Genomic DNA, 56,411 nt, shown 5'->3' with positions numbered 1-56,411 from the left:
CAGGGAGATCTTCGTGCGCGCGGTGCTCGAATCCCTGGCCTACCAGACCCGCGACGTGCTGGAAGCGATGCAGGCCGACTCCGGTATCGCGCTCAAGGTCCTCAGTGCCGACGGCGGCGCGATCGGCAACGACTTCATCGCGCAGTTCCAGGCCGACATCCTCGACGTGGCGCTGGACCGCCCGCGCAACAGCGAGGCCACGGCCTGGGGCGCAGCCTGCCTGGCCGGGCTGGCGACGGGGTTCTGGGAAAGCCGCGAGCAACTTGCATCCCAGCGCAAAATCGAGCGACGCTTCGAACCGGAAATGGAAGCGCACCAACGCGAGACTCTGTACGCAGGCTGGAAGCGCGCGGTGCAGGCGACGCTGGCCTTCAGCGTCGACGACTGACCGCCACCCACGTTACGACGGCGCGGTTTCCGGAACCTTGACCCGGAACCACGCCGCGTACAGCGCCGGCAGGAACAGCACCGTCAGCACCGTGGCGACCAGCAGGCCGCCCATGATCGCCACCGCCATCGGTCCGAAGAACGCGCTGCGCGACAGCGGGATCATCGCCAGCACCGCCGCCAGCGCGGTCAGCACGATCGGGCGGAATCGGCGCACGGTTGCTTCCACGATCGCCTTCCAGGTCTCCGCGCCGGCGGCTCGGTCCTGTTCGATCTGGTCAACCAGGATCACCGAATTGCGCATGATCATGCCGGCCAGCGCGATCGTGCCGAGCATCGCCACGAACCCGAACGGCACCCGGAACACCAGCAGGAACAGGGTCGCGCCGATCAGCCCGAGCGGCGCGGTCAGCAACACCATGAAACTGCGCGAGAAACTGCGCAGCTGCAGCATCAGCAGGGTGAACACCACGAACAGGAACAGCGGCATGCCGGCCTTGATCGAATCCTGCCCGCGCGCCGAATCCTCGACGGTACCACCGATGTCGATCGAATAGCCGTACGGCAGTTCCGCACGGAGTCCATCCAGGGTCGGCGAGATCTGCCCGGCCACCGTTGCCGGCTGGGTACCGTCGTAGATGTCGGCGCGCACGGTCATGGTCGGGCGGCGGTCGCGGTGCCAGATGATGCCGTCCTCGAAACCGTATTCGAGCGTGGCGACCTGCTCCAGCGGCACGCTCTGGCCACTGCCGGTCGGCACCGCCAGGCTGCCGAGCATGTCCAGTCCCAACCGTTCCTCCTCCGGTCCGCGCAACAGCATCTCGATCAACTCGTTGCCCTCGCGGTAGGTGCTCACGTGCGAACCCGACAGCGAGCTGGTCAGGAACTGCGCGACCTGTGCGGAACTGATGCCCATCGCCCGCGCGCGCTCCTGGTCGATGTGCAGGCGCACCACCCTGCCCGGCTCGTCCCAGTCGAGATTGACGTTGGTGACGTGCGGGTTCTCGCCGATCCTGTCGCGGACCTTGTAGGCGATCTCGCGGATCTGCTCGATATGCTCGCCGGACACGCGGAACTGCACCGGGTAACCGACCGGCGGACCGTTCTCGAGCCGGGTCACGCGCAGCTGCAGATCGGGGAACTGCGGTATCACCTCGTCGATCACCCATTGGCGCACCGTCTCGCGCGCCTCGATGTCCTTCGGCATCAGCACGAACTGGGCGAAGTTGGCGGCCGGCAACTGCTGGTCCAGCGGCAGGTAGAAGCGCGGCGAGCCGGTGCCGACGTAGGCGACGTAATTGACCAGGTCGTCGCGCTCGGCCAGCAGGGCTTCGAGCTTCTCTGCCTGCGCGGCGGTCGCCTTCAGCGAGCTGCCCTCGGCCAGCTCCATGTCGACCATCAGCTCGGGACGCACCGAATCCGGGAAGAACTGCTGCGGCACGAAGCGGAACAGCAGTACCGAAGCGACGAAAATGCCGATGGTGGCCGCGATGACGGTCTTGCGCCGCTGAACACACCACAGGACCAGGCCACGGAAGCGGATATAGAACGGGGTCGCGTAGGGGTCATGGTCGCGGCCATCGTGCGGCGCCGGGCGGATCGCGTCGCCCAGCAGCGGGTGCCGGCCTGCCAGCCGGTCGGCCCACCGCTGGCGCCGGGCATGCCAGCGCGCGGCCAGCGAACCGGGCTTGAGCGGCGCGGCGTGACCGTGATCGGGCAACAGCTTGTCGCCCAGGTACGGGATGAACATCACCGCCGCGATCCACGACACCAGCAGCGCGATGGTGACCACCTGGAACAGCGAGCGGGTGTACTCGCCCGTGCTCGACGCCGCGGTCGCGATCGGCAGGAAGCCGGCCGCGGTGATCAGGGTGCCGGTGAGCATCGGGAAGGCGGTGCTTTCCCACGCGAACGCCGCCGCCTTCAGCCGGCTCAGCCCCTGCTCCATCTTGATCGCCATCATCTCCACCGCGATGATCGCGTCGTCGACCAGCAGGCCGAGCGCGAGCACCAGCGCACCGAGCGATATCTTGTGCAGGCCGACGCCGAAGAACGCCATTACCGCAAAGGTCATCGCCAGCACCAGCGGGATCGACAGCGCCACCACCAGGCCGGTGCGCAGGCCGAGCGAGAAGAAGCAGACCAGCAACACGATGGCGACCGCCTCGGCCAGCACTTTGACGAACTCGCCGACCGACGCGTCCACCGCGGCGGGCTGGTCGGCGACCTTGTGCAGCTCCATGCCGGCCGGCAGGGTGTCCTGCAGGCGGGCGAACTCCTGTTCCAGGGTCTTGCCGAGATCGAGGATGTTGCCGCCGTCGCGCATCGCCACACCCAGCCCGATCGCATCCTGGCCGCGAAAACGCATTCGCGGTGCGGCCGGATCGGAGAAGCCGCGCGTCACCTCGGCCACGTCGCCGAGCCGGAAGCTGCGGTCGCCGACCCGGATCGGGAAGTCGCGGATCTCGTCGACCGATTCGAACCGGCCCTCGACCCGCAGCGGCACGCGGCTGCTTGCGGTCTCGAAAAAGCCGGCCGGGACCATCGCGTTCTGCTGGTCCAATGCGTCCTTCACAGCCTGCGCCGGCACCCCGAGCGTGGCCAGCTTGACGTTCGACAGTTCGATCCAGACTTTCTCGTCCTGCACGCCGAGCAGCTCGATCTTGCCGACGTCGGGCAGTTCCTGCAGGGCCAGCTGCACGCGTTCGGCATAGTCCTTGAGCACGGCGTAGTCGAAGCCCTCGCCGGTCAGCGCGTAGATGTTGCCGAAGGTGTCGCCGAACTCGTCGTTGAAGAACGGCCCGATCACTTCCGCCGGCAGGGTCGGACGGATGTCGCCGACCTTCTTGCGCACCTGGTACCAGAGCGGCTCGATCTCCCTGGAGCGCATCGAGTCGCGCGCCGCGAAGATCACCTGCGACTCGCCCGCGCGCGAGTACGAGCGGATGAACTCGTACTCGCCGGTCTCCATCAGTTTCTTCTCGATCCGCTCGGTGACCTGGGTCGAGACTTCCTCGGCGGTCGCGCCGGGCCACAGGGTCCGGATCACCATCACCTTGAAGGTGAATTCCGGGTCCTCGCTGCGGCCGAGGTTGAGGTAGGAAAGCGTGCCGGCGATCGCGACCACCAGCATCGTGTAGACGACCAGGCTGCGATGGCGCAGCGCCCATTCGGAAAGATTGAATCGCATGTCCGCCTCAGCGTCCGGTGGCGGCGGAAGGATCGACCGCCTTGTCGTGCACGGGGGCCAGTGCGACCACACGGTTGTCCCGATCCACCGGCGCCACCTTCAATCCCTCGCGCAACAGATGCCCGCCCGCGGCGACCACCCAGTCCGATGCGGCGATGCCACTTTCGACCACGACCTGGTCCTGTCCGTAGGCGCCGGTCTCGACCGGCTGCAACCGGAGTTCCGAACTTTCCGGATCGACCACGAACACCGCGCTGCCGCCCTCGACCTGCTGCAACGCCGCCAGTGGCACGCCAAGCCGGGCCCGGGGACCCCCATTGAGATGCACGCGTGCGCTCTGGCCGAGTTCGAGCGTGTCGACCGGCGCATCCACGGTCACCCGCACCGCGAAGGTGCGCGACGCCGGATCGGCCGCCGGCGACACCTCGCGCACGAGCCCGTCCCAGCGCTGACCAGGATGCGACCACAACTCGACCTGCACCGGCCGGCCGACGGTGACATGGCCGATCGCGCGCTCGGGCACCGCGATCGCGACCTCGCGCTCGCCGTCGGCGGCCAGCGTGAACACCGCCTGCCCGGCCGCGACCACCTGCCCTGCCTCGGCCTGACGGGTCGCGATCACGCCATCGGCCGGGGCACGCAGGCGGGTGTAGGCGGTCTGGTTGTCGGCCACCGCGAGGTTGGCACGGGCCGCATCGACCTGGCCCCGCGCGGCGGAAGCTGCGGCCTCCTGGGCATCAGCCGCGGAACGGCTGACCAGTTGCTCTCCGGCCAGCTTGGCGAAACGCGCCTGGTCATCGCGCGCGCGCTTGAATTCGGCTTCGGCGGCAGCCAGCTGCGCCCTGGCCGCGCGCGCCTGGGCGGCATGGTCGCTGCCATCGAGCACCGCCAGCACTTGCCCCGCCTTGACCCGGGCGCCGACATCGACCCGGCGCTCGATCATGTTGCCGCCGACACGAAACGACAGCGGACTCTCCTCACGGGCACGGACATCGCCGGCGAACGTACTGGTCGCTGCGGTCATCTGCTGCGGCTGCGCCACCAGTACCGGGCGGGGTTTCTCGACCGCCTCGTGGCCGCCCGAACAGGCGGCCAGCACGACCGGCAACGCCAGCAGGATCGTCAATCCGGCACGGCGACCAGGCAGGGATAGTGAAGTGCGCGAGCCGGTGGGGGGCGTGGAGCGCATGAGTGGGGCCTCAGTCGAAATTAATGAACCAGGCGGTACTGTATAAATATCGAACCGCGTAGTCTAGTATTACCTCATGCCAGCGAACCGCACCCCCGCCAGCCCCCCCAAGCCGACCGGCCCGGGCCGCCCCAAGGACCCCGCCAAGCGCGCCGCGATCCTCGAGGCGGCCAAGCGCATCTTCACCCAGCAGGGTTTCGACGGCACCAGCATGGACAAGGTCGCCACCGAGGCCGGTGTATCCAAGCTCACCGTCTACAGCCACTTCGGCGACAAGGAAGGTTTGTTCTCGGCCGTTGTCAGGGCGCACTGCGAGCAGCAGATGCCCTCATCGATGTTCGAGAAGCGGCCGGACATGCCTTTGCGCGAGCGACTGATGGAGATCGCCCAGGCGTTCTACACGATGATCTCCAGCCCGGAGGCGGTCGCCGGCCACCGCATGATGTGTTCGCCGCAGATGGCCGAGACACCCATGATCCAGCTGTTCTGGGAGTCCGGGCCGATGCGGGTGCAGGGTGATTTCGCCCATCTGCTCGAGCGTCGGATCGAGACCGGCGAACTGCGGATCGCCGACGTGGAGCGCGCGGCCAGCCAATTCTTCACCCTGCTCAAGGGCGAACACCACGCGCGGCTGGTGTTCGGCTGCGCCGGCCCGCCCCTCGGCAGCGTGGAAGAGCATCTGAGCGCCTCCGTCGACATGTTCCTGGCCGCCTACGCGGTCCGCCCGCACGAATGCTGAGGCGGCCGTTACTTGTGTCCCGGTGACTTATGGCACTAAATCACCATCCGTGGGCAGCCTCATCCTGTACTCATCGACGAACGCATCGTCGCCACCCCCGAGCGGGCGGTCGATTAGAATGTCGGCCTTTCCGCGCACGATGAAACCAGACATGACGACGATGGACTACGCCAAGGCACGCGAACTGATGGTCGAGCAGCAGGTCCGGCCGTGGGACGTGCTCGACCCGCGCATTCTGGACGTGCTGTCCACCTTGCCGCGCGAGGCCTTCGTCGCCGAGGCCCATCGCAACCTGGCCTATGCCGACCTGCCGCTGCCGCTGGCCCATGGCGAGTTCATGATGAAGCCGGTGGTCGAGGGTCGCGCGCTGCAGGCGCTGTCGATCGGCCCCGATGACGAGGTGCTGGAGATCGGCGCCGGCAGCGGCTTCCTGACCGCCTGCCTCGGCCGGCTTGCCCGCGAGGTGGTCAGCATCGAGCGCCACGCCGATCTGGCCGACACCGCCCGCACCCGCCTGGCCGGGCAGGCCATCAGCAACGCCCGGGTCATCCATGCCGATGTCTTCAGCTGGGACAACGACCGCCGTTTCGACGCGATCTGCGTGACCGGCGCGGTGGCCGAGATTCCGGCCCGGTTCCTGCAGTGGCTACGGCCGGGTGGCCGCATGTTCGCGGTCCGCGGCCGCTCGCCGGTGATGGAAGCGGTGCTGGTCCACGCCAACGACGGCGACGATGTCAACGCCTCGCGCATCCAATCGTTGTTCGAGACCGACCTCCCCTACCTACATGGCGCGGCCCCCGCGCCCACATTCGAGCTCTAAGGAACAAGGACCCCCCATGATCCGCCGCTCCCTCGCCTTTGCCGTCGCCTTCGCGCTGGCGCCATCGCTGGCCTCGGCCGAAGACCTGATGCAGACCTACGAGCTGGCCCGTGCCGGTGATCCGCAATACTCGGCCGCCGAGTCCAGCCGCCTGGCCACCCGCGAGGGTGCGGTGCAGGCGCGCGCGGCGATGCTGCCGCAGATCGGCGGTTCCGCCTCGCTGACGCGCAGCTGGCGCGACTCCGAAGGCGGGGTGGCATTCGGCGGCGAAGTCGTGCCCAACAGCGATACCAGCACCGAATCCGACACCCGCGAGTACGGTCTGCGCCTGGACCAGATGATCTACGACCACTCGCGGCTCACCCAGCTCAAAAGCCAGAAGTCGCTGAGCCTGGCCAGCGACTACCAGCTCGTGGCGGAAGGCAACAACCTGATCACCCGCACCTCGGCCGCCTACTTCAACGTGCTGATCCAGCTGGAGACGCTGGCCGCCGCGCAGGCTGCGGAAGAAGCCGCCGAGAAGAACTTCGACTATGCCTCCAAGCGGCTGGAGGTTGGCCTGGCGCCGATCACCGACGTCCATGAGGCTCGCGCCCAGTACGAAAGCGCGCGTGCGGTCACCATCACCACCCGCAATTCGGTCGAGGACGCCTACCAGGCCCTGGCCGAGATCACCGGCCAGCCGGTCCGCAACCTCAAGGCACTGCCGGTTGATTTCCAGCCCGAGCTCCCAAGCTCATTGGGAGTGGAAGACTGGGTGCAGGCGGCACTCGGCAGCAATCCCGCATTGCAGGCCAAGCAGTACCAGCTTGAATCGGCCGAGGCCGACGTCGGTACGGCCCGTGCCGGACACTTGCCCACGTTGTATCTGGGCGGGAGCTATGGCAAGAGCCATAGCGAAAGCACCCAGACCAACAATCTCCCCCCCCGGGATATCACCGACTTCGAGAACGACAGCCGTTCGCGCAGCATCGGCATCACCCTGAACGTGCCGATCTTCGCCGGCGGCGGCACCCAGTCCGGCGTGCGCCAGGCACTGGCCCGTCGCGACGTGATCCAGGACGAACTGGTCCAGCAGCGCCGTGCGCTGGAGCGCAACGCGCGCAACGCCTACCAGACCCTGGTCGCCGGCATCAGCGAGGTCGAGGCCCGTCGCCAGGCCCTGGTCGCGGCGCAAAGCGCGTTCGACGCTTCACAGGTCGGCCTGGAAGTCGGCACCCGCACCGTGCTTGACGTGCTGCAGAACCAGCGCACCCTGTTCACCGCCCAGCAGGAGTACGCGGTGGCCCGCTACAACTACCTGCAGAACCGGCTGCTGCTGGAACAGACCGCCGGCACCCTCGATGTCGCGCACGTGCAGGAGGTCAACCGCCTGCTGACCGTCGACGCGGAGGCGCAGCTCAACCGCTGAGGACAGCTATCAACCAGCTGGAGAACGAAGGCCGGCAATGCCGGCCTTTTTCTTGGTTCTTCTCCCAAGTGAGGGAGAACTCGCCTTCAGCGAAGGCGTGGGCGCTGCCGATTGCGTTCTATTGCCGGTTCTCGCCGCTATTTCTCGCCGCTACCTGGCTGTCCCGCCGCGACCTGCCGGCCTTGACGGCGAATGTCCCCCGGGCCGCCGCCTGTGGCGGCGGCCTCCTCCTTGATTTCGCCGTCAAGGCCGGCAGGCCACGTCGGATCGCGCGGCTACACTGGAACGTGCAGCAGACCCTCCCTGGGAGCGCGCTTCTGGAACCACCGGTCATGTCCGAACGCCGGAGGTGATGGCCCTTGGGTCCGAAATCAAGGAGGAGGCGCCGGCCCTGGCCGGTGCCGGGAGACATTCGCATCCAAGGGCCTTCGCTCCCGGCGCCCGGTCATCCAACAGACCCGGCGCTTTCCCCTCGATTGGGTGAAGCTTTTTTTGCTACCCCTTGACGCCCGACTCCGGGCTCCTGCCACCGGCCATCGGAACCGGCGGCAGCACCGGTTCGATCATCGCCATGGTCCTCGCCAGCGCACCGCGGCCGGAGGCCACCAGCTCGTATCCGGCTTCGACCATGCGTTCACGCTGCTCAGGCTGATCGAGCAGACCGCCGACCGCACGCCCGACCGCGTCGGCATCGTTTCCGATCTGCACCGCGCCGGCCTCGACGAACAGGCGGCGGATCTCGGCGAAGTTGTGCAGGTGCGGACCGGTCACGATGGCGGTGCCGGTGGCGGCCGGTTCCAACAGGTTGTGACCCCCGACCGGCTGCAGACTGCCACCGACGAAGGCGACTTCTGCGCAGGCATAGAACTTCATCAGCTCACCAAGGGTGTCGACCACGAATACATCGACATCCGCATCGGGCCAGACCGCACGCGAGCGCGTGGATACCTTCATGCCCGCCATCCGCGACAACTCGGCCACGACCCGGAAACGCTCGGGGTGGCGCGGCGCCCACAACAGCAGCAGACCGGGGTTGCGCTCGCGCAGGCGCCGGTGCATGGACAGCACGGCCGCTTCCTCGTCCTCGTGGGTACTTGCGGCAATCCACACCGGGCGGCCGCCGTGATGATGCCGGCATTCCGCTGCGAAGGCCTCGATGCCGTCCGGCAGCGGCACGTCGAACTTGAGATTGCCACTCTGCACGACCTGCTCCGGATGCGCGCCCAGGCGGACGAAACGCGCGGCATCGGCCTCCGACTGTGCGGCGACCCGGGTGACCGTGCGCAATGCGCGCGATACCAGCGGTGCCAGCGCGCGATACCCGCGCAGTGAACGCTCCGACAGCCTCGCATTGAGGATGTAGAGCGGAATGCCGCGGTCGCGGCAGCCGAACAGCAGGTTCGGCCACAGCTCGGTTTCCATGATCAACGCCACGCCAGGCTTGAAGTGGGCAAGGAAGCGGCCGACCGCACCTGGCAGATCGTAGGGCAGGTAGACGTGCTCGATCTCGCCGCCCCACAACGTGTTGACCCGATCCGAGCCGGTCGGGGTGATGGTGGTGACCAGCAGGCGCAGATCCGGACGTGCGCGGCGCAGCGCATTGACCACCGGTGCGGCGGCGTTGACCTCGCCGACCGACACCGCATGCAGCCACACCGTACGCCGGCCCAGTTCGATGCCGGAAGGTGCGTCGTGGTAGCTCGCATAGCGTTCGTGCCAGCGCAGGAAGTAGGCCGGGTGACGGAAGCCGCGCCAGATCAGGTGATACAGGGTGATCGGCACCAGAAGGTAGAGCATGGCCGAATACAGGCCGCGCAACAGGCGCTCGATCAGGTCTCTCCGCATCGTGGAAGGATAACGGAGCAGCGTCGGCTGCGCGCGTGCATGGCGGCGGCCGGTAGAATCGCGTGATGCGTGACGACACCCGGGCTTCACAACCGCTACTTCCCCGCCCGCCGCTTGGTCCGCGCCATTGGCCGACGTGGCTGGCGCTGGGCGTGATGGCACTGGCCGCACGTCTGCCCTGGCCGCTGCAACGCCTGCTCGGGCGCGTGCTGGGCGCACTGGCATTCCGGTTCGCCGGCAGCCGCCGCCACGCCGCCGCGACCAATCTGGGGCTTTGCTTCCCGGACATGCCGGAGACCGAACGCGATGCGCTGCTGCGCGACAGTTTCCGCGACCTCGGCATCGGCCTGTTCGAGTTCCTGCGCGCCTGGTGGGGTGGAATCACGCCGATGCGCCGCGGCGTGCGCATCGAGGGCCTTGAACGCGTCGAGGCGATCCGTGCCGAAGGCCGCGGCGTGCTGCTGGTATCCGGCCATTTCATGACCCTTGAAATCTGCGGCCGGCTGATGTGCGACCACCTGCCGCTGGCCGGCATGTACCGCCGCTACCGCGACCCGGTGATGGAATGGGCGGTGCGCCGCGGCCGCAAGCGCTACGCGGCGGCGATGTTCGCCAACGAGGAGGTGCGCCCGGCGATCCGCCACCTCAAGCAGGGCGGCATCCTCTGGTACGCGCCGGACCAGGACATGCGCGGCAAGGACACGGTGTTCGCACCGTTCTTCGGCGTGCCCGCTGCCACGATCACCGCCACCCACCAGTTCGCGCGGCTGTCGGGCTGCGCGGTGGTGCCGTTCTTCCACCGCCGCGACGGCAGCGACTACGTGTTGCGGCTGGGCGAGCCGCTGGCGGATTTCCCGTCGAAGGACGCCACCGCAGACAGCACGCGGGTCAATGCCGCGATCGAGGCGATGGTGCGCGAGGCCCCGGCGCAGTACCTGTGGATCCACCGGCGCTTCAAGCGGCGGCCGCAAGGAGAGTCGGCGCCTTACGGACGGTGACCGCTGTCGCTCCGAATACAGTCCCTCCGCCAACTCTCCAGACGCTGTCGGGATGCCATTGCAGGACACGCCGCAGATACGTCCATGTAGGCTCGGATGCGGCATCCATGCCACATACGGTCCTGCAATGGCATACCCGACTGCGTCCCTCGCGGACCGTCGAAGCAGACCTCTACCTATTTCGGGCGACCCCCTTCCTACTCCTCCCGCGCCAACAGGCTCCCCGCGTACAGCGCCGCCAGCAGCAGGGTCAGCCCGCCCCAGAAGGTCGAGTAGAACGCCAGGTGAGTGTTGAACGGGAACACCGTCACCGCCAGCGCCAGCATCGCCGGCCGCGCGCGCTCGCGCGCCTCTACATCCGCGAAACGCCAGGCCCGCCAGGCGAGTGCCGCGCCGGCCAGCCACAACAGCAGGCCGAAGCCGCCGGTCTCGCTCAGCACCTCGAGCACGATCTGGTGGGCATGGAAGGCCGGACCCTCGCCCCAGGCGGCGAGCTCATCCGGTAACGGATCGCAGTCCGGGAAGGCCTCGCGGAAGCCGCGCGCGCCAACACCATTGAACGGATGCTCGCGCGCCATGCACAGCGCCGCGCCCCAGATCCGCGCGCGCCCCGACAACGCGGTATCGACGCCTTCCCCGTCCACGGTCATGACCTGGGCGGTGCGCTGCAGGCGCTCGCCGACCTGCGGCGACGCGAGGCCAAGCACCAGCAATGCCAGCGCACCGAAGCCGAACACCGCAGCCAGCTTCTTCCAGCCCAGCAGGCGCCAACCGGAAAACAGCAGGACCAGGCCGTAGGTGATCCAGGAGGCCCGCGAACCGGCCATCAACACCACCATGCCGATCGCCGCGGCGGCGATCACCCAGCCGGTGGCATGGAAGCGCCGGCCGGCCGCATACAGCGCGAACGGCGACAGACTGGCCAGCACCAGGCCGAGCTTGAGGTTGCACGGGCCGAGGATGCCGCTGAGCCGGTCGACCCCTGCCACCTTCTCCGGTCGGCACATGCCGCGCCCGCTGATCATCTGCTTGATCGCGTCGATGCCGGCGAACAGTGGACTGGTGCCGCTGGCTGCCTGCACCAGCGCGTCCACGGTCCAGATCCCCATGATGATCGCCAGCCCGCCGAAGGTGATCCGCCGGCCGCGCTTGCTGGCCACCGCCGAGGCGACCAGCCACAGGAACGGCAGGTAACGCAGGTCCACCGCCGCTTCCTTTAGCGCGCGCTTCACGTCGACCGAGTCGAACGCCGACACCAGCTCCGGCAGCCAATAGGCGAAGAACAGCACGCTGGTCAGCGCCCAGGCCTGGTTGCTGAGCAACTGCGCGCCGCCGCGGAAACGTGAACTGACCAGCCTGAACAACGCGACCAGGGCACCGAGTGCCAGCACCGCTTCGGCATAGCCCGGTGCCGGCCACAACGCCACGAAGGCAAGGATCCACGCCGGCGCCCAGCGCCAGCCGGGAGTGGCATCCGGGGCGGCGGCCGGGGAAACGCGATTCAGGGTCTCAGTCGAGGAGTTCGTCATAAACGGCAAGCGTGGCGTTCTGCATGGCGTGCAAGGTATAGCCCGACATCGTACCGGCTGCCGACGACGGGCGTGCGAGCATCGCCGCCGCGGTGCGATGCAGTGCATCGGTATCGAACGCCGGCACCGCGCCCACCGGTTGCAGTTCGGCGAGCAGTTCGCCGACACCGCCATGCGCCCAGCCCAGCACCGGGCGGTTGCACGACAGCGCCTCGATCACCGTGCGGCCGAAGGCCTCGGGCTTGCGCGAGAGTTGCAGCACCAGGTCACTGGCAGCGTAGGCGCGGGCGATGGCATCGGTTGGCGCAGTGAACGCGAGTGCATCGGCGATGCCCAGTTGCGCGGCCTCGGCTTCGAGTTCGGCGATATAGGTTTCGCGGCCCGCTTCGCGCGCACCGGGCAGCCACAAGCGCGCATCGAGACCGTCGCCACGCAAGGCCGCCAGAAGCAGCAGCGCATCGGCATGGCCCTTGAGCCGGGTGCCGCGTCCCGGCAGCAGCAGCAGCGGGCCATCGCCGTCGAGCGCGGAATGCAGCGCGGCAGCCCAGGCGCGCGCGTCCGGATCAGGCAACGGCGCGGGCGGGAACGCGGACGGATCGATGCCACGCGGAATCACCCGCAGCTTCGATACATCGGTATCCGGATAGTGGCGCAGCACATAGTCGCGAACGGTCGCCGACACGCAGACCACCCGCTCGCCGCGGGTCATCACCGCACTGTAGCGCGACGGCGAATTGAGCCCGTGCACGGTGGTGACGAAACATGGTCTTGAAGCCGGTGGTCTTGAAGCCCGCGGACTTGAAGCCGGTGGCCGCGCCACATCGGGCATCCCACGCAGGGCCAGCACCACCACCCAGGCCGGCAGCCGCGAGCGGGCATGGACCAGATCGACCCGCTCGCGCTCGAACAGCCGCCGCAGCGCCCGCGCGCGCAGCAGGGTCAGCGGCGACTTGCGGCCGATATCGAGAGTGATGTGTTCCGCGCCGAGCGCTTCCAACCGCGGCACCAGCCGCCCGCCTGCCGACACCACGATGGCGCGATGCCCAGCACGGACCAGCGCCTCGGCGATCTCGAGGGTGGAACGTTCGACGCCACCGGATTCCAGTGCCGGCAGGAGCTGGGCGACGGTGCGCCGACGCCCCGGTTTTGACTTCCCATCAACCACCGCAGCGCCTGGAGATCAGGTCGGGCATGGCTTTGCAGGACCTTCCGAAACATGGATGTTTCGGAAGAGCCCCCATGGACGGGTTCACGGCGTGTCCTGCAAAGCCATGCCCGACCTGATCCACTTGAATCAATCCTCAAGCACGAAGTGCGCACCGCAGTACGGGCACTGCACCTCGCCCTCGGCCTCGATCGGCAGATACACGCGCGGATGCGAATTCCACAGCGCCATCGACGGCGTCGGACAGCTCAGCGGCAGGTCGGCGCGCGACACGGTGTAGCGCTGTTCGGCGTTGGCCTGGGTGGTGTGGGTGCTGGCGACTGCGTTCATGGCGGGCGGGGCTGCGGGGTGGTGCGGGAAGGCAATTCTAGCAGCCGCACCGGGCCTGCCCTCGCCCCAGCCCCTGGCTCGCGCGCCGACCCGCGCCCGAGCGCTATGCGCGAGGGCCGGGGCCCGGGCTGGGGTAAGAGCAATGCTCAGCCCGGCAGATCGAACAGCAGCGCCAGCACTTCGTCGTCGGCCTTCAATTCCAGCGACCCGGACTCCTCGCTGTAACCCAGCGCGTCACCGGCCCGCAGTTCGCGGCCACCAACCCGCGCGCTGCCCCTGGCCAGATGCAGCCAGTATCTGCGGCCAGGATCGAGCGGATACCCGGCGGACTCGCCGGCGCCCAGCCTGGCCTCCAGGACGCGCGCGTCCTGGCGCATCGACAGGCTGCCGTCGATACCGTCAGGCGAGGCCAGCAGGGTCCAGCCGCCACCCGCTACCGGCGGGGCGACCTCGCGCTGGGCGTAGCCGGGCTCGGCGTTGACCCGGTCCGGCTGGATCCAGATCTGCAGGAAATGCACCGGCTCGGTGTCGGAGCCATTGAACTCGCTGTGCTCGACGCCGTGCCCGGCGCCCATCCACTGCAGTTCGCCCGGGCGGATCACCCCACCGCCACCGGTGCTGTCCTTGTGCGCCAGCGCACCCTCGAGCACGTAGCTCAGGATCTCCATGTTGGCGTGGCCGTGGGTCGGGAAACCCTCGCCCGGAGCGACGCGGTCCTCGTTGATCACCCGCAACACACCAAAGCCCATCCAGGCCGGGTCGTAGAAATGGCCGAAGGAAAAGGTATGGCGGCTGTCGAGCCAGCCGGCCTGGACGCGACCGCGATCGCCGGAGCGGCGTTCGATGATCATCCCGGTTACTCGGCCTTCGGCACCATCGCCTCGACGGTGATGCGGATTTCGACCTCGTCGCTGACGTTGGGCGCGTACTTGCCGACGCCGAAGTCGCTGCGCTTGATCACGGTCTTCGCGTCGAAACCGGCGGCGGCACGCCGAGCCATCGGATGGTCGGCGATCTTGTTGATCCGGGTATCGAGCAGCACCTGTCGCGTCACATCGCGCACGGTCAGGTCGCCCCAGACGCGCAGCTTGTTGTCACCGGCGGCCTCGACCCGGGTGCTCTTGAACGTGATCTCGGGATACTTCTCCGCGTCGAAGAAATCCGCACTGCGCAGGTGATCGTTGAAGTCCGGCACGTGCGATTCCATTCCGCTCAGCGGAATGGTGACCTCGACCGAAGACTGGCCGACGTTGTCGGGATCGTAGCTGACCTTGCCGTCGACCTTGCCGAAGTGGGCGATCGGGTTGGAGAAGCCGAAATGACTCCACGAAGCGATCACGTCGGTGTGGTTGGGATCGATGTCGTAGGTCACCGGGGCGGCGAAGGCCGCGACGCTGGCGGTGGCCAGGGCGAGGGGCAGCAGGGTGCGTTTGATCATCATTGACTTGAGCATGGCGGTGGATTCCAGGGTGGAGGGGCGGAGAGGCGTTGCTCAGAGGATTCGTGCGGCTTCGTCGAACGACAGCCGCGGCGAGCGCGGGAACAGCTTGTCCGTATCGCCGTGACCGAGGTTGATCAGGAAATTGGACTTGATCGTGGTGCCAGCGAAGAACGCTTCGTCGACTTTCGCGTTGTCGAAGCCCGACATCGGGCCGGTGTCCAGGCCCAGCGCGCGCGCGGCCAGCAGTACGTAGGCGCCCTGCAGGCTGCCGTTGCGGAAGGCGGCGTCATGACGGCCCTCGCGCGGGCCCTCGAACCAGCTCTTGGCGTCGGTATGCGGGAACAGGTACGGCAGTTTCTCGTGGAAGTCCTCGTCGAAGGCGACGATCACGGTGACCGGTGCGGCCATGGTCTTGGCGTAGTTGCCCTCGTCCAGCGCCGGACCCAGCTTGGCCTTGGCCTCCTTCGACTTCACGAACACCAGCCGCATCGGGCTCATGTTGGCGCTGGTCGGCCCCCACTTGGCCAGGTCGTATAGCTGGCGCAGGGTCTCGTCGCTGACCTGGCCGCCCAATTCGTTATGGGTGCGGGCGGTGCGAAACAGCTGGTCGAGCGAGGCGTCGGGCAGGGTGCTGGACATCAGGGTCTCCGTGGTGGTTCCAGGTTCGGGTCACGCGGCGCCAAGGTTACTCACCTGGATTGCGGCGCAATGTGCACGGGCAAGTGTAGAGTCTCGTCCATCGCCCCACAGTCGCCACTTCCGGAACGGATTGACCACGCCAGTGCAACAAAGCAGCACTCAATCGCCAAATCGCGACGCCACGTGGACATTCAGCGACGGCCACGCCGGCAATGTCCGCCAGGCCTCCGCGCTGGCGGCTGCGCTGGGGCGCGAGGCGCGCGACTGGACGCTGGAAGCGCGCGCGCCCTGGCGCTGGTGCGCCCCCCGCCGCCTGCCCGGCAGCCGGCATGCCTTCGGACCCGGCTTTTCCGAAGCGCTCGCGCATGGCCCGGCGGTCCTGCCGGGGCTGGCGATCGGCTGCGGACGGCAGGCCGCGCTGGCCACCCGCCTGCTGCGCCGGCACGGGGTAGCCTCGGTGCAGATCCTCGACCCGCGCATCGCTCCCCGCCACTGGGACCTGGTGATCGCGCCCGCACACGACGGCCTGCAGGGCCGCAACGTGATCACCCTGCTCGGCAGCCTGCACCCGGTCGACGACCTGTGGCTGGCAAGTGCACGGCGCGACTTCCCGGCCCTGGGCGAACTGCCCGGACCGCGAACGGCGGTGCTGGTCGGCGGACGAAGCGCGCATGCCAGCTTCGACACCGCCACCTTCGAGACACTGTTCACCCGCGTCGCCGATCGCGTGCAGACCGAAGGCGGCAGTGTGCTGGCGACCGCTTCGCGGCGGACTCCGCCCGCTGTGGTGGCGCGAATGCGCGAACGACTCGGTTGGCTGCCGGGTGTGATCTGGAGCGGTGACCACGATGGCCCGAACCCTTACCCCGGACTGCTCGGCTGGGCCGACCGCATCGTCTGCACCGCAGACTCGGTCAACATGCTGTCGGAAGCCTGCGCGACGGAGATGCCGGTGTTCGCGGCCGGCATCGAGCAGGTGGAAGGCCGACCGCGCCGCTTCGTCGACAGCCTGCTCAGCCGTGGCCGGCTGCGTCCACTCGACCCGCTGATGGCGCCGTATCCGGTCGAGCCACTGCGTGAAGCCGCGCGCGTCGCCGCCGAGGTCGCGGCGCGGCTGGGCCTGTAGCGTCAGCGCCGCGCTTCGGTCGCCATCCGCACGGCCAGCCCGCCCAGCACCGCACCCATCAGCCAACGCTGCCATCGCAGCCAGGCCGGGCGATTGGCAAGAAACACCGCAACCGAACCGGCGGTCAGCACGATCAACGCGTTCACCGCCATGCTGATCGCGATCTGGGTGAAACCGAGCATCATCGACTGCCCGAGCACGCTGCCGCGCGCGGGATCGACGAACTGCGGCAACAGCGACAGGTACAGCACCGCCGCCTTCGGATTGAGCAGATTCGTGAACAGTCCCATCAGGAACAGCCGCCGTGGGCTGTCATGCTGCAGTGCGCGGGATTGCGCATCGACCGCTGCGAACGGCGACCGCCCACCCGGCCTCACCGCCTGCCAGGCCAGGTACAGCAGGTACAGTGCCCCAGCGATGCGCAATGCGTCATAGGCATACGGAATCGCCATCACCAGCGCGGTGATGCCGAGTGCCGCACAGACCATGTAGAACACGAAGCCCAACGCCACGCCGATCAACGACACCAGCCCGGCCATCGGCCCTTGGCTGATCGAACGCGAGATGAGGTAGAGCATGTTCGGGCCGGGCGTCAGCACCATGCCCAGTGCGATCAGGGAAAAGGCGAGCAGATGGGAAGCCTCGGGCACGGCGCACCTCATGTCAGGCGATGAAAAGGTGCCCAGGCGCACGGCGGGGCATGAGGCCCACGCCGCCCGATACCGCAGCGCCGGTCACGCGGAGGCGACGATTGTACGCAGGCGATGTGAGCTGCGACGTCCGTCTCCCGGCATCGGTGTGGGGCCATCGCCGAACCCCGCCGCGGCATGGCTTCAATCCGATGCGAAGCCGAAGTCCAACCCCTGGCTGCGCGCCGCGCGGCGGATCGCCTCGCGTGCGCGGTCGAGCGCTTCATCGCGCGGGATACGGCGCGCACGGCGGTCGAGTGTGCAAGACAGGCCGGCCTCGAGCAGGTGTGCGTGCGCTGCGTGCAGCGATGTCGCGGTATCCGCATCGAGCACGCCTTCCCGGCAGGCGGCATCGATCAGGCCCGGCGTGTGCCGTGGCGCCAGCAGCGCTGGATGCTGCAAGCCATGCCGAAGCACCAGAGCCTGCAGCAGGAACTCGAGATCGACCAGCCCGCCCTCGCCCTGTTTCAGGTCGAACATGCGGAAATCGGACGTCGCCGCGTCGCTGCGATCGAGCTCGGCGCGCATTCGCCGGCGCATGTGCAGCACATCGGCGGACAATGCCGCCGGATCACGCGGGCGGGCCAGGATTTCGCCACGGACGCGTTCGAAGTCCCCGCCCAGGCCGTCGTCGCCGGCCACCACCCGTGCGCGCACCAGCGCCTGGTGCTCCCAGGTCCAGGCACGTTCGCGCTGGTAGTCCGAATAGCTGGCCAGGCTCGAGACCAGCAGTCCCTTGGCGCCGTCCGGACGCAGGCGCACGTCGACTTCGTACAGACGGCCGGCAGCGGTAACCACGCCAAGCAGGGCGACGATCTTCTGCGCCAGCCGCGCGAACCAGCGCGAAGCCTCTAGCGGACGCACGCCACTGGATGGCGTCATCGGATCGGCGTCGTAAAGGAACACCAGGTCGAGATCGGAACCGAAACCGAGTTCCTCGCCGCCCAGACTGCCGTAGCCGAGCACCACGAAGCGCGCAGCCGGTACCTCGCCATGCGCCGACGCGACTTCATGCCAGGCCAGCTCGAGCACGCGCGCGACCACGCCATCGGCCAGCCAGGCCAGCTGGCGGGCACTGTCCCCGGCATCCTGGCGGCTGTCGCGGAACGCCATCGCAATGCGGAAGCCGAGCGTCTGCCGCACCTCGTTCAAGGCCTGCAGCACGATCTCGGCATCATCGCCACCGGGCACGGCTGCGCAGGCTTCCTTCAGCTCGCAGCGGTCCGGCAACGGCCCCGAGACCCTCGCGTCGAGCAACTCATCGAGCAACAGCGGATAGCGGGCCAGGCGCTCGGCCAGCAACGCGCTCTGTGACACCACTTCGACCAGTCGCGCCAACGCGGCGGGCTGTTCGTCGAGCAGGGCCAGGTAGGCGCTGCGGCGCAGGATGTTGTGCAGCAACGCCAGCAGCCGTCGCAGTGCCAGCATCGGATGGCCGGCCCGTGCAGCGCCCTGCAGCAACGCCGGCAGCACCCGGTCCAGTCGCGCACGTGCCCGGTCCGAAAGTCCGGAGACGGCCGGGCTGCGGGCGAGGTCGCGCAACAGCGTGTCGGCCTCACCGGCCTCATCGAAACCGGCATCGGCCAGGATGTCGGTGGAACCGGCATCGGGCAGGGCATGCCAGTAAAGCGCCAATGCACCAGGCGACGACACCGCACGGCGCGGTGCCAGCAAGGCGCCGAACTCGACGCTGACAATCGCACGCTGGCGCTCCAGTTCGACTCGCAACGCGTGCCAGTCGGGAAAATCCAGTGCGATGGCGATGCGCTCGCGGGCAACCGGGTCACCAGGCAACGCGTGGACCTGTGCGTCGCCCAGCATCTGCAGGCGGTTCTCCAGCCGGCGCAGGAACCGGTAGGCCGCAGCCAAGGTGACGGCGGCGTCCGGCTCGACCTGGCGCGCATCGACAAGCGCCTGCAGCGACGGCAGCAGCGCGCGTCCGCGCAACTCCGGTTCGCGACCTCCCCGGATCAGTTGCAGCGACTGGATCAGGAACTCGATCTCGCGGATGCCGCCGGGGCCGCGCTTGATGTCGTCGGCCATGTCCTTGCGCGCGACCTCGGCAGCGATCGCGGCCTTCATCGTGCGCAGGCCGTCGAGCGCGCCGAAGTCCAGGTAGCGCCGGTAGATGAAGGGCCGCAGCGCGACCAGGAAGCGTTCGCCGGCTTCGATGTCGCCCGCTACCGGCCGCGCCTTCTGCCATGCGTAGCGCTCCCAGTCGCGGCCCTCGTGCTGGAAGTACTGTTCCATGGCCGTAAACGACCAGGCCACCCGACCGGCACCGCCGTACGGCCGCAGACGCAGGTCGACACGGTGGCAGAAACCATCGGCAGTGACCTCGTCGATCAGGCGCGCGAGTTGCTGGCCGAGGCGGGCGAAATACGCTTCCGCCGCGAGCGGACGCGCGCCGTCGCTGGCCAGCGGATCGACGACACCGTCGAGGTCGTAGCCGTAGACCAGATCGACATCGGAACTGAAATTGAGCTCGCCACCGCCGAGCTTGCCAAGGCCGAACACGATCAACCGTCGCGGTTGCCCGTCGTCGCCGCGGAACACGCCATGGCGTCCGGCGAATTCGGCTTCCAGCGCGGCCAGCGCCGCCTGCAGGCAGTCCTCGGCGAGCCGGGTGGTGCCTGCAAGGGTCGCATCGACATCGTCGAAGCCAAGCACGTCGCGCCAGATCAGTCGGGTCGACTCCGCGGCACGATGGCGTCGCAGCAGGGATTCCCATTCGCCGCGGTTTTCCGCATCGAGGGCCGGCATGGCGCTGGCCGGTGCCTGAGCATCGGCCGCCAGCCGTGCCAGCAGCGTCGGCTGCCTGCACAGCGTCGCGATCGCGAAGTCGCTGGCGCAGGCCAGCTTCGACAACCGCATCCGGACCGTCGCATCGGCCAGCGCGGCCTGTGCTTCGGGTGAGCTGGCATGCAGGCGCTGCAGTGCGCGCTCGACCGACATCGCGACCGTGTCGGAAACAGGTAGCGGGGCTTCACTCGAATTCATCCGACGATGATGGCATGGCAGAGCCGCGTCCAGCCCCGCCTTCGCGGCGAACGGCAGTCGGGTCGCGGCACGCCGGTACGCTCTTGTACTGGTCGTGGGGAAAGCGCTGGTCCGTTGGATGATCGGCGCGCCGGGGGGCGAAGGACCAAACAGAAAGGGCCGCCCATCCGGGCGGCCCTCGCAGTCACGACGCGGACCTCAGAGGCCGACGGCGGCGGCCGCGTTGACGCGCCCATGGCCGAAATGCGGATCCTTGCCCGCCTGGCCGGGCTGATCGGCGCTGCGACGCAGGATCGACTCGACCTGTGACGGGTTGATGTTGCCGCCATGCTTGCCGTAGACCAGCGCCGCGACGCCGGAGACATGCGGCGCCGCCATCGAGGTACCGGCATTCCAGCCCCAGCCGGTCAGGGTGGTGCTGATGACCATGTCCATCGCCCAGCACGGGGCGGTCACCACGAAGCTGCAGTTCTCGTTGCCCGGATAGGTGAAGTCGCCGCCCGGTGCCGACAGGTCGATGCCCGACAGCCCGTAGTTGGAATAGCTGGCGGGACGGTCGAGCGGGGTGTCGAGCGGATCCAGCGCCCAACCCTCCGGGCCGGTCGCGGCCACCGACAGCACGCCCGGCAACTGCGCCGGGAACGCGCGCAGGTTGTAGCGTGCACAGTTGTCGTCATCGTCGCAGATCTCGACACCGGAATCCTTGTCGAGGTCACGGCCATCGTTGCCGGCCGAGGCGACCACGAGCACGCCGCTGGCACGTGCATGGCGGGTCGCGCGCGCGGTCGCATTGACCAGTTCGGCGACCTCGCTGCCACCGATCGGCATGCCACCGCGGACACCGAGACTCATGTTGATCACGTTGGCGCCGGAATCGGTTGCATGCACGATGCCCTGGATGATGCCGGCGAAACTGCCGCTGCCGGTGATCGCCGACAGCACCTTGACCGGGATGACCTTGGCCTGCGGCGCCACGCCGATCACACCGCTGTTGGCGCCGGCACCGGTCATCGGCGCGGCGATGGTGCCGGCGACATGAGTGCCGTGGCTGCTGCCCGAGGTATTGCAGGCCGTCTCGTCAGGGACGAAGGAAGCGGCCTTGTCGAGCAGCAGGTTCGGTGCCAGATCGGGATGGGTGCAGTTGACCCCGGAGTCGAGCACGGCCACGGTCGCGCCGGCCCCGAACTGATCCTGGTTCCACGCGCCCGCGGCGTCGATCGCGGCATGGCCCCATTGCAGGTTGTGGAAGTTATCCATGCCTGCGGCCAGTGGCGGATTGACGAAATCGGCCTCGGAAATTTCCAGCGGTTCGATCTGGTCGAACTGGATTCCGACATCCGGGCTGATCGAGCGGATGCCGTTTATACCGGCAGCGCGAACGCCAAAGTCACTTCCGGCCTCGACGATGGCCACGCCGATCTGCGGCAGATGCGCAGTGACGGTGCCGCCCGCGGCCTGGATGCGCGTGGTCTGGGCCGGGTTCAGGCCCTTGCCGTGGGTCATGACAACGTAGGTATTGGCCTGCGCGGTGGCGAACGCGCCGAGGCCCAGAAGGGCCAGGCCGATACCAGTCGCCAGGAGGTTAGGTTTCTTCATTGCGTCTCCCCAGGAAAAGTCACTTCATGAATGCATGCGGATGCATGCGCGAAGGCGCCCCCTGTCACGCCTCATCGAACCCACGTATTCCCCGTGCCGGAGCGGCCACCCAGGCAACGATCCGGCGATGCGTGCGTGGAGACCCAACCTCTCATGGGACGGACCGTGACGCAATCGTTCCCGTGCCGATCCCGACGCTCAGGCATTAAAAAGCCCGCCCCGGTCGAAACCGGTAGCGGGCCTGCTCCCTCCCCCACGTCGGGATGCGGGATTGATCGTGAAGGATGCGTTATTGACATGCACGCTGCAGTGCAAAATAGAACTGCCGGGTTCAACAAGCAGCCGGCCCGATCGGGCAACCCCTGCGGGCGCCGACACGGCGCCCCCGCGCCGTCTGGGCCGACCCGGCGTGCCACGACCGGCACAACGCTGACGCGCAGGCCACCACGCACGTCGGCAGCCCGCGCCGTCTCTCACCGACGCGCCAACCGCATTCCTGCCCATGAGGCACGCGTCCACATCATCGGTTAGCACCTGGTCTGCGCCGATGCTTCACAAGCGTTCGCCTGCAGCGTTGATGAATGTGCCATCCACTCACGGCAACGAGGCCTCGCATGAACCCTGCCGAATCCGGAAGCGTCGATCTGCACGTCCAGTACATCGCCTGCGTCAACAACGCCGGCTTCGTGATGAGTTTCCAGACCCGCCGCCAACGCGACGGCCGCAACGCCGGTGACAGCGGCAACTACCCGATCAACCAGAGCCGGCGCATCGACCTGTCCGAGCTGGAGTTCGACGGCGACCGCCTGGAGGTCGGCGAGCTGGTCCAGCCGCGCGTGCACGCCGTGCTTGGCTCGACCCGCGAAGGCCCGATGGTGCGCTACGCGCCCAATGGCCAGACCGCGACCTTCAACGTTCGCGGCACCACCCTCCATTACTCGGTTGAACTGGCGTAGGAGCTGTCCATGTCCCCTTCGATTTCCGGTACGCCAAGCGAGTGGTTCCGCAACGGCGAGAACCTGCTGGTCCGCTTCGGCCTCAACGTCGCCGACGCCGAGGCACGGCAACGTAACGAGCGTGCACGCCTGGAGATGCTCAGCGACGCGCAGGTCAGCGCGGCGCCCGGGCGATCCTTCGCCCACGTCGTCGCGGTCAGCCGTGGCGCTGCACTGTCGATCCAGATCCGCTCCCGGGCCGAGCCCGGCTTCGGTTTCCGCATTGCCACCGGCGCCGATCCGGTGGTGGACCGGCTGTATGCAGTCGATCAAGCCGATGCCGCCGGCTTCCGCAACGCGACGGTGCGCCGCTTCCAGCACGACGCCAGGCTGATCACCGTCGACCTGATGCGCGCGCGGCAAGGCGTGCACGACCTGCAAACGCTGGAACGCTTGTGGGCCTGCGACATCTCGACCTGGCGAGTGCACCAGTTCCTCGATCCGGTCGCCGGCCGCGTCTTCACCGCCGACCACCCACGCTTCCCGCGCCAGGCGCCACGCGTCGCCGCTGCGAGCGCCGCCATGGCCGCCCGTCAGATCCCGGCAGCACTGCAGGCCGAGCACCCGGTGCGGGCCGGCGTGGTCTGGGCCGACGGCGCCGCCGAGCAGCGGTTCGACCGCATCCAGGTGCAGCGCGAGGACGACCCCGACCAGACCCCGATCGGACTGCTGCGCGTGCACTTCTTCGTGCTCGACGAAAACTGACCGGCGCAGTGTGGACGCGCGTACTCCAAGGACACCCCATGCTAATCACCATCACATTCGAAGGCGCCGCCGAGCGCGACATCGCATTGCGCGTGGACCCGGCCCAGCACCTGCAGCAACTGCGTACCCTGCTCGCCGAGCGCGCCGGGCTGCAGCCCGAGGAGCGCTTCCTGATCGGCCGCGTCGGGCTGGACCCGGCTGCGGAAGAGGAGACGACCATCGCCGATCTGATTGGCGAGGACCGCATCTTGCGGGTCCGCGCACGGCCAGCCGCAACCGTGCCGGCGGACCCGGCACCCGTCGAACCTCCTCCGGAAAGGCCCATCAAGCCTCCAGCTGAAACGCCTCCCGCCACCGCGCCTGCGCAGGACACGCGCGATCCGGTGCGTGCCAAGGCGCCCGAACCGACACCATTGGAGGTCGCCTGGGGCCTCGCCCCCGGTGACGCCGCGCCGGATCTGATCGAAGCGTTGCGCGCGCAGATCGCCCATGTCGAGGCCGGCACTCCGGACGTGTTCGCGACGTTGCCGCTTCGTACCGTCCGCATCGTGTTCGCGACGCTGGGTCTGGATCGCGGCTTGCGCTTCGGCCCCAATCTCCCTGCCTCCGATACCATAGGTCCCGACAGGTTCGTCCTCGACACCCGCGAGTTCGGCTCGCGTTCGGCGATGTCGCCGGTGACCTACCTGCACCCTGATCGTCGCCCCCGCTTCCCCGAGCCCGGGTCGCTGCGGCGCGAGTTCGTCGCCACCGCGAGCCAGGCGCTGCACGTGCTGCGCGAGCGCGGCGTCCACGCCAGTCACGCGTCCGGCAGCTTCGCCGGGTTTGGCCTTGACGCCAGCTTCCGCCAGGACCTCGAACGGCTGCGTCGCAGCGAGACCACCACGATCCACCTGTCGCTGGAAACCTTCGTGCCGCGGGTCAGGCTGAGGCTGCAGCCGCAGGAGGACCTGCGCGCATCCGACGCGTTGCTCGCCGCAGTCGAACAGGTACTGGGCGACCGGCGCGGCGGCCGTGGCGAGCAGTACCAGCGCCTGCATCGGAACATCTTCCACCGGTTCGGCTACTTCTTCCCGTGCGACTTGGTCCTCGGCGGGCAACGGGTGCGGACCCTGCTCATCGAGAACCAGGACAGTGAGGAGCAGGAGCAGCTGGTGCGCGAATTCAAGCTCGGCGCCGCTGCCGACGTACAGACCTCCAAGGGCCGCCTGGTGGCGGAGGCCGGCAGCGGCCACAGCGAGCAACGCTCGCTGCAGGATCGCTACATCGATCAGCTGCGGCGCGAGGAGGTGCGCGTGGTGGGCGGCGACGAGGCGCTGGGCATCGACGACGCCCAGGAAGCAGGCTGGGTGCGCAGCCTGGACCGCGTGGCGAGTTGGCGGGTGATCGACAATCGGGAGCTGCTGCCGATCCTGCATTTCCTGCCGCCGGCACTGGCCCACCCTTGCGTCGCACTGATCGACGAGTTCGCGCGCAGCCACGTCAACCGGCGGCTGACCGCACTCGACATGTCCCAGTACATCGCTCCGGCCAACCGCGACTTGCTGCTGGACCTGCTATGAGCGCCACCCGCATGTCCGTGCCGGCCGGATGCCGGTCCCTGTCCCTGATCCCAGGAGAACCCCGAATGAAACGCTGTTTCGCCCTGCCCGCACTCGCCCTTGCTCTCGCCGCCACCGGCATCGTTTACGCCGACGACTCGGTGCGCGACCCCGCCGCCAAAATCGTGCGCGGCTACAACGGCGGCCCGCCCTGCGACCCCCAAACCATCGGCGACGGCTCCGCGCCCAAGGCCGGCCCTGATGAGGACATGTCCAATCTCAGCGTCAGTTGCAGCGCCGACAGGAACGTCGGCTGGACCCAGTTGCGCGCGAACCTGCCCAACCCCCACGCCTGCGTCGCGACCCTGGGCGACCTGCGCAAACAGCGCCGGGAGGTGACGATCGTGCGCGACCCGACCGATGACAACCCGCACCACTGCGTGTTGTCGACGATCACGCCCCGGCAGTTCGTCAGGGGCTCGCGCTACCAGCCCTGAGCACCCGGTGCGCTTGGCATGATGGGCAGAAAGGTCCGCCGTAGCGGAACTTTCCCGTATCGCGGAACGAGCGGGACTCGGAAACCGATGCCGCCCATGCCACCGCCCGGCGGCATCGCTGGCTCGTCCTTCTTCGGCAGCTCGGCGACCATCGCCTCGGTGGTGATCATCAGCCCGGCGATCGATGCGGCGTTCTGCAGCGCGGTGCGGCACCTGCTCCTTGTCGAGCGCGAAGCCGGGATAGGCCAGCTGGGCGATCTCGACCACCCGGGCGTCGCCGTCGTTGTTGATCATTGCTGGTTGTAGCGGATGCTTCACAGAACGTCGGCGACATGTAGGCGCCGGCGGACGGCCCCGGGCCGTCCGTCCATCGCGTGCGGGGCGGCCTCAGGCCGCCTGGCCGAACAGCGCGGGGCGCGCGCCAGCCACGCTGCTGGTCCGCCCGGCGCGTTCCTCCAGTGCCGCGGCGAGCCGCTCGAGCAGCTCGATGTTCCCGCGCAGGTGCGCGCGCACGCCGGCGTCGTCGAGGCTGTCGTGCAGGCCGCGGTTGAGTTCGTAGAACCAGTCCAGTTCACCCTGGTCGAGCATCACCGCCGGGTTGCCGTGGCCGCCGGCTTCGTGCCAGTCGCGGAACAGCTGCTGCATGCGCGCGTTGAGCGCCTGGGCCTGCTCCAGCTGCGGGCGCAGCTCGCCGAGCAGGCCGATGTCGGCCAGGCGCTGCTGGAACACCAGCGGGCACAGCACGCCCCAGTAGTAGGCGTAGTCCCACAGCACCTTCAGCGGCAGCACCTCGGCATTGCCGAAGATCGGGTACTGGTCGCGGTACAGCGTGAGCATGTTGCGGTAGAACGAGAAGTACAGTTCCTCGTAGATCCGCGCGTACGGCGCCAGCGAGGCGCCCTCGCGGTCGCGTTCGACCAGTTCGCAGATGTAGGTGTTGGCGATCGCGATGAAGTCGCTGCCCGGGGAGTAGAACGGGTCCAGGAACAGGCCCGACTCGCCGGTCAGTGCCCAGCGCCGCGGCGAGAACACCTGCCGGCAGCCGTAGGAGAAATCGCGGAAGAACGCGAAGTCCATGAGCGTGTCGCGGGCGGATTCCACGTGGTCGGCCACCAGCGGCTGATGCCGGTGCAGCCATTCCAGCGCGCGCTCGAAGCTGTTCATCGTCTCCAGCGGATGCATCTTGGCGTCCGCGACGATGCCCACCGAGTGCGCGCCCGAGGACAGCGGGATCAGCCACACCCAGTAGCCGGGGCCGACCATGTGGTTGGTCGAGCGCCAGCGCTCCGGCGGCGAGCACAGGTCGTGCCATTCGGGGTCGCCGCACCACTCGTCCAGCGCCAGGCGCTGGTCGAGCCGGAACCACACCGCGTTGGCGTCGTGGTCGTTGGGCTCGGCCAGGTCCAGGCGGCGCTTGAGCAGACCGGCGCGGCCCGAGGCGTCGAACAGCCAGCGCGCCTGTACCTGATGCTCGCCGGCGGCGTCCTCGAAGCGCACCCGGTGCGGGCCGTCGCCTTCGGCGACCTCGAAGCCGCGCACGGTGGCGGCGGCGCGGAAGTCGACGCCACGGCGGCGCGCCTCCTCGCCGAGGAAGTTCTCGAAGATGCCGCGGTCGATCTGGTAGGTGGGCGTGGGCAGCACCCGCTTCACGCCCAGCTCGGTGACCGCGGGCAGGTCGCGGCGGCCGTCGGAGAAGAAGAAGCGGAAGCCGAACTTGCGCAGGTGCGCCTGCTCGAGGTGCTCGCGCAGGCCCAAGGTGTGCGCGAAGTAGTGCGCGCCGATCTCGACGGTCGATTCGCCGACCTTGTGCGCGGCCACCGGCAGCGGATGCGCGCGGCGCTCCAGCACCAGCACCCGGATCTCGGGGAAGCGCGTGCGCAGCTGCAGCGCCAGACTCAGGCCGGCCAGTCCGCCGCCGAGGATCACGGCATCGGGTTGCTCGGGCATCGCGTCGTCCTTGTGGGGCTGCGTGCACCGATTGAATCAGATCGGTGCGTGGCACGCCGTGAAAACAGCGTATCAGGCCAGGCCTGGGCCCTGGCTCGGGCCGTCGCCGGGGTCGTGGATCAGCGGCCGGCTGCGATGCGCCTGGGCGTAGCGCGACCAGATCCGGCCGTAGCGCCACACCCGGCCGACCACGTGCGCGGTGATCCGGTAGGGGTCGGAGAGCAACTGTCTTGTGATCACCTCATTTGAGGCGCCTCGACCAATGCATCGCGCATCCGCGCATTGAGGATGACCAGGGGTTTGCGCATGGCGGCGACGATGGCGACTTTAGCTGCCTTGCCGCGTGTACGAAGGGCTTGGTAGAAGTCGCGCAGTCTGGGCTCATATCGGATCGCCGTCAGCATGCTCATGTAAAGCACGGCGCGAATCTCATGACGATCGCCCCAGACATGGCGCCGGCCCCGCATCAGGCCGCTATCCCGGGCCAGCGGGGCAACGCCGATCAGCTTGGCGATCGCCTTGCCATCGAGCCGCCCCAGTTCGGGGAGTTGGCAAGCCAAGGCGGAAGGCATGCGCGAGGAGGACACGCGCTTCTTCGGGTTGCGGCGCGAATGCGGCCTGCACTTCGACGACGACGCCGGCGTCGCCGCTTGACCGCGCACGGCAGCGTCCGCGCGCCACCTAAGGTAACGTTCACGCATACCCGCCCGTGAGCGCTATCGATGCCGCCCAGCCGCCGCACCGCCACGCTGTTGTCACTGCTGTTCGCATGGCCCGCCCTCGCCGGCCAGCCGGAACGCATCCGCCTGCAGTCGCCGGAAGCGGTGCTGGAGGTCACGCCTGCGCTAGGTGGCCGCGTGCTGCACTTCGCGGCGCCCGGCGCCCCCAACCTGTTGAAGGTGGGGGCCGAAGTCGATGCACGACCGTATCCGGAGGTCAGCGCGCACGCGGACGACATCGGCCACCTCGGGCACGACGTCTGGCTCGGCCCGCAGAGCGAGTGGTGGACCGACCAGTCCGTGAATACGGAACGACGTGACGCGCGCGCGCCCTGGCCACCCGACCCGTTCCTCTCGTTCGCAGTCACCCGCGTGCTCGAGCAGAACGCAGACAAGCTGGTGCTGGACGGTATCGACAGCCCGGTCAGTGGCGTCCGGCTAAGCAAGTCGTTCGAACTCGACTCCAAGGACCCGGCTACGGTGGTGCTGCATGTGGTGGCGCGCAACATCCACGACCGGCCGATCTCTCGCGACCTGTGGTTCAACACCCGCGCCAGTGCGGCGATGCGGGTCTACGTGCCGGTCGCCGGCGCGGGCGACGTCCGCATCGAGTCACACGAGCGCATGGCGCCACCGGCCTGGCGGATCGAAGGCGGCCTGTTCTCGCTGTTGTCGCCGCCGTTGCCCGAGGACCTTGATACCCGGCGCGGCAAGGTCTTCCTGCAGCCATCCACGGGCTGGATGGCCGGCTTCTTCGCCGGTCAGGCCTTGGTCATCCGCTTCGACCACCACCCGGTCGAGCGCATCCACGCAGAGCACGGCCAGGTCGAACTGTACGTCGAACACGGCGACGATCCAGCGGCCGGCCTGCTGGAACTCGAAGTCCATGCGCCGTATCGCACGCTGGCCGCGGGCGAAACCATGGTCGCGTCGGAACGCTGGAGCGTGTTGCGCTACGACGGCGACGACGATCCGGCCGCGCATGCCGCGTTCCTGTGCACGGTCGCGGCGCCTCGCCTGCGCGCGCCCGAACTGTGTCCAGCCGCGGGCGACGCCGACGCGGTCGCACCATGATCGGCTGGCCCAGTTCGCGCCACGTCGGAGGCGCCGGCCAATCGGCTTCGAGGTTGCCTTCGAGGTTGCGGCGCAGATCGCGGCGGTCGATCTGTGGCGCGATGCCGTGCAGCAACGCCAGCGCTTAGTCGCGCAACACAAGGCCGCGCGGCACCACCGCCCAGGTGATGCATTCGGGAATCTGCGACGGTGCCTCCAGGATGCACAGATCGTCATCCTCGCGCACGCCAACCGCCATTTCCGCCAATAGCCCGGCACCCATTGACCCTGGCCGGCGGGACCAGCGCCGCTGGCCTGGCGATCAAGTAGCGCCAGTCGGGGCGGCGCGTCTGTCGGTCAATGGTGCGCGGGTGGGTAGGAAAATGCCGCGGGATGCGACGTGGCGGGCGCGCAAAGAAAAACCCCGCCTCGCGGCGGGGTTTTCTTGTTTCGGTATTGCCTGGGAGCCGGATCAGAAGCCCATGCCGCCCATGTCGCCCATGCCGCCGCCCGGCGGCATCGCCGGCTCGTCCTTCTTCGGCAGCTCGGCGACCATCGCCTCGGTGGTGATCATCAGCCCGGCGATCGACGCGGCGTTCTGCAGCGCGGTGCGGGTGACCTTGGTCGGGTCCAGGATGCCCAGCTCGAGCATGTCGCCGAACTCGCCGGTCGCGGCGTTGTAGCCGAAGCTGCCCTTGCCTTCCTTCACCTTGTTGACGATGACCGACGGCTCTTCGCCGGCATTGGTCACGATCTCGCGCAGCGGGGCTTCCATCGCACGCAGGGCGATGGTGATGCCGTGGTTCTGGTCCTCGTTGTCACCCTTCAGGGCGCCGACGGCGGCCAGTGCGCGGATCAGGGCGACGCCGCCACCCGGCACGATGCCTTCCTCGACCGCCGCACGGGTCGCGTGCAGGGCGTCTTCGACGCGCGCCTTCTTCTCCTTCATCTCGATCTCGGTCGAAGCGCCGACCTTGATCACCGCCACGCCGCCGGCCAGCTTGGCCACGCGCTCCTGCAGCTTCTCGCGGTCGTAGTCCGAGGAGGTCTCCTCGATCTGCGCCTTGATCTGCTTGATGCGCGCCTCGATGCCGCCGGTCTCGCCGGCGCCGTCGATGATGGTGGTGTTCTCCTTGCTGATCTGCACCTTCTTGGCACGGCCGAGGTCGTTGATGGTGGCCTTCTCCAGCTGCAGGCCGACTTCCTCGGAGATCACGGTGCCGCCGGTGAGGATCGCCATGTCCTCCAGCATCGCCTTGCGACGGTCGCCGAAGCCCGGGGCCTTGACCGCGCAGACCTTGACGATGCCGCGGATGGTGTTGACCACCAGGGTCGCCAGCGCCTCGCCCTCGATGTCCTCGGCGATGATCAGCAGCGGCTTGCCGGCCTTGGCCACGCCCTCGAGGACGGGCAGCAGGTCGCGCACGTTGGAGATCTTCTTGTCGTGCAGCAGGATGTACGGGTCGTCCAGCTCGGCCTGCATCGACTGCTGGTTGTTGATGAAGTACGGCGACAGATAGCCGCGGTCGAACTGCATGCCCTCGACCACGTCGAGCTCGTTCTCCAGGCCCGAACCGTCCTCGACGGTGATCACGCCTTCCTTGCCGACCTTGTCCATCGCCTGGGCGATCAGGTCGCCGATGTTGGCATCGGAGTTGGCGGAGATGGCGCCGACCTGGGCGATCTCCTTGCTGGTCGACGACGGCTTGCTGAGCTTCTTGAGCTCATCGACGGCGCCGATCACGGCCTTGTCGATGCCGCGCTTGAGGTCCATCGGGTTCATGCCGGCGGCGACCGCCTTCATGCCCTCGCGGATCAGCGCCTGGGCCAGCACGGTCGCGGTGGTGGTGCCGTCACCGGCGTTGTCGGAGGTCTTGGAAGCGACTTCCTTCACCATCTGCGCGCCCATGTTCTCGAACTTGTCCTGCAGTTCGATTTCCTTGGCGACGGAGACGCCGTCCTTGGTGATGGTCGGGGCGCCGAAGCTCTTGTCGAGCACGACGTTGCGGCCCTTCGGGCCGAGGGTGGCCTTGACGGCGTTGGCGAGCGTGTTGACGCCGCGCAGCATCTTGGCACGCGCGTCTTCACCGAAGCGGATTTCCTTGGCAGCCATTGCGGATTACCTCAAAAAGAATTCGAAAGTTGTCGGAACGTGGATGGGAGTGACGCGCGATCAGCCGAGCACCGCGAAGATGTCGTCTTCCTTCACCACCAGGTACTCGGTGCCATCGAGCTTGACCTCGGTGCCGCTGTACTTGCCGAACAGCACCTTGTCGCCGGCCTTGACCTTCGGCGCACGCACGTTGCCGTTGTCGAGCACCTTGCCCTCGCCGACGGCGACGACCTCACCCTTGATCGGCTTCTCGGTGGCCGAGTCCGGAATCACGATGCCGCCGGCGGACATCTTTTCTTCTTCCATGCGCTTGATGACCACGCGGTCGTAGAGCGGCTTGATGTTCATGAGAACCTCACGCAAGTGATTGATTGTGGAGTGGAATTTGAAGGATTTTAGCAGTCGCCCCATGCGAGTGCCAAAGGCGGGGCGAACAGCGCCCGGCAAGCCGGGACTGCGACAAGATGGGGCGGGCCGAGGGGCTTTCAAGGGCCGGAAGGGAAAAAGTCCGCTCCGGACAAAGCGCTCTGGATGGAACATAGAGAAAGAGCGCGTCCCCGAAGTGACGCGCTCTTTCATGGTGCGGGGTCGGCCGTTCCTGGCATGCGCGTCCTGCGTCCCCCCTGACCAGACATCAGTGTCGATGCCGGCCCTCCGTGTCGGCCTGGGTCAATAATGCGCGGAACGCGTCGCATTTACTATGTCGACCACTCCCGAAAAAGGTAAATAATGGTAGCCTCTCCATGCCTGCCAGCAATGCAACTTATTGGTTTATTTGAAATCGAGCCTGGAAAGGCTACTACTGGTAGACAGATGATGGATATTATCGATCTCTAGGCGACTACAGGTATCCACAGCCTGATTCAGACCCGCCCCCCCTGCCGAGGTGCGCCGATGACCCTGCAACAACGCATCCGCCTGGCCCGTCGCCACGCCGGACTATCCCAGGCCGCCGTGGCTCGTGCCGTCGGCGTACAACGCAGCGCCGTCAGTCACTGGGAGGCCATGCTTGGCAAATCGCCCAGCACCGGCCACATGCGCGAACTGGCCCTGGTCACCCAGGTGCAGTTCGAGTGGCTGGCGACCGGGCGCGGCCGGATGACCCTGTCCGATGAGGTGGCGATGGATTCGGTGGCCGCTGCCGATGCACTGCTGGTCGACGACCCGCTCGAACTGCGCCTGCTGAACGCCTTCCGCCAGACGCCGGCACTGGCACGCGCGCCTCTGGTGGAGATCGCCGAACAGCTGGGGGTCCAGCGCGCCGGTCGCCTGCGTGGCAACGAGGGCCGCATTCCGGGAACCGACCGGCCGGGGTGAATCGCATCCGTTGAAGCGGCGCACGACAACAGGTCACAAAGCGTGGTTAGACTGCGACCTTCATCGCCATGAAGGGAGTCGACCCGATGAACCGCAGCGCCCTGCTCCGCAATGCCCTGCTCAGCAGCACCCTGTTGCTCGCCACAGCACTCGTGCCCGCGTCCGCGCTGGCCGAGGTGTTCATCAATGAGATCCACTACGACAACGACGGCGCCGATACCGGCGAAGGGATCGAGGTCGTCGCCACCGCAGGCGAGAGCCTGTCCGGCTACCGGATCTACCGCTACAACGGCAGTTCGCCCTCGGCCGCCAAGGTCTATGGCAACGATCCGCTGCCGGCCGGCAGCACGATCGCCTGCGGCGGCAACGTGCGTATCGCCGTGCTCGCCTATCCGAGCAACGGCCTGCAGAACGGTCCCAACGACGGCATGGCACTGGTCGACGGCAACGGCCAGGTGGTGCAGTTCCTGAGCTACGAGGGCGCGATCACCGCCGTCGACGGTCCAGCCAAGGGGCGCACCAGCCTCAATCTTCCAGTGGCGGAATCCGGCGCCACCCCGGTCGGCCATTCGCTGCAGCTCGGCGGCAGCGGCAGCGGCTACGCGGACTTCAGCTGGAACGAAGCCGCCGCGCAAACCTTCGGCGCCTGCAACAACGGCCAGAGTTTCGTCGCGCCGAACCCGCCACCGGAAATCACCGCCACCCAGCCGGCCGACGGCGCCAACGACTTCCCTGCCGCCGGTGACCTCGGGGTTGCCTTCAGCGAGAGCGTGACCCTCTCCGCTGGCGCCCTCGCTCTGCAATGCGCGCAATCGGGCTCCATCGCCCTGCAGCATGCAAACAGTGGCAGCAGCTTCACCGTCACCACCGGCACCGCGCTGTACGCGGGCGAAACCTGCACCTTCTCCATCCACGCCAGCCAGATCACCGACAGCGGCGGCGCACACCTGGTCGTGGACACCCATGTCGACTTCAGCGTCGCCAGTGGCAGTGGCGGCGGCGGCGACTACTACGCGCAGGTCAACACCAGCAGCCCGGGCCAGCTGCGCTGCTCGCTGCACCAAACCATCCGCGGCCACACCGTCTACCCGTACAGCGGCTCGGGAACCACCAGCACCTGGAACATCCTGGAGATCGCCGACGAGGACCCGAACAACCCGAACCGCATCCTCGATGCCTACCGCAACCGCAGCTACGCCAAGGGCAGCGACCGCGCGGGCACCGGCAGCGGCGCGACCTACAACCGCGAGCACACCTGGCCCAACTCGCTGGGCTTCGGCAGCCGCACCGGCGACCTCGGCCTGCCGAACGCGCCCTACACCGACACCCACATGCTGTACCTGACCGACACCGGCTACAACTCGGATCGCGGCAACAAGCCGTACTCCGACTGCCCGTCGCAGGCCAACTGCGGCGAGCGGGTGACCGATGCCAACAACGGCGCAGGGGGTGGCAGCGGCGTGTTCCCGGGCAATTCGAACTGGGTCCAGGGCGACGGCTTCCAGGTCTGGGGTCAGCGCCGCGGCGACATGGCACGTGCGGTGATGTACATGGCGATCCGCTACGAGGGCGGCCAGGACATCAACAGCGGCCAGTCCGAGCCGGACCTGGAGCTGACCGACAACCGCAGCCTGATCGTCGCCACCTCCAGCTCGCCTGCCTACATGGGGCTGCTCTCCACGCTGCTGGAATGGCACCAGGCCGATCCGCCCGACGACGCCGAACGCGCCCGCAACGAGGTGATCTACAGCTTCCAGGGCAACCGCAACCCCTTCATCGACCATCCGGAATGGGCAACGCCGGAGCTGTTCACCTCAAGCACGCCGGCCATCTGCGAACTGAACTGAACCGTCGCGGGGCCGGCCCATCGCCGGCCCCGCAACAGCCCCTTCGCCCGCCATCGCGATGGCAGGACGGCGCGATGGAGCGGGCCCGGTACAATCCCGGCCATGTCCATCCTGCTGGTCCACTGCACCTGCCCCGACGAGGCCAGTGCCGATACGCTTGCCCGGGCCCTCGTCGAAGAGCGCCTGGCCGCCTGCGTGAGCCGGCTCCCCGGGGTACGCTCGACCTATCGCTGGCAAGGTGAGATCGAGCACGCCGACGAAGTGCTGCTGCTGATCAAGACCACGGCCGAGCGGCTGGATGCGCTGGTCGAGCGTATCCATGCGCTGCACCCGTACGAACTCCCCGAAGTGGTGGCGGTCGAAGCCTGCGGCGGCCTGTCCCCCTACCTGCAGTGGGTAGCCGAGCAGACCCTTCAACCCAGCTGAGCCGATGACCGACTTTCTCCGTCTTTCCTGCCGACTGCTGCTCGGCCTCTCGCTGGCGGCCGCCGTTGCCACCGCCTCGGCCGCCGTCGACGAGGACGATCTGCTGCCGGTCGACGATGCCTTCGTGCTCGGCGCCGAAGCCACGGCCCCGGACGCCATCGCCATCCATTGGAAGATCGCCGACGGCTACTACCTGTACCGCCACCGCACCTCGGTGCAGGCCAGCCCGGCCTTCGCACAACGGGAACTGCAGTTGCCGAAGGGCCATGCCTACACCGACGAGTTCTTCGGTGACGTGGAAACCTACCGCGACCGCCTGATCGCGACATTGCCCGGCCAGGCCGGCGCCGGCACGGTGGCGCTGACGGTCAAATACCAGGGTTGCGCCGACATCGGCATCTGCTACCCGCCGCAGACGCGCCAGATCGAAGTGGCGATGCCGGCAACCGGGCTGGCCGCACTCGGACCCACTGCGACAGGCCCGACCGAGCCGATGCCGGGAGCTGCCGCCGGCCTGCGCCTGCCCGGCAGCACAGGGGCATCGAGCGCGGTCAACGCGGTCGATGGCGGCAATCGCCTGTCGGCACCCGCCACCCTGCCCGGTGGCGGCGACCGGCCGCTGCCGCCCGAGCAGGCCTTCGGGGTCAGCGCACTGGTCGATGACGGCAACACCGTACGGGTGCGCTTCGATGTCGCTCCCGGTTATTACCTGTACCGCGACAAGAGCACGTTCGCCTTCCGGGATGCCGCCGGCCTTGCCCCCGGCCAACCGCAATGGCCGCCCGGCACCCTGCACCGGGACGAGTATTTCGGCGAGACCACGGTCTATTTCGATCCGATCGAGGTGGTCCTGCCGGTGCAGCGCCGTGAGCCCGGCGCAGCCCAGGTACGACTGGTCGTGGAACTGCAGGGCTGCCAGACCGAGGGCATCTGCTATCCGCCGATGACGCGGGAACTGGCGGTGGCCCTGCCCGCCGGGCGTGTCGAGGCGACCACGGCGACCGCGCCTCCCACCACGACCGGCACTGCCGCGGAACCGCCGGGAGACAATGCCGACACGGGCGGGGCGCAGCCGGATGGAGCCACGGCGCCGGCCGGCGAAGACGCCAGTCCAGCCGGCGACACCTCCCTCTCGCCCGCCGATGCTTCCGCCCTCGCGCAGACGGCTGGAAACAACGCCACCGCAACGGCACCGCCGCCCGCCGGCCCTCGCCGGCCGCTCAGCCTGTTCACCGCCCTGCTGCTCGCGCTCGGTGGCGGCCTGATCCTCAACCTGATGCCCTGCGTACTGCCGGTGCTGTCGCTGAAGGCGCTGTCGCTGGCCGGCACCGGCGAGGATCCGGTCCGGGCGCGGCACCATGCACTCTGGTACACCGCCGGCGTGCTGCTCAGTTTCGCTGTGCTCGGCGGGCTGGCGCTGACGCTGCGGCAGGCCGGGCTGGCGCTGGGCTGGGGCTTCCAGCTGCAGCAACCGCTGGTGGTCGCCCTGCTTGCGCTGCTGATGTTCGCGCTGGGCCTGAGCATGTCCGGGGTCTGGCACGTCGGCGGGCGCTGGACCGGCGTCGGCCATGGCCTGACCACGAGGTCGGGGCCGCTCGGCGATTTCTTCACCGGCGTGCTCGCGGTCATCGTCGCCACCCCGTGCACGGCGCCGTTCATGGGTGCGGCGCTGGCCTGGGCGTTCACCGCCGATACCGCCACCGCGCTGCTGGTGTTCCTCGCCCTTGGCCTGGGCCTGGCACTGCCGTTCCTGCTGATCGGTTTCATCCCGGCACTGGCCCACCGGCTGCCCAGGCCGGGGGCGTGGATGGACACCTTCAAGCAGTTGCTGGCCTTCCCGCTGTACCTGACCGCGGTGTGGCTGGCCTGGGTGCTGGCACGCCAGCGCGGCGCCGACGCGATCGGCTGGTTCCTAGTCGCCGCGACCCTGCTCGCCTTCGCCGCCTGGGCCTGGACCCGTGCGCGCCGCGACGGGCGCCGCTGGGCCGCGGTCGCCGGCGTACTCGCGCTGGTCGTGGCGATCTGGCCGCTGCAACGCATCCACGTGATGCCGCGCCCGCAGGCCGCTGCCGCGCTCGCCTCGCCGGCACACGAGGGTTTGGCGCCAGTCGCGTTCTCCGGGCAGCGGCTGGCCGACCTGCGTGCGGCCGGGCGGCCGGTGTTCGTCAATGTCACCGCCGACTGGTGCGTGACCTGCAAGGCCAACGAAAAGACCGTGTTCGCGCGCGACGGCTTCCGCGAGGCGCTGGAAGCCGCCAATGCCGTCTACATGGTCGGCGACTGGACCGATGTCGATCCGGAACTGACCGCCTTCCTGCAAAGCCATGGCGCGGTCGGCGTGCCTTTGTACGTGCTCTACCCGGCCGACGGCGGCGAAGGCCGCGTGCTGCCACTGGTGCTGACCCCGGAGACCGCCCGCCAGGCCCTGGCCGAGGCGGCCGCACGATGAAACTGACGACCGGCAGGATCGTCCTCATCGCCATCATCGGCGCCGTGCTCGGCGGCGCCGTCGGGCTGTGGACCAATGCCCCCAACCCGCTGCTCAGGACCGAGCCCGGCCAGCGCGCGCTGCAGGCGGCGCTGTCGGCGACCGCACCACCCGCGCCGGAAGGCCTGGCGATCGCGCGACGCGGTGAGCCGGTGCCGCGGCTGCAACTGCCGGATCTGGACCAGCATCCGGTCGAGGTCCCCGCCGCCTGGGCTGGCCGGCCGCTGCTGGTCAACTTCTGGGCGACCTGGTGCGGCCCATGCATCGAGGAGATGCCGGAGCTGGACCGTTTCGCTTCCACCCAGGCCGAAGGCGGCGTACAGGTAGTCGGCATCGCCCTGGACGACGCCGATGCGGTTCGCGACTTCCTGACCCGGATCCCGGTCGGCTACCCGATCCTGCTCGACCAGGCCGGCCCGGCCGACAGCAGCGTCCAGTTCGGCAACCTGCGCGGGGTGCTGCCATACTCGGTGCTGATCTCGACCGACGGGCGGTTGCTCAAGCAGAAGGTCGGCCCGTTCCAGCACGGCGAGATCGACGGCTGGAGCGAGTAGGCACCAGGGCCTGGAACGGGACGGAATGCCTCGATGGCACCGCCTCGCATTCCGCTGAGCGCCCCGCGCGCTGCGCCATGGGCGGCAACCAACGGAACAGGGCTTGACGACGCCAGCGCAGACCCTCTAGAGCGAACACTCAAACGCCCGATTAAAACGCGACAACTTCGCCGATTTTGCGGCTAACTTCTGGACATCGCACCGACCATCACGCACACTGCCGGCCTTTGAAGGCTCACGTCCTGCACGATGGCGAAACTGCTGGCCCTGCACGGCCCCAACCTCAACCTGCTCGGCACCCGCGAACCCGGGATCTACGGCACCGCCACGCTGGCCGGGATCGAGGCGGCGCTGGTCGAGCAGGCCGAGGCCGCGGGGCACCGGCTGGAAAGTTTCCAGTCCAACGCCGAACATGCCCTGGTCGAACGCGTCCAGGCTGCCCTTGGCGAGGTCGACTTCATCCTGATCAACCCGGCCGCCTTCACCCACACCTCGGTCGCGCTGCGCGACGCGCTGGCCGCGGTGGCCATTCCCTTCATCGAGATCCACCTGTCCAACCCGCACGCACGCGAGCCGTTCCGCCACACCAGCTACTTCTCCGACCTCGCCGTCGGCGTGGTCTGCGGGTTCGGCGCCGACAGCTACCGCTATGCGCTGGACGCCGCGCTGCAGCGACTCGGGGACGGCGGCGCATGATCGCGCGCACCGCCCTGCTGGCCGGCCTGATGCTGGGCGCGAGCCCGGCCGCGTCCGCCGACGACGTCGACTGCACCCAGGCCACGTCGACCATGGAGATCGACATCTGCATGTCGCGCGAGTACGAGCAGGCTGACGCGGAGCTCAACACCACCTACCGCGACATGCGGGGGCAGTTGCGCCGCTGGGAGGACGGGGGCAACTGCCACGCCTGCCGTGGCATGACCGAGGCCCTGGTCCAGGCGCAGCGGCACTGGATCGATTTTCGCGACCGCGACTGCGATGCCGCCTATGCGCTGGCCGCCGATGGCAGCGGTCGCAACCAGGCCCGCCTGGACTGCTTGATCGAGCACACCCGAGCCCGTACCCGCCAGCTCACCGACCGGTTCGACATCGGCAACTGAACCGCTCCGCACATCCGACCGACCCGCCCCCTTGGGGCACCACCTAGAGGCCCATCCATGGACCTGCGCAAAATCAAGAAGCTGATCGACCTGCTCGAGGAATCCAACCTCGCCGAGATCGAGATCAAGGAGGGCGAAGAGTCCGTCCGCCTGGCCCGGACACCGAGGGGCGGCGCCCCGCTCGCCGCACAGATGGCCGCGCCGCACACCGTGCACGTACCGGCGCCGATGCCGATGCAGTCGCCGACCGAGGCCGCCACCGGTGGCAGCGCTCCCGCCGACGCGGGCGAGTCGCTGCCCGACGGCCACGTCGTACGCGCGCCCATGGTCGGCACCTTCTATGCCAGCCCGGCGCCGGACAAGCCGGTATTCGTCAGCGTCGGCCAGACGGTCAAGGCCGGCGAAACGCTGGGCATCATCGAGGCGATGAAGATGTTCAACCCGATCGAGGCCGACGTCTCCGGCACCGTGGTCAAGATCCTGGTCGAGAACGGCCAGCCGATCGAGTTCGACCAGCCGCTGTTCGTGATCGGGTGACCCATGCTGGATAAGGTCGTAATCGCCAACCGGGGCGAGATCGCGCTGCGCATCCTGCGCGCCTGCCACGCCCTGGGCATCCGCACGGTCGCGGTGCACTCCACCGTCGACCGCAACCTCAAGCACGTCGCGATGGCCGACGAATCGGTCTGCATCGGCCCGGCCCCATCGACCGACAGCTACCTCAACATGGCGCAGATCATCGCCGCTGCCGAGGTCACCGACGCCCAGGCGATCCATCCCGGCTACGGCTTCCTGGCCGAGAACGCCGACTTCGCCGAGCGCGTCGAGGAGTCGGGTTTCGTCTTCATCGGACCCAAGGCCGACACCATCCGCCTGATGGGCGACAAGGTCGAGGCGATCCGCGCAATGAAGGACGCCGGCGTGCCCTGCGTGCCCGGCAGCGGCGGCCCGCTGGGCGACGAGCCCGACACCAACGTCAAGATCGCCCGCGAGATCGGCTACCCGGTGATCGTCAAGGCGGCTGGCGGCGGCGGCGGCCGCGGCATGCGCGTGGTCCATACCGAGGCCGCGCTGCACAATGCCGTGCAGACCACCAAGAGCGAGGCCAAGGCTGCGTTCGGCAACGACATGGTCTATATGGAGAAATTCCTGGAGAACCCGCGCCACGTGGAGATCCAGGTGCTCGCCGACGGCCAGGGCAACGCGATCCACCTGGGCGAGCGCGACTGCTCGATGCAGCGCCGCCACCAGAAGGTGGTCGAGGAAGCGCCCGCGCCCGGCATCACCCCCGAGCAGCGCGCCGAGATCGGCAAGGTGTGCGTGGAGGCCTGCATCCGCATCGGCTACCGCGGCGCCGGCACCTTCGAGTTCCTGTACGAGAACGGCCGCTTCTACTTCATCGAAATGAATACCCGCATCCAGGTCGAGCATCCGGTCACCGAGATGGTCACCGGCGTCGACCTGATCCGCGAGCAGCTGAGCATCGCCGCCGGCAACAAGCTGTCGCTGAAGCAAGAGGACATCGTCCTCGACGGCCATGCGATCGAGTGCCGCATCAACGCCGAGGATCCGGAGACCTTCATGCCGAGCCCGGGCCTGATCCAGCACTGCCACGTACCCGGCGGCCCCGGCGTGCGCGTCGACAGCCACGTCTACGAAGGCTACCGCGTGCCGCCGAACTACGACTCGATGATCGGCAAGCTGATCGTGCACGGCCCGGACCGCGAGACCGCGATCGCGCGCATGCGGGTGGCCCTGAGCGAGATGGTCGTCGACGGCATCAAGACCAACATCCCGCTGCAGCAGCGGATCATGGCCGACATCGGCTTCCAGCAGGGCAGCCAGAACATCCACTACCTGGAGAAGCGGCTGAAGGAACAGCAGGAGAAGTCGCGCTCGATCGTCTGAGCGCGGCCTTCCATGCCCTTCCTCGAACTCACCCTGCCCTGCACCGAGATCCAACAGCCGCGCTACGAGCGCGCATTGGAGGATGTCGGTGCGCTCGCGGTCACCCTGGCCGACGCGCATGCCGATGCGCCGGACGAACAGGCGATCTTCGAACCCGGCGTGGGCCAGACGCCGTTGTGGGGCGAGATGGTGCTGACCGCGCTGTTCCCGGGCGAAACGCCGGCCGGATTGCTGCTGCATGCGCTGGCCGCCGCCGACGAAGGACTGGACTGGTCGCGCGCATCGTTCCGCGAGGTCGAGGACCAGGACTGGGAACGCGCGTGGATGGACCAGTACGAGCCGCTGAAATTCGGCGACCGCACCTGGATCGTGCCGTGGAACCATGAACTGCCCGAAGGCGCCGACGCCGATGACGCGGCGGTGGTGCGGCTCGATCCCGGCCTCGCGTTCGGCTCCGGCACCCATCCGACCACCGCACTGTGCCTGCAATGGCTGGACACGCTTGCCGGCGAGGGGTTGATGGCAGGCCGCGAGGTGCTCGACTTCGGTTGTGGCTCGGGCATCCTCGCGCTGGCCGCGTTGAAGCTCGGCGCGGCACGTGCGGTCGGTGTCGACAACGACCCGCAGGCGGTCGCCGCGACGCTCGACAATGCACAGCGCAACGGCGTCGAATCGAAGATGGGCGTGCACCTGCCCGAGGACGAGCCAGTCGCGACCTACCCGATCGTGGTCGCCAACATCCTCGCCTCGGCATTGATCGAACTGGCCGGGGTGATCGGCGAGCGGGTCGCGCCGGGCGGCCGCATCGCGCTGTCGGGCATCCTCGCCGGGCAGGAGGACGAGGTGATCGCCGCCTACGCAGACCGCTTCGACGCCCTGCGTGCCGAACGACTCGACGACTGGATGCGAGTCACCGGCACACGTCGCTAAACTCCCGGCATGTTCATCCCCTGCCCCAACTGCGGATTCCTGGTCGCCCTTGCCGCCAAGCGCACGGGCAGGTCGCAGCATTGCCCGCGCTGCAATACCCTGCTCGAGGAAGACACCGCCACATCCGCGACACCGCCGGCCGAAGCGACAGCGGACACTCCGCAGCAGCCGCCCACTGCGACCACGTCTGGCAAGCCGGCCGAACCCGCGCAGTCGAGCCCGCCGTTGCCGCCAACGCCCGCGCCACCGGTCCCCGCCGCCAGCAGCGGTCCCAGCTTCACCCGCGTGCGCGTCGACCCGCATGCCAGCGCACCGCAATGGCCGCTGCTGCTGACCATCGCCGGACTGGCCGCGTTGCTGGCGCTGCAACTGCTGCTCGCCCAGCGCGCGGAGCTGGCGGGAAAGGCGCAATGGCGGCCACTGATGACCGCGCTGTGCACAGTCCTGCGCTGCGACCTGCCACCGTGGCACCAGCCTGCCGCCTACGTCATGCTCGACCGCAGCGTACGTCCGATTGCGGACCGTCCCGGCGTGCTGCAGGTCAACGCCAGCTTCCGCAACGACGCGCGCTGGGCGCAAGCCTGGCCGACCCTGGTGCTGAGCCTGTCCGATGCCGACGGCCGCCAGGTCGGACAGCGCGCCTTCGCCCCTGGCGACTATCACGGGACTCACGCCGCAGACGACCGGCTCGAATCCGGCCAGAGCGCGACGGTGGCCTTCGAAGTGGTCGAGCCGGCCCCGAACATCGTCGCATTCACCTTCGACTTCCGCTGAATGTGATACCCGCCGGTGTCACTCCGGCGGCCCACGGGTTAGACTCCTCCTCCCGTCGCGCCCCGCGTCCGCCCGCTCGGCCCAGGCCACGCCATGACGGGTACCGTTGCACAGGGGAATCGAATTGAACGCTGCCGAACGTACCGACTCCAGCCGCCAGGGCCCGCGCGTGCCACTGCGTGACCACGTGGCGACCTCGATCCGCCGCTACCTCGGCGACCTCAATGGCAGCGATACCGAGAATCTCTACGAGATCGCACTGCGCGAACTCGAGATCCCGCTGTTCGCCGAAGTGATGGAACATTGCGAAGGCAACCAGAGCCGCGCCGCCACCATGCTCGGCATCCACCGCGCGACGCTGCGCAAGAAGCTGCGGGAATACGGCCTGGCCTGAGTCGCCTGCTGGCCAGGTTGACGTCACCCCCGCGAAGACGGGGATCCAGCGGGCTCCCGCTCCACCGGCTGCAACGACGCGGGGCACCCTCGGCGGAAACGCTCAAGGACAGGCCTCCACGGACATGGCGCCATCCGGACCCTGTATCGGTGCGGCGGCTATAATTCGCGGCCCACTCCCATCTCCCTGCCCCGATGACCGCTGCCTCGCCGAACGGCGCCGTGAAGACCGCGCCGGTGAAAATCCGCCGCGCCCTGCTGTCCGTGTCCGACAAGACCGGCCTGATCGAGCTCGCCACCGCCCTCGCCGGCCACGGCGTCGAGCTGCTGTCCACCGGCGGCACCGCCAAGGCGATCCGCGACGCCGGCCTGACAGTCAGGGATGTCAGCGATGTCACCGGCTTCCCCGAGATGATGGACGGCCGGGTCAAGACCCTGCACCCGATCGTGCACGGCGGCCTGCTCGGCCGTGCCGGTACCGATGATGCGGTGATGGCCGAGCACGGCATCGGCGCGATCGACCTGCTGGTGCTGAACCTGTATCCGTTCGAAGCGGTTACCGCGAGCGCCGACTGCACGCTCGCCGACGCAGTGGAGAACATCGACATCGGCGGCCCGGCGATGCTGCGCTCGGCGGCCAAGAACTTCGCCCGGGTGGCGGTCGCGACCGATCCAGCGCAGTACGGCGCGCTGGTCGAGGAAATGAAAGCGAACGACGGCACGCTGTCCGCTGCCAAGCGCTTCGAACTGTCGGTGGCGGCATTCAACCGCGTGGCGCAATACGACGCCGCGATCAGCAACTATCTGTCCGCGATCTCCGACGCGGCGGGCGAGGTGCCGGTGCGCACGGCGTTCTCGGCGCAGGCCAACGGCAGCTTCGTGAAGGTCATGGACCTGCGCTACGGCGAGAATCCGCACCAGCAGGCCGCGTTCTACCGCGATCTCTATCCCGCCCCGGGCTCGCTGGCGACGCTCGAGCAACTGCAGGGCAAGGAGCTGAGCTACAACAACATCGCCGACAGCGACGCGGCCTGGGAATGCGTGCGCCAGTTCGACGCGCCGGCCTGCGTGATCGTCAAGCACGCCAACCCCTGCGGCGTGGCAGTGGGCGTGGCCTGCGGCGACGCCTACGAGCTGGCCTACGCAACCGACCCGACCAGCGCCTTCGGCGGCATCATCGCGTTCAACCGCAAGCTGGACGCGGCGACCGCGAAGGTGATCCTCGACCGCCAGTTCGTCGAGGTGCTGATCGCGCCGGATTACGAGGACGCCGCGCTCGACTACGCATCAAGGAAGGCCAACGTGCGTGTGCTGCGCATTCCGCTCGCACCGGCCTCCAAGGGCTTCATCGACACCAAGCGCGTGGGCTCGGGCATGCTGATGCAGACCGCCGACGATCGCGTGGTGACCCGCGAGGACCTGAAGGTGGTGACGAAGCTCGCACCGACCGACCAGCAGTTCACCGACCTGCTGTTCGCGTGGAAGGTAGCCAAATTCGTCAAGTCCAACGCAATTGTCTACGCCAAGGACAGCCGCACGATCGGCGTCGGCGCTGGGCAGATGAGCCGGGTGTACTCGGCACGCATCGCCGGCATCAAGGCGGTCGATGCCGGCCTGGTGGTGCCGGGTTCGGTGATGGCGAGCGATGCCTTCTTCCCGTTCCGCGACGGCATCGACGCCGCGGCGGAGGCCGGCATCAAGGCAGTGATCCAGCCCGGCGGCTCGATGCGCGATAAGGAAGTGATCGAAGCTGCCGACGAGCACGGCATCGCAATGGTGTTCACCGGCGTGCGCCACTTCCGGCATTGATGCCAGCTGCGCCGGCATGACATCTACCAAGTCGCCCGCTGACTCAAGGGCTCAACATCGGTCATCATATCCGTCATGAACTTCATGGTCGCGCTCTGGATGCTCATTGGTTTCGCCGTCCTGGTCGGCGGCGCCGAGTTGCTGGTGCGTGGCGCCTCGCGCATCGCGCTGGCGACCGGGCTTTCGCCGCTGGTGGTCGGCCTGACCGTGGTCGCATTCGGCACCAGCGCGCCGGAGCTGGCGACGAGCATCGGCGCGGCGCTGCAGGGCGCACCCGACATCGCGATCGGCAACGTGGTCGGCAGCAATATCGCCAACGTACTGCTGGTGCTCGGTATCGCCGCGCTGGTGATGCCGCTGGTGGTCGCGCGGCAGTTGATCTGGCTGGACGTGCCGTTGCTGGTCGTCATCTCCGGCGCGGTCTGGCTGATGGCGCTCGACCACGAGATCTCGCGGGTCGAGGGCGGGGCGCTGATTCTCGTCGGCATCGCCTACACCGTGCTGTTGATATGGATGAGCCGGCGCGGCATCGGCATGGGCGGGGTCGAAGACGATCTCGCCGAAATGCCGCGGCGCCCGCTGTGGTTCAATCTGCTGCTGCTCGTGGTCGGGCTGGTGCTGCTGGTGTTGGGTGCGCGCTTGCTGGTGTCGTCCGCGGTATCGATCGCGCAGGCACTCGGCGTCAGCCAGCTGATCATCGGCCTGACCGTGATCGCGATCGGCACCTCGCTGCCTGAAATCGCGACCTCCGTTCTCGCGGTCGCGCGCGGCCAGCGCGACCTCGCCGCCGGCAACGTGATCGGCAGCTGCATCTTCAACCTGCTGCTCGTGCTCGGTGCGACTGCAGCGGTGTCCCCGGACGGGGTGCCGGTCAGCCGCGCCGCGCTGAACTTCGATATCCCGGTCATGATCGCCACTGCGGTGGCCTGCCTGCCGATCTTCTTCACCGGCCACTACATCGCGCGCTGGGAAGGTGGCCTGTTCCTCGGCTATTACGCCGCCTACCTTACCTATCTGGTCCTGCAGAACACCCACCACGACGCACTGGAAACATTCAGCACGGCCATGACCTGGTTCGTGATTCCGCTGACCGTAGTGACCTTGCTGGTGGTGATGTCGCACGCGTTGCGCAATTCGCACAACAACGCGCCGCCCACGCCGTAGGATGGGTAGAGCCAAAAGCGAAACCCGTCATCGGGACCGAGTTATCGATGGGTTTCGCCTTCGGCTCTGCCGAACCTATTTCCAGATTCCTGCATCCACGCCTTTGGCAATCTGCGGGTGCTCGCCGATACGGAAGCCGGGCTTCACGCCGGCTCCGAGCTGACGGTCATAGTCGCGGGTCAGCCGCACCACCACGCCCGACAGCATCACGATCGCGAGCAGGTTGATCGCAGCCATGACCGCCATCGAGGCATCGGCCGCGTCCCAGACCAGCTGCACCTTCGAATACACACCCCAGGCGATCGTCGCCAGCGCCGCCAGCCGCAGCGCCAGCAGGCCGCCGCGCCCACCGCCGAGGTAGAGCAGGTTGCTCTCGGCGTACGAATAGTTGCCGAGGATGGTGGTGAACGCGAAGAAGAACATCGCCACCGCGACGAATCCCGCACCCCAGTCGCCGAGGAACACCGTCATCGCTGCCTGGGTGATCTGCACACCGTCGCGGCCGCCCTCGCCGAGCACCCCCGACAGCAGGATCACGACGCCGGTCGCGCTGCAGATCAGCAAGGTGTCGATGAATACCCCCAGCGCCTGCACCAGACCCTGACTGGCCGGGTGGTGCGGTACCGGCGTCACCGCCGCGGCGACGTTCGGCGCACTGCCCATGCCGGCCTCGTTCGAGTACAGGCCACGCTTCACGCCTTGCAGCATCGCCACGCTGAGCGCGCCGAGCAGGCCGCCGGCCGCAGCGTCCAACCCGAACGCGCTGCGCAGCACCAACGCCAGCACGCCCGGCAACTGCGGCAGATGGGCCAGCACGATCGACGCCGCCAGCAACAGGTAGGCCACCGACATGAACGGCACCACCCATTGCGCGAAGCGCGCGACCGAACGCAACCCGCCGAAGATGATCGCCGCGGTCAGCACCACCAGCCCGGTCGCGACGGTCGCCTGCCCGAGTCCGAACGCGCCCTCCAGCGCCTGTGCCATCGCATTGGCGTGCACGCTGCTGAAGATCAGCCCGTAGCTGAGCAGCAGCGCCAGCGCGAACGCCACGCCCATCCAGCGCTGGCCGAGGCCGCGGGTCATGTAGTACGACGGCCCGCCGCGATACTGGCCTTTGGCGTCACGCTCCTTGTACAGCTGCGCCAGCGTGCTCTCGGCGTAGGCCGTGGCCATGCCGAGTACCGCCGTGCACCACATCCAGAACAGCGCCCCCGGCCCGCCAGCGCCGAGCGCGATCGCCACCCCGGCCAGGTTGCCGGTGCCCACCCGCGCCGCGAGGCTCGTGCACAGTGCCTGGAACGGCGAGATGCCGCTGGCATCGGCCCGGGTGCCGCTGACGACCAGTCGCAGCATGTGCGGGAACCGCCGCAGCTGCAGCAAGCGCAGGCGGACGGTGAAGAACAGCCCGACCGCGAGCAGGCCGTAGACCAGCACGTGGTCCCACAGCAGCGCATTGATACCGCCGATGACCGGCGCGAGGACCGCCTCGATGGCGTCGAGCAGAAGGTCCAACGGCCACTCCCTTCAGGCGAGCGGCCGATGGTACCCCGTAGCCCGGGCAAGCGGAGCGTACCCGGCGGTAGCTCGTGCCAACCCCGGGAGCGCTCCGCTTGCCCGGGCTACGAGGTCGAACCTCACGTAAAATCCCTGTCCCCATACCCGCTGCAGGCCAGGAGCACCCATGAAGATCCTCGTAATCGGTTCCGGCGGCCGCGAACACGCCCTGGCCTGGAAGCTGGCGCAGTCGCCGCGCGTGGACGAGGTCATCGTCGCCCCCGGCAACGCCGGCACCGCCACCGAGCCCAAGTGCCGCAACGCCGAGGTGGCGGCGACCGACCTCGACGGCCTGCTGGCGCTGGCCGAAAGCGAGGACATCGCGCTGACCGTGGTCGGCCCCGAAGTGCCGCTGGTGGCTGGCGTGGTCGACCGTTTCCGCGCAGCCGGCCAGCGCATCTTCGGGCCCACCGCCGCCGCCGCCCAGCTGGAGGGCAGCAAGGCCTACGCCAAGGACTTCCTCGCCCGCCACGGCATCCCGACCGCGCATTACGCGGTATTCACCCAGGCCGAGCAGGCGCTCGAATACGTGCGCGAGAAAGGGGCTCCCATCGTGATCAAGGCCGACGGCCTGGCTGCCGGCAAGGGCGTGATCGTCGCCATGAGCGAGGCCGAGGCCGAAGCCGCGATCACCGACATGCTGTCCGACTACGCTTTCGGCCAGGCCGGCGCGCGGGTGGTGATCGAGGAATTCCTCGACGGCGAGGAGGCCAGCTTCATCGCCATGGTCGACGGCACCACCGCGCTGCCGATGGCGACCAGCCAGGACCACAAGCGCGTCGGCGACGGCGACACCGGTCCCAACACCGGCGGCATGGGCGCCTACTCGCCGGCGCCGGTAGTCACGCCCGAGATCCACAACCGCATCATGCGCGAAGTGATCGAGCCGACCGTGCGCGGCATGGCCGCCGATGGCGTGCCGTTCACCGGCTTCCTCTACGCCGGCCTGATGATCGACAAGTCCGGTGCGCCCAAGGTCATCGAGTTCAACGTCCGCTTCGGCGACCCGGAAACCCAGCCGATCATGCTGCGCCTGAAGTCCGACCTGGTCGATCTGGTCGAAGCCGCGATCGACGGCCAGCTCGAAGGCCGCGAAGTCGAATGGGACCCGCGCGCCTCGCTGGGCGTGGTGATGGCGGCCGAGGGCTACCCCGGCAAGCCGCGCACCGGCGACACCATCGGCAGCTGGGACGCGCCCGACGTCGACGACGCCATGGTCTTCCACGCCGGCACCCGGCTCGAAGGCGACCATGTCGTCACCGCCGGCGGCCGCGTCCTGTGCGTCTGCGCATTGGGCGACAGCGTCGCCGAAGCGCAGAAGAACGCCTACGCCGAAGTCGCCGGCATCTCCTGGCACGGCGAATTCCACCGCCACGACATCGGCTGGCGCGCGATCGCGCGGGAGAAGGGCAAGGCGATGCCGGCGTAAGGCGAGCGCCTCAGGCAACTTGCCAATGACTCCGGATTCCGCGATATTCGCTATTCGCGAATAGCGAATATCGCCAATGGAACTCAAGCCACAAGACCTGCTGGTGCTGTTCAAGGTTGCCGTACACCCACAGCGGCGATGGACCTATGCTGCCTTGGGCGAAGCGCTGTCGATGAGCGCCTCGGAAGTTCATGCCAGCGTCAAGCGTGCAGTCGGCGCAGGACTGGCGGTGGAGCGCGGACGCGGCGACTGGTCGCCACTACGGCCGGCGCTGATCGAGTTCGCCGTGCACGGTGCGCGCTATGTCTGGCCCGCAGTGACGGGCCCAGTGCGGCGCGGCGTGCCGACCGCTTTCGGTGTCGAGCCGCTTGCTTCTCGGATCAGCAGCTCGGCCGGCGAAGCACCGGTCTGGGCCTACCCCAGAGGTACCGCCAAGGGTCCCAGTCTCTCGCCGCTCTACCGTACCGCGCCGCAGGCAGCACTGGCCGATCCGGCCCTGCATCGCCTGTTGGCCTTGCAAGATGCATTGCGCGCCGGCCGTGCACGCGAGCGCACACTGGCCGCCGAACTGCTGCAGAAGGAATTGGAAGCAGCGGATGCGGCATGATGATCCCAATCTGCCGGTCCTGCGCACCATCGCCGAGGCATTGGGCGAACTGCGCGAACGGATGGTGTTTGTCGGTGGCGCGTCGCGGGCCTGTTGGTAACCGACCCGCTGGCCGAAGGCGTGCGCGCGACACGCGATGTCGACGCCATAGTCGAAGCACGGCTGGCGCAGTTCCATCGCATCGAGGAGCAGGTCGCGGCGCGTGGCTTCGTGCGCGATGCCGACAGCGGCGTGATATGCCGCTGGGTACATCGCGATTCCGGTGCACTGCTCGACCTGATGCCGGTAGACGCGAGCGTACTCGGATTTCCCAACCGCTGGTACGGCTATGCAGTGGAGACCGCACAATCGGTCGAGCTGGCGAACGGACTGTCGATCCGCCTGGCAACGGCGGTGGCTTTCATCGCTACCAAGCTGGAGGCGTTCGCCGACCGTGGCGCGAGCGACATTCTCGCCAGCCACGATCTGGAGGACGTACTGAACATCGTCGATGGCCGCGAGGAACTCGAGCGTGAGCTTGCAGCCGCGCCACCGTCCCTGCGCCAGGTCGTAGGTCAAGCATTCGCGCAGTTGCTGGCTCATCCCGACTTCGCCAATGCCCTGCCCGGCCTGATTACCGACCCCGGCCGCGTCGATATCGTGGTCGTGCGCCTGCGGAGCATGGCCGCCATCTGAGTCCTGCAGTGCGCGGCTGCCACGGTGATGGTCCGAAGGCTCAGGGCAGTCTGGTGCTTTGAGGATACGGGGCTGAGTACCCGGCACCCCATGCTTGCAGCCCCGTAGACCCCCGGCCGACGCAGGCCGGGGGATTGACTTCAGGAAACCCTTACTTGCAGGTCTTCGCGCCCGCCTTGCCCCTGCACTTGCCATCGCAGCATTCGCTGTCCGCGCTGCACGCGTCACCCTTGACGCTGCAGGTCGGCGGCGGTGGCGGGCTGCCGCCGGTGGTGCTGTCGGCCGGCAGGCTGCTGCCCAGGTGATCGATGACGTGCTCGATCGGCACGCCACGGTTCGGACAGTTGGCGCAGTGGTGCAGCGCAACCACGGTGTTGTCGTCCCAGCCCAGCACGGGCGAGCCCGAGGAGCCGCCGCGGGTGTCGCACATGTAACCGACATCGCGTGTGCCGCCGGTGCATACTGGCCGGTTGAGGTCGTTGGCATGGCAGAAGCCGCCATCGACGGTCGCCGTCGACTCGATGGCGATGCGCTTGCCCCAGGCGGCCGCGTGCTGCGGGATGTAGATGCGCTCATCCAGCACCGCGCCTGAATTGCGCATCTGCAGGTAGCCATAGGTGCCGCTGACGTTGGTCGGCAGCTTGATCAGGCTGTAATCAAGCGCCGAGTTGGTCTTGACCAGGGTGCCGCCACTGGCTTCCACCGTCCCCGGGCAGGCGCCCCAGCTTTCGCAGTTCTGGCTGCAGCTGCCCTCGGCCATGAACTCGTAGTCGGTATTGCTGGCATCGCCGGCGGTGGCGATGCAGTGGTTGTTGGTCATCACGTGGCCTTCGCTGCCCACCAGCCAGCCGGTGCATGCACTGGTGCCGTTGATCAGCAGGCGGGCCACGGTGCGCGCCTTGTCGTACGCGTCGGTACCGATGTAGCACTGCGCGCGCTGGGAGTCGTCGGTACCGCAGATCGCCTCCGGTTCGCCCAGCGAGGGAGCGACCTGCTCCTGCCTGCCAAAGCCACGTGCGTAGCCGTCGATGCGCACCGCGCCCTTGCCGACCGGATGGCGCGAATACACCTCGATCACCGCGCGGTCACCGGGGATGTGGATACCCCAGAAGCCTTCGCGGTCGCCGAAACGCGGCTTGCCCTGGCCGGTGTAGGTCCACAGGCGCGCATTGTCGGGCGAACGCACCACCGCTGCCGCACCCCTGGGCAGATTGAAGCGCTGGAAGTGCGGGGCGATGTAGGACGCGCCGGGGTGGTGGATTTCCTGGCGCCAGACCAGGTTCATGCCGGCCTGAAGCGCCTGGTAGTCCGGGCTTTCCGCCGCAAGGGCGACTTCGTCGCCGACCTTGATCCGGCCCTGTGCATCGGTCGGCGGGTCCGCCACGGTGGAGCAGGCGGCAACCGCTGCTGGTTTATCCGGCAACAGTGCGGCCACATCGACCGGCCCGGAACGCGCGGTGCCTGCAATCAGGCTTGGCACTGCGGCGACGGCCAACAGAAGACCCAACATTCTCGCATTGCGTTGCATGGTTCACCCTCCTGGTACTACGGCTGACAACACCGGTCGCACACAGCGACCGGACCTGAAAAGCCGGACGAGGCAACAGGCCGATACGGACGTCCGGCCATGGCCTGTCGCTTCTTGTCGGCGGCCGTGTGGCCGCGCATGGACTGCAGTGGGCGTGAACCGGGCGCATGTGCGGCACGGAAGCGGGCGTTGCAATCACGTCCGCGTCCGGCGCACGGCCCGGCGGCTACAGCGGCTTTAGCACCGGCATGACACGGGAGCAAGCACGAGGGGCACGAACACGAACCGGGGTCACGTCTACCCCCGCTGCAGGCGACCGGCGGTCGTCGTCCGGTCCGGCTCGGCTCGGCCACACGCGTGCGGCGGCATCGCCAATCCGCTCGCACGAGGCTGGGACAGCATCGGGCACGCCTTCGACTGCGGCAGCGACCGGCTACACTCCCGCGAAACCGCGTGGAGGCTCCATGAAGAAGGACATCACGGCGCAGGACAAGCCGAACGACGCATCGAGGGGAAACACACCACCGGCCTCCGGACCGGGACCGGATGCGCCGGCCACCCGCAGCCAGTTCGGACTGCTGAAGCAGCGGCGGTTCCTGCCGTTCTTCAGCGTGCAGGCGATCAATGCGCTCAACGACAATGTCTTCCGCCAGGCGATCATCGGCATGCTGTTCTGGCTGGGCGCCAGCAGCGAGGACAAGGCGCTGTACGCAAGCCTGGCGCCAGCGGTGTTCATCCTGCCCTACTTCCTGTTCTCCGGCATCGCCGGGCAGGTGGCGGAGAAACTGGAGAAGCACCGGCTGATCCGCATCACCACTGCAATGGAGATCGCGATGATGGTGGTCGCGGCGGCCGGCTTCGTGTTGCAGAGCCTGCCGGTGCTGTTGCTGGCACTGTTCCTGACCGGCGTGCAGTCGACCCTGTTCGGACCGGTGAAGTATTCGATCCTGCCATCGGTACTGCGGCCGGAGGAGCTGACTGGCGGCAACGGCCTGGTCGAGATGGGCACCTCGATGTCGATCCTGCTCGGCATGATCCTCGGCGGGTTGCTGTTCAAGCTGGCCGGCGACAACGGGCCATGGGTGGCCGGTGTGGCGGTGATCGGGTTCGCGGTGCTCGGCAACCTGCTCGCGCGGCGGATCCCGCGCGTGGATGCCGGCGCGCCGGACCTGAAGATCAACTGGAATCCGATCCCCGAGTCGCTGCACATGCTGCGGCTGGCGCACCGGCAACTGGCGGTACGCAACGCGGTGCTCGGCGTGTCGTGGTTCTGGTTCGTCGGCACGGTACTGACCTCGCAGTTGCCGGCTTATGCCGAAGTCCACCTCGGCGGCGACGAGACGCTGTACATCTTCGCCCTGGCGCTGTTCTCGATCGGCGTGGGCGTGGGTTCGCTGCTGTGCGAAAAGCTGTCGGGACGCACGGTCGAGATCGGCCTGGTGCCGCTGGGCGCGTTCGGCATGAGCGCCTTCATCCTCGACCTGTACTTCGCCCGCACCGGCGTGGCGGCGGCCACCGGGCTCGATGCGATCGGCTTCCTGCGCGAGGCTGGCAGCTGGCGTGCCGGGAGCCTGCGGATCGTGATCGACCTGCTCGGCATCGGCCTGTTCGCCGGTTTCTTCGTGGTACCGCTGTTCGCGCTGATCCAGAGCCGCACCCCGAAGAACGAGCTCTCGCGCGTGATCGCCGGCCTCAACATCCAGAACTCGGGCTTCATCGTGCTGGCCGCGATGTCGGCGCTGGCCGCGCAACAGCTGCTGGGCTGGAGCATCCCGCAGGTGTTCCTCGCCCTGGCGGTGCTCAACACCCTGGTCGCGATCTGGATCTTCACCATCGTGCCCGAGTTCCTGATGCGCTTCATGAGCTGGCTGCTGGTCCGTGCGCTGTACCGGCTGCGGGTACGCGGGGTGGAAGAACACGTCCCGGATGAAGGCGCGGGCGTGATCGTCTGCAACCACGTCAGCTACATGGACGCGCTGATCCTGGCCGCCTGCATTCCGCGGCCGGTGCGTTTCGTCATGTACTACAGGATTTTCAACATCCCCTTCATGCGCTGGATCTTCAAGACCGCCAAGGCGATCCCGATCGCCAGCGCAAAGGAAAACCCGGAACTGCTGCGACGCGCCTACGACGAGATCGACGCGGTGCTGGCCGACGGAGAACTGGTCTGCATCTTCCCCGAAGGCAGGCTGACCCACGACGGCACGATGGCACCGTTCAAGGCCGGCATCGAGCGCATCCTCGAACGCGCCCGCGCCGAGGGCCGTCCGGTGCCGGTGGTGCCGATGGCACTGCGTGGCATGTGGTCGAGCATGTGGAGCCGGCGCGACTCAAGGCTCGGGCGCATGCGCGTGCCGCGCCGCTTCCGCGCCCATGTCGAGGTGATCGCCGAAACGCCGATCGATGACTCGTGGGTCACCGCCGCAGCACTGGAAAGCAGGGTGCGCACACTGCGCGGGGACGCAGCCTGACCCGAACACAAGGCAGTCGCGCCTACAGAAATACCGCGGGCACTGATACGATGCCCGCGGGGAGCCGGATGCGTCCGGCCTACAACGATTCTCGCATTCACCACCCGTAATTTCCTGTCCTGAAGGGGGAACCTCCATGAGCATGCCGCCACCGGTCCCGACTGCCCCGGCACCGTCGCAACCCATCCCGAACCACCTGGCCTGGGCGATCATCTCCGCCGTGGTGTCGTTCTGCCTGTGCTGCTTCGTCGGCGGCATCCCCGGCATCGTCGCGATCGTGTTTGCCGCGCAGGTGAACTCCAAGCTCAACCAGGGCGACATCGACGGTGCGCGCCGCGCATCCGACAACGCCAAGACCTGGTGTTGGGTCGCGACCGGCCTGGCAATCTTCGGCCTGCTGCTCAACATCTGGGGCGTCATGAGCGGCGGCACCGAGGAGTACATGCGGATGATCGAACAGATGCAGCAGGCGCAGTAATGATCCTGCCGGCCCTGCCCCGCCACCGTTGGATGCTGGCCGCCGCGACTGCGGCGGCGGCCTTCGCCGCGTTCGGAGTCTGGGCCCTGCGCAATTTCGATCCCAATGCAGCCAACAGCCCGTTCCTCGGCTGCCTGTTCCTCAAGGCCACCGGGCTGTACTGCCCGGGCTGCGGCACCACCCGCGGCCTGCATGCGCTGGTCCATGGGGACCTGGGGCAGATGGTGGCGATGAACCCGCTGTTGCCGCTGCTGATGGTCGCGGTCCCGCTGCTCGTGCTGCACGGCATGGGCAGGCGGGTGCCGCTGCCGGCATGGCTGATGGCCGCGCTCAACAATCCGAAACTTTGGCTGGTGCTGCTGATCGGCTACTGGATCGCCCGCAATCTGCCATGGTGGCCTTTCAGCTGGCTGGCGCCGGGCTGAGGCGTCAAGCCGGAAACGACAATGAATACCAGCAACGAGTACGTGCCCAACAACCTGGTCTGGGCGATCCTGACGACACTGTTCTGCTGCCTGCCGCTTGGCATCGTGTCGATCGTCTACGCGGCCAGGGTCGATGGCCTGCGTGCAGCCGGCAATATCGTCGCCGCCCGGTCCGCGGCCGACAGCGCGCGCAACTGGGCGCTGGCCTCGGCGCTGGCCGGACCGGTGCTCATCATCCTCTGGATCGTCTTCGCCGGTGGCCTGGCCGTGCTCAGTGCGCTGTTCGGTGGCGGCGGGTACTGAACCCCACGCCCGGACTCAGTTGACGTAGCCGGCAATCACGAACAACGCCAGCACCGCCAGCCAGGCCAGCAGCACGCGCCAGACCAGGCTCATCGCGTCGCGCAGTTCGGGCAGCTCGCCCAGCACCTCGCTGCCGCCGGCCTCCCCGTCGCCCGCCTCGTCCTCGTATTCACCGACCTGCTCGGCCAGCTCGGTATTCACGCTGGCGCGGCCGGCCGCGGCGAGGAAACGATTGTCGAGGCTGGCCGCCGCACCACCGTTGGTGCGCCAGGCGCTCAGCACCGTATCGAAATTGCCGACGATCGCCAGCGCCAGCGTCATCAGTTGCGCCACCGGCCATTCCAGTACCGACAGCAGCGCACGTGCGCCGAACACGGTTTCGCGCGGCAGGATGTGTGCCTTGCGGCCGTAGGCTGCCAGCGCGGTCAGCCGGTACAACAGCGCGCCGACCGGCCCCAGCAACAGGAACCAGAACAGCACTCCGAACCAGCGCCGCAGCGCGTTGCGGAACACCGCATCGACCAGCGGAGCAGGTTCCAGCGAGGCATCTTCCGGCTCCGACCA

52 protein-coding genes and 2 pseudogenes (2 of these 54 only partly in view) are annotated in these 56,411 nt (G+C 68.1%); 33 read left to right on the top strand and 21 right to left on the bottom strand.

The window, feature by feature from the left end:
• Positions 1–388: the final stretch of a glycerol kinase GlpK gene (glpK, locus tag FKV23_RS02505; protein ID WP_141622440.1), read on the top strand. Its footprint begins 1,118 nt before the window's first position; 388 of the gene's 1,506 nt are visible here — the last part of the coding sequence; its start codon lies off the left edge, out of view; it ends in the stop codon at positions 386–388.
• A 12-nt stretch (positions 389–400) separates the two neighbouring features.
• Here glpK and FKV23_RS02500 read toward each other — a convergent pair whose 3' ends face one another.
• Entirely contained in the window at positions 401–3,577 is a 3,177-nt protein-coding gene (locus tag FKV23_RS02500; RefSeq protein ID WP_141622439.1) for an efflux RND transporter permease subunit, read from the bottom strand.
• 7 nt (positions 3,578–3,584) lie between these two features.
• The gene (locus FKV23_RS02495) at positions 3,585–4,766 is read right to left on the bottom strand and encodes an efflux RND transporter periplasmic adaptor subunit (protein WP_141622438.1); all 1,182 of its coding nucleotides are present in this window, start codon (positions 4,764–4,766) and stop codon (positions 3,585–3,587) included.
• Between the two features lie 76 nt (positions 4,767–4,842).
• Between FKV23_RS02495 and FKV23_RS02490 the strand changes: the two genes are divergently transcribed.
• From FKV23_RS02490 to FKV23_RS02480, 3 genes are all read left to right on the top strand, one after another.
• Complete coding sequence (locus FKV23_RS02490) at positions 4,843–5,505, top strand: TetR/AcrR family transcriptional regulator (protein ID WP_141622437.1); 663 nt, start codon at positions 4,843–4,845, stop codon at positions 5,503–5,505.
• A 151-nt stretch (positions 5,506–5,656) separates the two neighbouring features.
• The gene (locus FKV23_RS02485) at positions 5,657–6,325 is read left to right on the top strand and encodes a protein-L-isoaspartate O-methyltransferase family protein (RefSeq protein ID WP_141622436.1); all 669 of its coding nucleotides are present in this window, start codon (positions 5,657–5,659) and stop codon (positions 6,323–6,325) included.
• A 16-nt stretch (positions 6,326–6,341) separates the two neighbouring features.
• Positions 6,342–7,736, top strand: a complete 1,395-nt coding sequence (locus FKV23_RS02480; RefSeq protein ID WP_141622435.1) for a TolC family outer membrane protein — start codon at positions 6,342–6,344, stop codon at positions 7,734–7,736.
• A gap of 495 nt (positions 7,737–8,231) precedes the next feature.
• Here FKV23_RS02480 and waaA read toward each other — a convergent pair whose 3' ends face one another.
• On the bottom strand, positions 8,232–9,581 hold the full coding sequence (gene waaA, locus FKV23_RS02475) for a lipid IV(A) 3-deoxy-D-manno-octulosonic acid transferase (RefSeq protein ID WP_141622434.1): 1,350 nt from the start codon (positions 9,579–9,581) through the stop codon (positions 8,232–8,234).
• A gap of 65 nt (positions 9,582–9,646) precedes the next feature.
• Between waaA and lpxL the strand changes: the two genes are divergently transcribed.
• The gene (gene lpxL, locus FKV23_RS02470) at positions 9,647–10,579 is read left to right on the top strand and encodes an LpxL/LpxP family Kdo(2)-lipid IV(A) lauroyl/palmitoleoyl acyltransferase (protein ID WP_141622433.1); all 933 of its coding nucleotides are present in this window, start codon (positions 9,647–9,649) and stop codon (positions 10,577–10,579) included.
• A gap of 197 nt (positions 10,580–10,776) precedes the next feature.
• On the opposite strand, the gene FKV23_RS02465 is transcribed toward lpxL, so the two are convergent.
• From FKV23_RS02465 to FKV23_RS02440, 6 genes are all read right to left on the bottom strand, one after another.
• Positions 10,777–12,108, bottom strand: coding sequence for an O-antigen ligase family protein (locus tag FKV23_RS02465; RefSeq protein WP_141622432.1), 1,332 nt, complete (start codon positions 12,106–12,108; stop codon positions 10,777–10,779).
• Positions 12,089–13,273 carry a glycosyltransferase gene (locus FKV23_RS02460; protein ID WP_141622431.1) on the bottom strand — a complete coding sequence of 395 codons (1,185 nt, stop codon included), beginning with the start codon at positions 13,271–13,273 and terminating at the stop codon, positions 12,089–12,091. Before FKV23_RS02460 ends, FKV23_RS02465 begins: the two co-directional genes overlap by 20 nt.
• A 129-nt stretch (positions 13,274–13,402) precedes the next feature.
• Entirely contained in the window at positions 13,403–13,603 is a 201-nt protein-coding gene (locus FKV23_RS02455; protein ID WP_141622430.1) for a zinc-finger domain-containing protein, read from the bottom strand.
• A gap of 146 nt (positions 13,604–13,749) precedes the next feature.
• Positions 13,750–14,454 carry a pirin family protein gene (locus FKV23_RS02450; protein ID WP_141622429.1) on the bottom strand — a complete coding sequence of 235 codons (705 nt, stop codon included), beginning with the start codon at positions 14,452–14,454 and terminating at the stop codon, positions 13,750–13,752.
• A 5-nt stretch (positions 14,455–14,459) separates the two neighbouring features.
• Positions 14,460–15,056 carry a YceI family protein gene (locus tag FKV23_RS02445; protein ID WP_141622428.1) on the bottom strand — a complete coding sequence of 199 codons (597 nt, stop codon included), beginning with the start codon at positions 15,054–15,056 and terminating at the stop codon, positions 14,460–14,462.
• Between the two features lie 39 nt (positions 15,057–15,095).
• Positions 15,096–15,683 (bottom strand): malonic semialdehyde reductase, encoded by a 588-nt coding sequence (locus tag FKV23_RS02440; protein ID WP_141622427.1) that lies wholly within the window; start codon positions 15,681–15,683, stop codon positions 15,096–15,098.
• A 142-nt stretch (positions 15,684–15,825) separates the two neighbouring features.
• Between FKV23_RS02440 and FKV23_RS02435 the strand changes: the two genes are divergently transcribed.
• Complete coding sequence (locus tag FKV23_RS02435) at positions 15,826–16,809, top strand: mitochondrial fission ELM1 family protein (RefSeq protein WP_141622426.1); 984 nt, start codon at positions 15,826–15,828, stop codon at positions 16,807–16,809.
• A gap of 2 nt (positions 16,810–16,811) precedes the next feature.
• On the opposite strand, the gene FKV23_RS02430 is transcribed toward FKV23_RS02435, so the two are convergent.
• The 3 genes from FKV23_RS02430 to FKV23_RS02420 form a co-directional block, all read right to left on the bottom strand.
• Complete coding sequence (locus tag FKV23_RS02430) at positions 16,812–17,459, bottom strand: LysE family translocator (protein WP_208543222.1); 648 nt, start codon at positions 17,457–17,459, stop codon at positions 16,812–16,814.
• Between the two features lie 183 nt (positions 17,460–17,642).
• Entirely contained in the window at positions 17,643–20,498 is a 2,856-nt protein-coding gene (glnE, locus tag FKV23_RS02425; protein ID WP_141622425.1) for a bifunctional [glutamate--ammonia ligase]-adenylyl-L-tyrosine phosphorylase/[glutamate--ammonia-ligase] adenylyltransferase, read from the bottom strand.
• Between the two features lie 198 nt (positions 20,499–20,696).
• Positions 20,697–22,094, bottom strand: a complete 1,398-nt coding sequence (locus FKV23_RS02420; RefSeq protein WP_208543221.1) for a S8 family serine peptidase — start codon at positions 22,092–22,094, stop codon at positions 20,697–20,699.
• A 614-nt stretch (positions 22,095–22,708) separates the two neighbouring features.
• Here FKV23_RS02420 and FKV23_RS02415 point away from each other — a divergent pair.
• The 5 genes from FKV23_RS02415 to FKV23_RS02395 all read left to right on the top strand — a co-directional run bounded on the left by FKV23_RS02415 (position 22,709) and on the right by FKV23_RS02395 (position 26,138).
• Entirely contained in the window at positions 22,709–23,050 is a 342-nt protein-coding gene (locus tag FKV23_RS02415; RefSeq protein WP_141622424.1) for a hypothetical protein, read from the top strand.
• A 9-nt stretch (positions 23,051–23,059) separates the two neighbouring features.
• Positions 23,060–23,794 (top strand): hypothetical protein, encoded by a 735-nt coding sequence (locus FKV23_RS02410; RefSeq protein WP_141622423.1) that lies wholly within the window; start codon positions 23,060–23,062, stop codon positions 23,792–23,794.
• A 38-nt stretch (positions 23,795–23,832) separates the two neighbouring features.
• Positions 23,833–25,356 carry a hypothetical protein gene (locus FKV23_RS02405; protein ID WP_141622422.1) on the top strand — a complete coding sequence of 508 codons (1,524 nt, stop codon included), beginning with the start codon at positions 23,833–23,835 and terminating at the stop codon, positions 25,354–25,356.
• 65 nt (positions 25,357–25,421) lie between these two features.
• Positions 25,422–25,832, top strand: a complete 411-nt coding sequence (locus FKV23_RS02400; RefSeq protein ID WP_141622421.1) for a hypothetical protein — start codon at positions 25,422–25,424, stop codon at positions 25,830–25,832.
• A 96-nt stretch (positions 25,833–25,928) separates the two neighbouring features.
• Positions 25,929–26,138 (top strand): hypothetical protein, encoded by a 210-nt coding sequence (locus FKV23_RS02395; RefSeq protein WP_141622420.1) that lies wholly within the window; start codon positions 25,929–25,931, stop codon positions 26,136–26,138.
• Positions 26,139–26,219: 81 nt separating this feature from the next.
• Here the strand turns inward: FKV23_RS02395 and FKV23_RS02390 are convergent, their stop codons facing one another.
• The 3 genes and pseudogenes from FKV23_RS02390 to FKV23_RS02385 form a co-directional block, all read right to left on the bottom strand.
• Positions 26,220–27,779 (bottom strand): NAD(P)/FAD-dependent oxidoreductase, encoded by a 1,560-nt coding sequence (locus FKV23_RS02390; protein ID WP_141622419.1) that lies wholly within the window; start codon positions 27,777–27,779, stop codon positions 26,220–26,222.
• Positions 27,780–27,851: 72 nt separating this feature from the next.
• Entirely contained in the window at positions 27,852–28,004 is a 153-nt protein-coding gene (locus FKV23_RS17085; RefSeq protein ID WP_167284905.1) for a hypothetical protein, read from the bottom strand.
• Between the two features lie 11 nt (positions 28,005–28,015).
• A pseudogene (locus tag FKV23_RS02385) lies at positions 28,016–28,339 on the bottom strand (transposase); the annotation flags it as partial.
• Positions 28,340–28,501: 162 nt separating this feature from the next.
• Here FKV23_RS02385 and FKV23_RS02380 point away from each other — a divergent pair.
• The gene (locus FKV23_RS02380; RefSeq protein WP_141622417.1) at positions 28,502–29,572 is read left to right on the top strand and encodes a DUF4380 domain-containing protein; all 1,071 of its coding nucleotides are present in this window, start codon (positions 28,502–28,504) and stop codon (positions 29,570–29,572) included.
• On the opposite strand, the pseudogene FKV23_RS17440 reads toward FKV23_RS02380, so the two are convergent.
• From FKV23_RS17440 to groES, 3 genes and pseudogenes are all read right to left on the bottom strand, one after another.
• Positions 29,571–29,834, bottom strand: a pseudogene (locus tag FKV23_RS17440) (CysB family transcriptional regulator); the annotation flags it as partial. The gene FKV23_RS02380 and the pseudogene FKV23_RS17440 sit on opposite strands and share 2 nt — an antisense overlap.
• A 189-nt stretch (positions 29,835–30,023) precedes the next feature.
• On the bottom strand, positions 30,024–31,664 hold the full coding sequence (gene groL / locus FKV23_RS02375) for a chaperonin GroEL (protein ID WP_141622416.1): 1,641 nt from the start codon (positions 31,662–31,664) through the stop codon (positions 30,024–30,026).
• A gap of 60 nt (positions 31,665–31,724) precedes the next feature.
• Positions 31,725–32,012: a co-chaperone GroES gene (gene groES / locus FKV23_RS02370; protein ID WP_141622415.1), complete on the bottom strand. Its 288-nt coding sequence runs from the start codon at positions 32,010–32,012 to the stop codon at positions 31,725–31,727.
• A 546-nt stretch (positions 32,013–32,558) separates the two neighbouring features.
• On the opposite strand from groES, the gene FKV23_RS02365 reads away from it, so the two are divergent.
• From FKV23_RS02365 to FKV23_RS02300, 14 genes are all read left to right on the top strand, one after another.
• The gene (locus tag FKV23_RS02365) at positions 32,559–32,981 is read left to right on the top strand and encodes a helix-turn-helix transcriptional regulator (RefSeq protein ID WP_141622414.1); all 423 of its coding nucleotides are present in this window, start codon (positions 32,559–32,561) and stop codon (positions 32,979–32,981) included.
• 86 nt (positions 32,982–33,067) lie between these two features.
• A complete protein-coding gene (locus FKV23_RS02360) occupies positions 33,068–34,828 on the top strand; it encodes an endonuclease (RefSeq protein ID WP_141622413.1) in 1,761 nt (586 codons plus the stop codon).
• A 102-nt stretch (positions 34,829–34,930) separates the two neighbouring features.
• The gene (cutA, locus tag FKV23_RS02355) at positions 34,931–35,254 is read left to right on the top strand and encodes a divalent-cation tolerance protein CutA (protein ID WP_141622412.1); all 324 of its coding nucleotides are present in this window, start codon (positions 34,931–34,933) and stop codon (positions 35,252–35,254) included.
• Between the two features lie 4 nt (positions 35,255–35,258).
• Entirely contained in the window at positions 35,259–37,703 is a 2,445-nt protein-coding gene (locus tag FKV23_RS02350; RefSeq protein WP_141622411.1) for a protein-disulfide reductase DsbD family protein, read from the top strand.
• Positions 37,700–38,296 carry a TlpA family protein disulfide reductase gene (locus tag FKV23_RS02345; protein WP_141622410.1) on the top strand — a complete coding sequence of 199 codons (597 nt, stop codon included), beginning with the start codon at positions 37,700–37,702 and terminating at the stop codon, positions 38,294–38,296. Before FKV23_RS02350 ends, FKV23_RS02345 begins: the two co-directional genes overlap by 4 nt.
• Before the next feature lie 249 nt (positions 38,297–38,545).
• A complete protein-coding gene (gene aroQ / locus FKV23_RS02340) occupies positions 38,546–38,992 on the top strand; it encodes a type II 3-dehydroquinate dehydratase (RefSeq protein ID WP_141622409.1) in 447 nt (148 codons plus the stop codon).
• On the top strand, positions 38,989–39,396 hold the full coding sequence (locus FKV23_RS02335; RefSeq protein WP_141622408.1) for a lysozyme inhibitor LprI family protein: 408 nt from the start codon (positions 38,989–38,991) through the stop codon (positions 39,394–39,396). The genes aroQ and FKV23_RS02335 overlap by 4 nt, the downstream gene beginning before the upstream one ends.
• A gap of 57 nt (positions 39,397–39,453) precedes the next feature.
• A complete protein-coding gene (gene accB / locus FKV23_RS02330) occupies positions 39,454–39,933 on the top strand; it encodes an acetyl-CoA carboxylase biotin carboxyl carrier protein (RefSeq protein ID WP_141622407.1) in 480 nt (159 codons plus the stop codon).
• Between the two features lie 3 nt (positions 39,934–39,936).
• On the top strand, positions 39,937–41,304 hold the full coding sequence (gene accC, locus FKV23_RS02325) for an acetyl-CoA carboxylase biotin carboxylase subunit (RefSeq protein WP_141622406.1): 1,368 nt from the start codon (positions 39,937–39,939) through the stop codon (positions 41,302–41,304).
• A 12-nt stretch (positions 41,305–41,316) separates the two neighbouring features.
• Positions 41,317–42,234, top strand: coding sequence for a 50S ribosomal protein L11 methyltransferase (gene prmA, locus FKV23_RS02320; protein ID WP_141622405.1), 918 nt, complete (start codon positions 41,317–41,319; stop codon positions 42,232–42,234).
• A gap of 9 nt (positions 42,235–42,243) precedes the next feature.
• Positions 42,244–43,008, top strand: a complete 765-nt coding sequence (locus FKV23_RS02315; RefSeq protein ID WP_141622404.1) for a DUF3426 domain-containing protein — start codon at positions 42,244–42,246, stop codon at positions 43,006–43,008.
• A 124-nt stretch (positions 43,009–43,132) separates the two neighbouring features.
• Complete coding sequence (gene fis, locus FKV23_RS02310; protein ID WP_141622403.1) at positions 43,133–43,402, top strand: DNA-binding transcriptional regulator Fis; 270 nt, start codon at positions 43,133–43,135, stop codon at positions 43,400–43,402.
• 242 nt (positions 43,403–43,644) lie between these two features.
• Positions 43,645–45,210, top strand: a complete 1,566-nt coding sequence (purH, locus tag FKV23_RS02305; RefSeq protein ID WP_407067663.1) for a bifunctional phosphoribosylaminoimidazolecarboxamide formyltransferase/IMP cyclohydrolase — start codon at positions 43,645–43,647, stop codon at positions 45,208–45,210.
• A gap of 75 nt (positions 45,211–45,285) precedes the next feature.
• Positions 45,286–46,374 carry a calcium/sodium antiporter gene (locus tag FKV23_RS02300; protein WP_141622402.1) on the top strand — a complete coding sequence of 363 codons (1,089 nt, stop codon included), beginning with the start codon at positions 45,286–45,288 and terminating at the stop codon, positions 46,372–46,374.
• A gap of 75 nt (positions 46,375–46,449) precedes the next feature.
• Here the strand turns inward: FKV23_RS02300 and FKV23_RS02295 are convergent, their stop codons facing one another.
• Positions 46,450–47,889: an alanine/glycine:cation symporter family protein gene (locus FKV23_RS02295; RefSeq protein ID WP_208543220.1), complete on the bottom strand. Its 1,440-nt coding sequence runs from the start codon at positions 47,887–47,889 to the stop codon at positions 46,450–46,452.
• 169 nt (positions 47,890–48,058) lie between these two features.
• Here FKV23_RS02295 and purD point away from each other — a divergent pair, with 169 nt between their 5' ends.
• The 3 genes from purD to FKV23_RS17740 all read left to right on the top strand — a co-directional run bounded on the left by purD (position 48,059) and on the right by FKV23_RS17740 (position 50,642).
• The gene (purD, locus tag FKV23_RS02290; protein ID WP_141622401.1) at positions 48,059–49,360 is read left to right on the top strand and encodes a phosphoribosylamine--glycine ligase; all 1,302 of its coding nucleotides are present in this window, start codon (positions 48,059–48,061) and stop codon (positions 49,358–49,360) included.
• 76 nt (positions 49,361–49,436) lie between these two features.
• The gene (locus tag FKV23_RS02285; protein ID WP_141622400.1) at positions 49,437–49,967 is read left to right on the top strand and encodes a MarR family transcriptional regulator; all 531 of its coding nucleotides are present in this window, start codon (positions 49,437–49,439) and stop codon (positions 49,965–49,967) included.
• Between the two features lie 93 nt (positions 49,968–50,060).
• Positions 50,061–50,642, top strand: a complete 582-nt coding sequence (locus FKV23_RS17740) for a hypothetical protein (protein WP_407067639.1) — start codon at positions 50,061–50,063, stop codon at positions 50,640–50,642.
• Positions 50,643–50,793: 151 nt separating this feature from the next.
• On the opposite strand, the gene FKV23_RS02275 is transcribed toward FKV23_RS17740, so the two are convergent.
• Positions 50,794–52,152, bottom strand: coding sequence for a trypsin-like serine peptidase (locus tag FKV23_RS02275; RefSeq protein ID WP_208543219.1), 1,359 nt, complete (start codon positions 52,150–52,152; stop codon positions 50,794–50,796).
• Positions 52,153–52,634: 482 nt separating this feature from the next.
• Here FKV23_RS02275 and FKV23_RS02270 point away from each other — a divergent pair, with 482 nt between their 5' ends.
• The 4 genes from FKV23_RS02270 to FKV23_RS02255 all read left to right on the top strand — a co-directional run bounded on the left by FKV23_RS02270 (position 52,635) and on the right by FKV23_RS02255 (position 55,847).
• The gene (locus FKV23_RS02270; RefSeq protein ID WP_141622399.1) at positions 52,635–54,641 is read left to right on the top strand and encodes an MFS transporter; all 2,007 of its coding nucleotides are present in this window, start codon (positions 52,635–52,637) and stop codon (positions 54,639–54,641) included.
• A 136-nt stretch (positions 54,642–54,777) separates the two neighbouring features.
• Positions 54,778–55,119 (top strand): CD225/dispanin family protein, encoded by a 342-nt coding sequence (locus FKV23_RS02265; protein WP_141622398.1) that lies wholly within the window; start codon positions 54,778–54,780, stop codon positions 55,117–55,119.
• Positions 55,119–55,544, top strand: coding sequence for a DUF2752 domain-containing protein (locus FKV23_RS02260; RefSeq protein ID WP_141622397.1), 426 nt, complete (start codon positions 55,119–55,121; stop codon positions 55,542–55,544). The genes FKV23_RS02265 and FKV23_RS02260 overlap by 1 nt, the downstream gene beginning before the upstream one ends.
• Before the next feature lie 21 nt (positions 55,545–55,565).
• Positions 55,566–55,847 (top strand): CD225/dispanin family protein, encoded by a 282-nt coding sequence (locus tag FKV23_RS02255; protein ID WP_141622396.1) that lies wholly within the window; start codon positions 55,566–55,568, stop codon positions 55,845–55,847.
• A 15-nt stretch (positions 55,848–55,862) separates the two neighbouring features.
• Here the strand turns inward: FKV23_RS02255 and FKV23_RS02250 are convergent, their stop codons facing one another.
• Positions 55,863–56,411, bottom strand: partial view of a cobalamin biosynthesis protein gene (locus tag FKV23_RS02250; protein WP_141622395.1) — the 3' portion only. Its footprint extends 363 nt past the window's final position; 549 of the gene's 912 nt are visible here — the last part of the coding sequence; its start codon lies beyond the right edge, outside the window; it ends in the stop codon at positions 55,863–55,865.

The organism is Lysobacter alkalisoli, assembly GCF_006547045.1.
GTDB lineage: Bacteria > Pseudomonadota > Gammaproteobacteria > Xanthomonadales > Xanthomonadaceae > Marilutibacter > Marilutibacter alkalisoli.
Note: the sequence above shows the minus strand (reverse complement) of the source record. Positions and strands in the feature narration are given on the sequence as shown.

What these genes read in the sequence shown, in the direction of transcription:
- FKV23_RS02365 (WP_141622414.1), top strand. Translation starts at nt 32,559, where the DNA reads ATGACCCTGCAACAACGCATCCGCCTGGCCCGTCGCCACGCCGGACTA.
- FKV23_RS02315 (WP_141622404.1), top strand. Translation starts at nt 42,244, where the DNA reads ATGTTCATCCCCTGCCCCAACTGCGGATTCCTGGTCGCCCTTGCCGCC.
- waaA (WP_141622434.1), bottom strand. Translation starts at nt 9,581, where the DNA reads ATGCGGAGAGACCTGATCGAGCGCCTGTTGCGCGGCCTGTATTCGGCC.
- FKV23_RS02440 (WP_141622427.1), bottom strand. Translation starts at nt 15,683, where the DNA reads ATGTCCAGCACCCTGCCCGACGCCTCGCTCGACCAGCTGTTTCGCACC.
- FKV23_RS02395 (WP_141622420.1), top strand. Translation starts at nt 25,929, where the DNA reads ATGCCACCGCCCGGCGGCATCGCTGGCTCGTCCTTCTTCGGCAGCTCG.
- purD (WP_141622401.1), top strand. Translation starts at nt 48,059, where the DNA reads ATGAAGATCCTCGTAATCGGTTCCGGCGGCCGCGAACACGCCCTGGCC.
- FKV23_RS02500 (WP_141622439.1), bottom strand. Translation starts at nt 3,577, where the DNA reads ATGCGATTCAATCTTTCCGAATGGGCGCTGCGCCATCGCAGCCTGGTC.
- groES (WP_141622415.1), bottom strand. Translation starts at nt 32,012, where the DNA reads ATGAACATCAAGCCGCTCTACGACCGCGTGGTCATCAAGCGCATGGAA.
- FKV23_RS02300 (WP_141622402.1), top strand. Translation starts at nt 45,286, where the DNA reads ATGAACTTCATGGTCGCGCTCTGGATGCTCATTGGTTTCGCCGTCCTG.
- lpxL (WP_141622433.1), top strand. Translation starts at nt 9,647, where the DNA reads ATGCGTGACGACACCCGGGCTTCACAACCGCTACTTCCCCGCCCGCCG.
- glnE (WP_141622425.1), bottom strand. Translation starts at nt 20,498, where the DNA reads ATGAATTCGAGTGAAGCCCCGCTACCTGTTTCCGACACGGTCGCGATG.
- FKV23_RS02285 (WP_141622400.1), top strand. Translation starts at nt 49,437, where the DNA reads ATGGAACTCAAGCCACAAGACCTGCTGGTGCTGTTCAAGGTTGCCGTA.
- FKV23_RS02420 (WP_208543221.1), bottom strand. Translation starts at nt 22,094, where the DNA reads ATGAAGAAACCTAACCTCCTGGCGACTGGTATCGGCCTGGCCCTTCTG.
- accC (WP_141622406.1), top strand. Translation starts at nt 39,937, where the DNA reads ATGCTGGATAAGGTCGTAATCGCCAACCGGGGCGAGATCGCGCTGCGC.
- FKV23_RS02380 (WP_141622417.1), top strand. Translation starts at nt 28,502, where the DNA reads ATGCCGCCCAGCCGCCGCACCGCCACGCTGTTGTCACTGCTGTTCGCA.
- FKV23_RS02485 (WP_141622436.1), top strand. Translation starts at nt 5,657, where the DNA reads ATGACGACGATGGACTACGCCAAGGCACGCGAACTGATGGTCGAGCAG.
- FKV23_RS02400 (WP_141622421.1), top strand. Translation starts at nt 25,422, where the DNA reads ATGAAACGCTGTTTCGCCCTGCCCGCACTCGCCCTTGCTCTCGCCGCC.
- FKV23_RS02360 (WP_141622413.1), top strand. Translation starts at nt 33,068, where the DNA reads ATGAACCGCAGCGCCCTGCTCCGCAATGCCCTGCTCAGCAGCACCCTG.
- FKV23_RS02455 (WP_141622430.1), bottom strand. Translation starts at nt 13,603, where the DNA reads ATGAACGCAGTCGCCAGCACCCACACCACCCAGGCCAACGCCGAACAG.
- FKV23_RS02255 (WP_141622396.1), top strand. Translation starts at nt 55,566, where the DNA reads ATGAATACCAGCAACGAGTACGTGCCCAACAACCTGGTCTGGGCGATC.
- aroQ (WP_141622409.1), top strand. Translation starts at nt 38,546, where the DNA reads ATGGCGAAACTGCTGGCCCTGCACGGCCCCAACCTCAACCTGCTCGGC.
- FKV23_RS02345 (WP_141622410.1), top strand. Translation starts at nt 37,700, where the DNA reads ATGAAACTGACGACCGGCAGGATCGTCCTCATCGCCATCATCGGCGCC.
- accB (WP_141622407.1), top strand. Translation starts at nt 39,454, where the DNA reads ATGGACCTGCGCAAAATCAAGAAGCTGATCGACCTGCTCGAGGAATCC.
- FKV23_RS02465 (WP_141622432.1), bottom strand. Translation starts at nt 12,108, where the DNA reads ATGACGAACTCCTCGACTGAGACCCTGAATCGCGTTTCCCCGGCCGCC.
- cutA (WP_141622412.1), top strand. Translation starts at nt 34,931, where the DNA reads ATGTCCATCCTGCTGGTCCACTGCACCTGCCCCGACGAGGCCAGTGCC.
- FKV23_RS02270 (WP_141622399.1), top strand. Translation starts at nt 52,635, where the DNA reads ATGAAGAAGGACATCACGGCGCAGGACAAGCCGAACGACGCATCGAGG.
- groL (WP_141622416.1), bottom strand. Translation starts at nt 31,664, where the DNA reads ATGGCTGCCAAGGAAATCCGCTTCGGTGAAGACGCGCGTGCCAAGATG.
- FKV23_RS02390 (WP_141622419.1), bottom strand. Translation starts at nt 27,779, where the DNA reads ATGCCCGAGCAACCCGATGCCGTGATCCTCGGCGGCGGACTGGCCGGC.
- FKV23_RS02335 (WP_141622408.1), top strand. Translation starts at nt 38,989, where the DNA reads ATGATCGCGCGCACCGCCCTGCTGGCCGGCCTGATGCTGGGCGCGAGC.
- FKV23_RS02495 (WP_141622438.1), bottom strand. Translation starts at nt 4,766, where the DNA reads ATGCGCTCCACGCCCCCCACCGGCTCGCGCACTTCACTATCCCTGCCT.
- FKV23_RS02480 (WP_141622435.1), top strand. Translation starts at nt 6,342, where the DNA reads ATGATCCGCCGCTCCCTCGCCTTTGCCGTCGCCTTCGCGCTGGCGCCA.
- FKV23_RS02275 (WP_208543219.1), bottom strand. Translation starts at nt 52,152, where the DNA reads ATGTTGGGTCTTCTGTTGGCCGTCGCCGCAGTGCCAAGCCTGATTGCA.
- FKV23_RS02405 (WP_141622422.1), top strand. Translation starts at nt 23,833, where the DNA reads ATGCTAATCACCATCACATTCGAAGGCGCCGCCGAGCGCGACATCGCA.
- FKV23_RS02415 (WP_141622424.1), top strand. Translation starts at nt 22,709, where the DNA reads ATGAACCCTGCCGAATCCGGAAGCGTCGATCTGCACGTCCAGTACATC.
- FKV23_RS02260 (WP_141622397.1), top strand. Translation starts at nt 55,119, where the DNA reads ATGATCCTGCCGGCCCTGCCCCGCCACCGTTGGATGCTGGCCGCCGCG.
- FKV23_RS02445 (WP_141622428.1), bottom strand. Translation starts at nt 15,056, where the DNA reads ATGCTCAAGTCAATGATGATCAAACGCACCCTGCTGCCCCTCGCCCTG.
- FKV23_RS02410 (WP_141622423.1), top strand. Translation starts at nt 23,060, where the DNA reads ATGTCCCCTTCGATTTCCGGTACGCCAAGCGAGTGGTTCCGCAACGGC.
- FKV23_RS02450 (WP_141622429.1), bottom strand. Translation starts at nt 14,454, where the DNA reads ATGATCATCGAACGCCGCTCCGGCGATCGCGGTCGCGTCCAGGCCGGC.
- FKV23_RS02265 (WP_141622398.1), top strand. Translation starts at nt 54,778, where the DNA reads ATGAGCATGCCGCCACCGGTCCCGACTGCCCCGGCACCGTCGCAACCC.
- FKV23_RS02490 (WP_141622437.1), top strand. Translation starts at nt 4,843, where the DNA reads ATGCCAGCGAACCGCACCCCCGCCAGCCCCCCCAAGCCGACCGGCCCG.
- prmA (WP_141622405.1), top strand. Translation starts at nt 41,317, where the DNA reads ATGCCCTTCCTCGAACTCACCCTGCCCTGCACCGAGATCCAACAGCCG.
- FKV23_RS02350 (WP_141622411.1), top strand. Translation starts at nt 35,259, where the DNA reads ATGACCGACTTTCTCCGTCTTTCCTGCCGACTGCTGCTCGGCCTCTCG.